Genomic DNA, 55331 nt, shown 5'->3' with positions numbered 1-55331 from the left:
CATCATAATCCTTCGCCAGATTGCCCGCATCCAGACGCTTGGCATAGACCGGCGCGAACGGGAATTCGAACTTCTCCAGCAGGAAGCGGGTCCAGCCGGTCGGGATATTGCCGCCATAGCGATCGACCAGGCCGATGCGCAGGGGTTTGAGCGCAATGCGATCACCCTGCGGCGCGGCGTCGAGCGCATGGGCGGTCAGGCCCAGCTGCGTCACCGCGTCGCCGAGGATCTTCTGCGCGCCGGCCGATGCCGGGATCCAGATCGCGCCGGCCTGCATCGCCTCGCCATCGGCGCTCACCGCCTGCTTCAGCCAGGCCGGACGCACGCCCGCCTTCAACAGGCGGTTGGTCAGGATGAAGCTGTTGTTGCTTTCATGGCCGACGATCCAGCCGGCCTTGCCCTGCCCCACGATCCGGCCGGGCGGCGGCGCCAGCAGATCGGGGACCGGAGTGAAATGCTGGTCCAGCCCGTCGAGCAGCCGGTCGAAGCCGATCCCCATCTGATAGGCCAAAGTATAGCCGGTAATGTCATAGGGCGCCTTGGGCGGGCCGCCGGGGAAATCCGTGTCGTGCGGATGGTCCTGCGGCTCGAACATGTCGATCACATGCGGGCGATAGGCCTGATCGGTGCGCACGATATAGGAGCCGGCGGCATAGCTTTTCCCGCCCGCCTGGAACGGCGCGTCGGCGCGCTCCACCTCGACGCCATTCTTGATGAGCGCGTTGAGGAACGCGATCGCGGTCGGCATGTCGCGCTGGTCGGCGGGAATGATGTAAGCGCGCGGATCGCGCTCGGCCGGGGCCTGCAGCATCGTCTTGTAGAGGCCGGGATCGACCTTCTTGGGGCCGCGCCCTTCGTCCAGCGCCTTGGCGTTGGCCAGCCGGTCGACCTTGGACGGGGTGATGGTCCAGCTGTCCTTGCTGCCCTTCTCGATGCTGTTGGCGCCCATCTTCCAGATGTTGAACAGCAACCGCTCGCGATTGCGCGAGGCATAGTCGATGACGGCGCGGTCGAGCGTCCACTGATAGTCGAGCGAATCCTGCAAATGCCAGTCGCGCGGGCCGATCGGCATCATCTCGTCGCCGCGCGGCAACTGGGTCGATGGCACCAGCGGGATCTTCGCCGGGGTCGGCCCGCCGATGATCTCGGTCAGCAGGCCGATGCTGTTGTGGAAATAGGCGACCGATCGTTCCATGCCATTGTGCCAGGTCGAATAGGGCGCCGCGCTGCGCGTGCCCGACCCCGCCTTGCCTTCGGAAATCAGGCGCGAATGCATGGCGAAGCCGACTTCGTTGAGTTGCGCCATGACGATCGGGTCATAGTTGAAATTGAACGGATCGCGGAACGGCGGCACGAACACCACCATGCCCTCCGGCCCGGTCTGATGCTGGTTATAGACGATCTGCGGATACCATTGGCGGAACAGCACCCGATTGACATTCTCGGTCTCGGGCATCGCCGCCATGAAGCTGTCGCGGTTATTATCGTGGCCGATATATTTCTGGTAGAGGCGCGGCAGCGTCGCCATCTCGCGCTTCTTGGGATCGGCCGAGCGCATATACCAGTTGGCGACCAGTTCCATGCCGTCGGGATTGTCATGCGCGAACAGGATGATGCAGTCGTCCAGCATGCGCATCGTTTCCGGGTCCGACTGGGTCAGCATCCGGTAAAGCACCTGGATCTGCCCCTGCGACGTCACCGTCTCGGTCGCGTGCATGCCTGCGTCGATCCAGACCACCGCCTTGCCCTGCGCCGCCAGCTTGCGCGCTTCCGTCTCGTCCACGCCATGGGCGCGGGCCAGCTTTTCGGCAATGGCGCGATACGCGTCCAGCTTGGCGAGGTTCGCGGGCGAGGAGACGATCGCCATCCACTGGCTGCGCCCTTCCGCGCTCTTGCCGATGTCGACCAGCTTCATCCGGTCGCTCTGGGTCGCCAGCTTCTGGAGATAGGCCTCATATTCGCTGTAGTTGGCGAGATAATAGTCGGTCCCCGGCGGCTGCTTGAAGAAGCGCTCGGGCGGGGTCGGCGTGCTGGATTGGGCGCCAGTCTGGGCCGCGGCAGGAACCGCCTGCAACAGCAGCGCGCCCGACAGGAAAAGCCAATGGGGTTTCATGCAATCTCTCCAGATATCTGGTCGTCGTGGGGCATAAACAGAAGGGGCGCGATGCTTCATCGCGCCCCTTCAAGCAGGCCGTCAGCCCTTAGTAGAAGCGGACATTGTCGATCTGCAACCACATGCGCTTGCCGGGACCGCGCGATCCGCCGAACTCGACCTGGGTGATGCCGTCGCCGGTGAAGGCCGGGCCGACCTTGCCGCGCCGCTCGACCGGCTTGAACTGGCTGAACGGCACCTCGACCGCCGCCCAGCCCGCGCCGCCCTGCACCTGTGCTTCCCAGACGCCGTCCAGGCCGTTCAGGCGAACGGTATAGGTGCCGTCGCCCTTCAGCTCGAAGCGCAGGCCCTTGTAGCCGCTGATCTTCGCCGGGGTGATCGACCCGCGGCTGAGCGGAATGGCAAAGCCCGCATAGGCCGCTTCCTTGACCGCCATGCGCGCCGACAGCGACAGCGCCTTGCCGCCCTCGTCACGCGGCACCGTCTGGGTGATCTCGACCGACCGGTCGATGCCGCCATCGGGCGTGTCGACGCGCAACGTGTCGATCGACGAGCGGCGATCGTCGCGCTCGAAATCGTCGATCAGCGCCGGCACGCTGATCGAGGGCAGACGGTCGGTCTTGTTGGCGGCGGGCAGCGCCGGGGCGCCGGCGCCATAGGCCAGCTTGCCGTCGATCAGCACCTGCGAGACCTTGTAGACATCCTTGATGTTGGTCCAGGGGGTGCCGTCGATCAGCACGATGTCGGCGCGCTTGCCGACCGCGATGGTGCCGCGATCGGCATCGATGCGCATGATCTTCGCGCTGGTCTGGGTGCCGGCGACCAGCGCCTGGCTCGGCGTCAGGCCGGCCTGCACCAGCAATTCCATCTCGTGCAGGGTCGACGGACCATGCGGCGTGCCCGGCATGCCCGCATCGGTGCCCAGCGCGATCGGCACGCCGGCATCGAACAGCGCCTTCACATTGCCCAGCGCAAAGCCAAACTTGCGGAAGGTCTGCTTCAGGCGCGGATCGTCCGCCTTCACGTCGCCGCGCTTATAGGGATCATAGACCGCCAGCGTCGGCGCCATCGCCATGCCGCTCTGCTTGATCGCGGCGACTTCCTCGGCGGTGATCGGCCGGTCCTGCAGGCCATGGGCCAGCGAATCCACGCCCGCCCGCGCCGCGACCAGGCCGCGATCGACGGTGACGGTGTGGGTCAGCACCGGCCAGTTCTGGACATGCGCCGCCTCGACCGTGGCCTTCAGCGTCCATTCGTCCATGCTGGTATTGTCGGGCGACACGCCATAGCGCCAGCCGTCGGAGAATATCTTCACCAGATCGGGCTGATAGGGCACCAGGCTCTCGATCGCGGCCTTGCCGGCGCCGGGCGTGTTGACCCAGATGGTGGTCGCCTGATCGGCCCAGTCGGCGCCATGGCCGCCGGGCGTGCTGATCCGCGCGGCGAAGCGGACATGGGGCGCGTTCATCTGGCCCAGCCAGGCGCGCAGCGGCGCGAACGCCTCGGGCGCTTCGTTGAAATCATTCACCGTGGTCACGCCAGCCGCGACATAGGCATTGGCGATCTGCGGGAAGGTGCTGGGGCTGCCGCCGGCGGTCCAGTGGGTATGGACGTCGAAGAAGCCGGGCAGCAGCGCCTTGCCCTTGGCGTTGATGACCCTGGCGCCGCGCGGCACCTTCACATCGGCGCCGACGGCGGTGATGCGGCCATCCTGGATCAGCACGGTGCCGGGCGCGGGCGCCGCGCCGGTGCCGTCGAAAATGGTCGCGCCGACGATGGCGACCGTGCCGCCATCGGCCGGGGCCGAGACGGAGGCGGCGGAATGCAGCGCGATCGGCAGGGCGATGGCCGAGGCCAGCAGAGCAGTGACAACAGATTTACGCATGGTACTTCCCCCTCAAAGGCAATGATTATTCTTCGGTCGCCGGCACCGCCGGCATGCAGAACCAGCATTCGGCATCGCTGCCGATCGGCGCACCCGGCGGGATCGGCGGCGGCGGCGCGATCGGCTCGGCCAGCTTGGCGCGCTCCTCGGGCGAGGCCGTCAGCATGGTGGCGAGATAGCGATTATGCGCGGCGTCGGCGGGAGCGCCGCGCTTGCCGAGGCGCCCGGCCAGGCTTTCCATATGCGCCCGCACGATCGCGATCGCGGTCGACGACAATTGCTTGTCATCGGCCAGGCTGATGAGGCGCAGGACATAGCGGGCACGGACCTGCCGCGCGATTTCCGCCTGCCGGCCCGTTGCCCCGGCGGCCATCACCCGATCGTCGATCGCGCCCAGATATTCGTCGAGCGACAGCTGGCCGGCATCGGCGGCATGCTGCGCCACCAACCGGTTGAGCCGCTCGGGCGCCAGCATCGCGATGAAGCTGCCGTCGGCCGCCACTTCGGCCGCGCGCCCCCAGTCGAAGGCGGCGGCGGTGCGGCCGGGCAGCAGTTCGATGTCGGTCTGGCGGTCGCTCATGCCCGACTGGATCGATGACAGCAAAGGTGACAGGCGATCGGGCAGATCGAGCGCGGCGGGGTCGAGCGTCGCGAGCAGGGCGCGCAGCGCCGCCCGCTGCTGCGCGGCGTCGACCGGCAGCGCCTGCTCATGGCCATCGCCCTTCACCGCATAGCTGTAATCCACCCCGCCGATCAGCTTCGACGCGGCCGTTACCTGATAGCGGTGGAACAGGTAGATCGGCACGATCATCCGGCGCAGGTCGGCGGCGGCCGCCCCGGCCGGCAGATTGTCGAGGCCGAAGCGGTCGAGCGCGATCCGGCGCACATCCATGATATGGGTGAGCTGCGCGGCGGCATCCGTGCCGTCATCCCACATATTGCCCCAGGGCTGGGCATCGCCATCGCCGCGTGTGTCACCATCGGCGACAAAGCGATAGCCCTTGGCCTGGACCGCGCGGGTCATGGCGTCGAGCGCCCCCTTCTCGTCGGTGCCGGCCGGGAACTGGCGATAGAGCCAGTCGATCGCGAACCTGTCCCAGGCGCCGACGCCGGTGGCATAGGCGTCGGAAAAGTCGAGCGCACCGTCCCGCACGGCGATGCGCGGCGCGGGATAGTCCATCACCGACGCCCGGTTCTCGAAGGTCGAACCGGCGAAATTATGGGACAGGCCCAGCGCATGGCCGACCTCATGCACGGCGAGCTGGCGCAGCCGCGCCTTGACCAGCATGATCGGGTCGTCGCTGGCGCCGGTGCCCTCCTTCGCCGCGCCGGCCAGCCCCTCGAAGATCAGCTTGTCCTGCCAGGCGCGCAGCGATCCCAGCTGCACCACGCCGCGCACGATTTCGCCGCTGCGCGGATCGACGATGGTGGTGCCGGTCGACCAGCCGCGCGTCTCGCGATGGACCCAGGCGATGACATTGTAGCGCGCGTCCATCGGATTGGCGCCGACCGGCAGTTCCTCGACCCGGAAGGCGTCGACGAAGCCGGCGGCGTCGAACGCCTGCGCCCACCATTGGGCGCCTTCCTTCAGCGCATCGCGGATCGCCTGCGGCGCGGCGCGGTCGACATAGAAGATGATCGGCTTCTTGACCGCCGAACGCGCGGCATTGGGATCGGTCTTTTCCAGCCGGAACCGGCGGACCAGCCGGGTGACGATCGGCTCGTCCAGCGCGGCGGCATAGTTATTGCGGATGACCTGGACCGACGTGCCGGTGCGCGGGTCATGGGCGCGGGTGTGGAAATTGGCGTCGGGCAGGCGGATGAAGCTGTGATGCACCCGCACCGTCAGCCCGCGCGCATCGGGCAACACCCGCTCGATGCTGCGCCCCGGCTCGTCGCTGGTGAAGGTCAGCGCCGCCTCGAACTCGACATTGTCCGGGAAGGCCAGGCTCTGTGCCGGATCGACATAGGACAGTGCCGGCGCAATCTTGAAAGTGCCGGCCTTGGTCGCCTTCAGCCGCCCGGCGACGTCAAAGGCATCGCGCATCAGCAGGCCGGACAGGTCGAGCGTGATGCCCTTGTCATCTTCGCTGACAATATCGCCCGACCAGATCGGCGAATTGGAGAAGGAGCGCGCGACCGCCTGTTCCTCGCCGGCGTCGCCATTGAGCGCGCGGAAACGGTAATTCTCGAACTCGGCCAGCACCTTGTTGCCGACCTTGCGGAACAGCAGCACCTGCGTCTCGCCGAGCCGCGCGCGATCCAGGCCGATCTCGGCAGCGCCCAGGCCGCCGGCGATCGAGGGGGTGTAGAGATAGCGGGCGATGACGCCATTGGCGCCCGCCCTGGGCAGGACGATCTTCTGCCCGCCCGCCAGCGTGAACAGGCTGGCCGGGGCCGGACTTGCCGCCGGCGCGGGCTGGGCCAGCGCGGTGCCGGCCGGCACGCTCAGGATCATCAGGGCGACAAGCGGCAGCGCGCGCAGCGATTTCATCAATAACATGTCCCGAAAGCAAAAAATGGGCACCGGCGCGATGGCCGGTGCCCCAGGAGGCATCAGAATTTGTGGCTGACGTTCAAGTACCAATAGCGACGCAGCGGCGAATAAAGCTGGCCCTGATAGCCACTGGACGACAGCGGCGGTGCCTTGTCGAACAGGTTGCGCACGCCGATGCGCATGCTGGTGCCGCTCAGCGATCCCTCGGTGAAGCGATACTGGCCATAGAGGTTCGCCGTGGTGGTCGCCTTGACCGTCCAGTAATCGCCGTCCGCATCGATCAGGCCGGTGTCATAGACCTTGCCGGTATATTGGGCGAAGGCGCCGACCGTCACATTATTGAGCGACCAGGTGAGCGAGGCCGAACCGCGCCACTTGGGCTTGCGATCGAGCTGCAGCAGGCTGCGGCCGCCCGAGATGTTGACGGCGGCGTCGATGTCGCCCGCGTCCTGCGCCGCCAGCAGTTCGGCGATGCCCGGCGAGGGTTCCTGATAATATTTCAGGAAGTGCGACGCATTGACCGCGAAGTTGAAGCTGCCGACGCTGGTTTCAGGCGTGCGATAGGTCAGGTTGAAGTCCAGGCCCTTCACCGTCTGCGGCTGCAAATTGGTATATTGGTCGAGGACGTAGAGCACCTCGCCCGCCGGGGTCAGGCCGGTGCCGGCAAAGGCTTCGATATCCGAAGCGGTCGCCGCGGCGCGGATCACGTTCGGATTGCTCGATCCCTGCTTGCGCAGCAGATAGTCGAGGATCAGCGCATTGCCTTCGCCGAAGATGCCGACCAGGCCGGTCTGGCGCACCCGCCACCAGTCGGTGGTGAAGGTCAGATGGCCCATGCCGTCGGGCAGCGGCGGCTCCAGCACGACGCCGAAGGACAGGGTCTTTGCCCGTTCAGGATCGAGATCCGGGTTACCCGAACGCCGGGCCGAGGTGGTCTGCGCCCGCGAACATTGCGAGAAGTCGGTGATACGGCCGGCGCGGACATCCGCCTCGCACATGATATAGTCGGTGCGACTGTTCGCGCGCGTCACGACCGTCGCGTTGGTCTGCTCCAGGTTCGGGGCACGGAACGACTTGGCCCAGGAACCACGGAAGCGGATGCCGCGCACCACTTCCCAGGCGCCGGCGATCTTGGGCACGGCGACATCGCCGAAATCGCTATAATGTTCGTAGCGGCCGGCCAGCTGGAGATCCAGGCTGCGCACCAGCGGAATGTCCATTTCCGGCGAAACCAGCGGCACGGCAAATTCCGCATAGGCGCCGAACACTTCGCGATGGCCGCTGGTGTCGTTGTTGAGCGCCGAGTTGACGAAGTCGCCCGAGACCGCGCCGGTCAGCGGATCGGTATAGGTGATGGTGCCGTCGATGCGCGGATCGCGATCGTCGAGCTGAGTCTCGCGCCGTGCCTCGATACCGGCGGCAAAGCCGACATTGCCACCCGGCAGGGTGAACAGGTCGCTCTTGGAAATGCGGAAGTCATAGGTCGCCAGGGTCGACTTGGTATAGCGGACCAGCTCCTCGCGCATCGCATCGATGGTCGACTGGCTGTTCACCGACGTGCCGAAGATGTTGTAGGCGTCCGGGGTCGAGAGCGACAGATATTCCTGCAGCTTTGTGCGGCTGATATTGTCGCTGACGTCGCGGGCCCAGGCTTCGGAATAGCTGACCGCGCTTTCCCAGTTGAAGCCGTTGAACTCGCCGCGCAGGCCGGCCAGCAGGCGATATTGCTGGTTGGTCACGGTGATGTTCATCGGACCGAAGTCATCGAACAGATAATTGTTGATGGTGAGCGGCAGGCCTTCGGCCGGCGCGTTGGTGCCGGCCAGGCGGTTGGGATTGACGGTGCCGTTGGCGAACACGGCCTGGCCCAGCGGGTTCCAGTAGTTACTTGCCGGCACATAGATCGGGATCGAGCTGAGCGTCGCGACCGGGCTCTGCTGCGCCTTGGTCTTGCTGCGATAGAAGCCGGCTTCGGCGAAGAAGGTGACATCGTCGCTGATGTCATAATGGCCGGTCATGAACAGGTTCAGGCGGTTGAGGCGCGGCATGATCGACGTGCCCTGCGCCAGCGAGTCATAACGCAGGTCGCGGTCTGCGCCCGCCGTTGCCATCGCACCATTCTGGATGCAGCGATCATTGCCGATTGCCGCGACGCAGCCGGTGCTGCTGGTCGGCTGCAGGTGGAACTGGCCCGATGCATTGGTCAGGGACGTGCCGTTGATGGTCACCGGCACATTGCCATATGTGCGCAGGTTGGCGAAGGGCGTGGTGGTCGACCGGCCGTCAAGCGAGGTCGAGCCTTCGAACGCGGCGCCTTCGAACAGGCCACGGCGGTCGGAGGATTCGGTATAATATTGCTCGGTCGAATCCAGGCCGGTGCCATGGTCATAGCTGCCGAACAGCGTGATATTGCCGCGATTTTCGGCGAAGTTGGTGCCGATCACGCCATTGCCGTTGAACTCGCGCAGGCCGGTGCCTTCCGCGCCGCCATATTGCAGCGACAGTTCCGCGCCCTGATAATCGGTCTTGAGCACGGTGTTGACCACGCCCGCCACCGCGTCCGCGCCGTAAATGGCGGCCGCGCCGTCGCGCAGCACTTCCAGCCGCTCCAGCCCGTTCACCGGGATGGCATTGGTGTTGTAGCTCAGCACCGGCACCAGCTGGTCGTTGGCCTGGCTGGTCGGGTGGGCAACGACACGGCGGCCGTTCAGCAGCACCAGCGTGTTGCCGATGCCCAGGCTGCGCAGGTCGAGCGAACCGACGTCGCCGCGCGCGCCGTTGGAGCTGCCGGGCAGATATTGGCTGTTGAACTGGACGTCGCCAAATTGCGGGATCGAACGGAACAGTTCGTCGCCCGATACGGCGGCTGCGCTCTTGATCTCGTCGGTCGATACCACCGTGACCGGCAGCGCCTCGTTGATCTTGGCGCCCTTGATCTGCGAGCCGACCACGACGATGCCGTCCGCCGCATCCGCCGCCGGGGCGCCGTCCTGCGCCAATGCGCTGCCTGCGGTCATGGCCCATCCCATGGCGATCAGGCTCGCCGCGCAGGCTCCCTTGTTCCGATACACACCCATATGTCTTCCCCTGGCTCCCGCCATCCGATCCCTTCGGATGGGCTCTGATCTTTTGAGGTTGTCCCCTCGTCCGGCTGCGTGGCCGGAAACCCTCTCATTGTCGGAGACGCAGGCCCGAAAATTTCCCCCATCAAAAATTTCACTTTTGTGATGGTGGTATCCATCGCCCTGATCGATAAGCCGTTTCACCAGTGGGGATGGTGCGGACCGCCCCGCTTCATGCAGCCAGGGGATCCATCCATGTCACGCTTCGCCCGCTCCTTCCTCGCCCTCCTCGCGCTCGGCGCATCGGCGCCCGCCCTCGCCGGGCCGCTGGCCGATGGCGACAAGATGGCGATCATGGCGGATGTCGATCGCGGCGCGGACACGCTGGCGAAGAACGCGCTGCAAATCTGGAACTATGCCGAAATCGGCTTTCAGGAGACGAAAAGTTCGGCGCTGTTGCAGCAGCAGCTGAAGGCCGCCGGCTTCACGGTGGAGGCGGGGATCGCCGGCATGCCCACCGCCTTCGTCGCGCGCTTCAGGACCGGCGACGGCCCGGTCATCGGCCTGCTCGCCGAATATGACGCCCTGCCCGGCCTGCCCCAGGCGGCCGAGCCGGTGCGCAAGCCGATCGAGGGCATTGCCGGCCATGGCTGCGGTCATAATCTGTTCGGCGCCGCCTCGGTCGCGGCCGCGATTGCCACCAAGGACTGGATGGTCGCGCACAAGATCAAGGGCGAGCTGCGCCTCTATGGCACGCCGGCGGAGGAAGGCGGATCGGGCAAGGTGTTCATCGTCCGCGCCGGCCTCACCAAGGATGTGTCGGCGATGATCCACTGGCATGCCGCCGACAGCAACAGTGCGTCGCAAAATACCGCGCTCGCCAATATCAGCGGCAAGTTCCGCTTCCACGGCACCGCCGCCCATGCCGCCGCCGCGCCCGAACGTGGCCGCTCCGCGCTCGACGGGGTCGAGGCGATGGACGCGATGGTCAACATGATGCGCGAACATGTGCCGCAGGAAACCCGCATCCATTATGTCATCACCGATGGCGGCAAGGCGCCGAACGTCGTGCCCGACACCGCCGAGGTCTATTATTATGTCCGCCACCCCAATCAGCAGGTGGTCGCCGACATCATGGACCGGGTGAAGAAGGCGGCCGAGGGCGCGGCCATGGGCACCGGCACCACGGTCGAGTTCAACCAGGTCGGCGGCACCTTCGACCTCCTGCCCAACGACACGCTGGGCCATGTCATGTATGACAATCTGAAACAGGTGACCCTGCCCGCCTACAATGCGCAGGAACAGGCCTTCATCACCCAGATCCAGTCGAGCTTCCCCAAGGGCACGCGCATGGGCGACGGCAGCGTCGAAGCCTATAGCAGCGGCGGCCTGACGCCGGCCTCCACCGATGTCGGCGATGTCAGCTACACGACGCCGACGGTCGGCATGGTCGCAGCCACCTGGGCGCCGGGCACCCCGCCGCACAGCTGGCAGGCCGTCGCCGCGAGCGGAACCAGCGTCGGCACCAAGGGCGCGGTCGTCGCCGCCAAGGCGATGGCGCTGACCGCCGCGCAACTGTTCCAGAGCCCGGACACGCTGGCAGAGGCCAAGGCCGAACTGGATCGCCGTCGCGGCAAAGATTTCGTCTATCGCTCGCTGCTGGGCGACAAGGGACCGGCGCTGGAATATCGAAACGGGAAGTGACGGTCCCGAAGCAGGACGATTACTCGCCCGCCTCCTTATAGGCGGGCAGACCCAGCCCCCGGCGGATCGCGAGCGCCCGCAGGCCAAACCCCAGCAGCGCCGCGATCACGCCGGCGACCGGCACATCCAGCCCGGCCAGCCGCAACAGCACGAACAGGCCGGAGGCGAACGCTGCGGCCGTGACGTATAGTTCGGGGCGCAGCAGGATCGACGGCTCGCCCGCCAGCGTGTCGCGCATGATGCCGCCGACGCAGCCGGTGACCACGCCCATCATCCCCGCGACAAAGGGCGGCACGCCAAAGCTCATTGCCTTGGCCGCCCCGAAGACCGCGAAGGCGGCCAGCCCGATCGCATCGAGCCAGTCGAGCGCATGATCGCTCCACCAGCGGCGCGGCGTGATCCAGACGGTGATAGCGGCGGCCATGCACACGATCGACGGCGCCGGATCATGGATCCAGAAGACCGGCGCATCGATCAGCAGGTCGCGCACCGTGCCGCCGCCCACCCCCGTCAGCAGGGCGAAGAAGGCAAAGGTCACCAATGTCTGGCGCAGGCGCGCGGCAGCCAATGCCCCGGAAGCCCCGAAGACGAAGGTGCCGATCAGGCTCAACGCCTCCAACACGGGTCCGATATGGGTGGCAATCGTCGGGGTCGGCGGCAGCATGGCTTTCCGTAGCCGCTATCGGGCGCCAGCGGAAGCCGGCGCCCGAGGGTCGATCATTTCCGGCCCTTCTCGGCCGACAGACGGGTCATCAATATGGCCGCCCGCTTGGCCTGGCGCGGCATGGTGGACAGGTCCGCCTTTTCCGCCGGGCTATGATCACCCGTCGAGGCGAGGCCCAGACCCACCAGCCCGTCGACATCCTGCGCGACGAAGCTGATATCGCCCGCGCCGCGCTTGAGCGGATCAAGCTCGGGCATTTCGGGCAGGCCCAAATCCTTGTTGATGCCATTCAATTTGCCCAGCAGCGCGCGATTGCCCGCCGTTGGCGCCATGGAGGGATAGCCCAGGTCAAAGGCGATGCTGGCGCCGGTGCCGGGCAGATGGCCGCTATCTACGATCGCCTGCATCTTGGCCCGCACCCGCTCGGTCTGGTCCTGGCTAAGGGTGCGGAAATCGCCCTTGGCGACCGCGATCGGCGGGATGATATTGGTCTTGCCGGTCACGGCGATGCGTACGCCGTCCTTGTCAACATCGGCGCTCTGGCCGCCACCGATCAGGCCGACATTGAAGGTCAGGTTGGGTTCCGGCAATTCCTTGCGGAAAGCGGTGATGATCCGCGCCATTTCATAGACGGCGCCATCACCGGCGGCCGCAGAGAAGATGCCCGAACTGTGCGCCGACTTGCCGCTGGTGGTCAGCGTCCAGCTGTTGGAGGAGCGGCGCGCGATCGAGCCCATATCCTTGCCGTCCTCGCGGCTCAGCCCCTCGAAATCGAGCGCGACGTCGGCGCGCTTGCCGGCCGCGATCAGGTCAGCGCGCGAGATCGAGACCGGATCGCCCGAATCCTCCTCGTCACCGGTCAGCACCACCTCGATATTGGCGTTCTTCAGCGTGCCCGCCGCCTGCATCGCCTTCAGGGCCAGCAGCATCGTCACCACCCCACCCTTGTCGTCGCCGACACCCGGCCCGGCGGCCCAGTCACCATCCCGCTTGAAGGTCTGGAACGGCGAGTCCGGCTCGAACACCGTGTCGAGATGGCCGATCAGCAGCATCTTCGTCGTGCCCGCCTTGCCCTTGTGGACCGCGATGAAATGGCCGGCACGCTTGACCTGATCCATCGGTTTCCAGCTAACGGCGAAGCCCAGCGCCTCGAACTCGGGACGCAGCATGTCGGCCACCGCCTTGACGCCGGCGACATTCATCGACCCGCTATTCTGGTTCACGATCTTTTCGAGGAGGGCGATCGCTGGTTCATGACCGGCATCGACGCTGGCGCCGATCTTCTGTTCGGCCGGGCTCAGCGCCGCCTGCGCCGTGGTCGCCAGCAGCATCGCGCCGCACAGGGCCGCCTTCACAATAGTCTGTCGCATGGGTTCGTAACTTCACCGAAACAAAGGAAGAATGGGCCGCTCCGGGGCAGCCGTAAAATAGAACGGGTGGCGCGTGCAGACACGCCACCCGTCGGATGCTTATTTCGCCAGTTCGGCTTCGATCGCAGCAACCAGCGCCGGATCGTCGGGCGCCGTCGTCGGCGCGAAACGGGCCGCAACACTGCCATCCTTGGCGATCACGAATTTCTCGAAATTCCACAGGATTTCCGGCACCGGATTGGGCGTCATGCCATAGCCCTTGAGCCGCTCGCGAAAACTGTCGCCATCGCCCTGCGCCTCGGGCTGCGCGCTCGTCAGTGCGGCATAAAGCGGATGCTTGTCCAGCCCGCTGACCACGATCTTCTCGAACATCGGGAAATCGACGCCGAAATTGGTGGTGCAGAAGGTCGCGATCTCGTCATTGCTGCCCGGTTCCTGAGCGCCGAAATCATTGGCCGGGAAGCCCGCGACCACCAGCCCCTTGTCCCGATAATCGGCATAGAGCTTTTCCAGCCCCTCATATTGCGGCGTCAGCCCGCATTTGGAGGCGACATTGACCGCAAGCACCACCTTGCCGGCATAATCGGCCAGGGTCGCGTCGGCGCCCTTGATGGTCTTGAGCGGTATCTGCTGGATTGCGGTCATGCATCATCTCCCTTGGATATCAGGCGGCGGACCTTGCCATCATATGGCGGCGCCGAAAAGATGCCCCGCCGCCGCCGTCACAGCCATCGCCAGCGCGCCCCAGAAGAATGTACGCAGCATCGACCGCCCCGGCCGCGCCCCGCCCAGCCGCGCCCCGACATAGCCCAGCAGCAACAGGCAGAGCAGCGACACCGGCACGACGCTGATCCCGGCCAGCGACGGCGCGATGGCCGCGGCGACTACCGGTGGCGCCGCGCCACAGGCGAAGCTCGCCGCCGAGGCCAGCCCTGCCTGCACCGGGCGCGGCGTGCTGAGGTCGGAAATGCCCAGCTCATCGCGGGCATGGGCGCCCAGCGGATCGGTCGCCATCAACTGGGTAGCCACCTGCCCAGCCAAGTCCCGGTCCAGCCCGCGCTCGACATAAATGTCGCGCAACTCCTCCCATTCGGCATGAGGCTGTGTCGCCAGCGCCTTCTTTTCCTTGGCGAGATCGGCACGCTCGGTATCCGACTGGGCGCTCACCGACACATATTCGCCCGCCGCCATCGACATGGCGCCGGCCACCAAGGCGGCAATGCCCGACAATAATATGGACTCGCCTGTCGCGCCCGATGCGGCGATCCCGGTCATCAGGCTGGCGGTCGATACAATGCCGTCATTGGCGCCCAGCACAGCCGCGCGCAGCCAGCCGACCCGGTTGACATAATGAACGGCATGATGTGGCCGTGGCGGCTCGACGCGCGGCGTGGTCATATGATGGAGCCCCCTGTCAGATCATCCAGCCCGTTGGCTATCAGATGCAGGGGACAGCGCAAGGGGCTCAGCCCAAGCCCTCGGCCTTCTCCGCCAGTTCCAGCCAGCGTTCCTCGGCCGCGTCCTTCTCCGCCCGCGCCCTCTCGATCGCAGCCGTCAGCGCCGCGAATTTCTTCGGGTCGCGGGTATAAAGCGCCGGGTCGGCCAGCGCCTCCTCGTCGCGGGCGATCGCCGCTTCCAGTTCCTCGATCTTCTTGGGCAGCAGGTCGAGGTCGCGCTGGTCCTTGTAGGTCAGCTTGGTCGAGGCCGGCTTGGGCGGCGGCGGGGCCGCAGCCTCCTTCTTCTCCGCCTTGGGCGCACGGCGCGGATCGCGCTTGGCGATCCAGTCGGCATAGCCGCCGACGATCACATCGACCTTGCCCGATCCGTCGAGGCCGAGCGTCACGGTGACGGTGCGGTCGAGGAAGTCGCGGTCATGGCTGACGATCAGCACCGTGCCATCATAGTCCGCGATCACTTCCTGCAGCAGGTCGAGCGTTTCGAGGTCAAGGTCGTTGGTCGGTTCGTCCAGCACCAGCAGGTTGGATTCGCGGGCAAATTCGCGCGCGAACAGCAGACGCGAACGCTCGCCACCCGACAGGGTGCCGACCTTCGCCTCCGCCAGCGAGGGGTCGAACAGGAAGTCCTTGAGATAGCCATGGACATGCTTGCGCACGCCGCGCACATCGATCCAGTCGCCGCCCTCGGCCAGCACGTCGCGCACGCTCTTGTCGCCCTGCATCAGGCTACGCTGCTGGTCGATGAAGATCATGTCCAGCGTCTTGGCCAGCGTCACCGCGCCGCTGTCGGGCGCCAGTTCGCCGGTCAGCAGCTTCAGCAAAGTCGACTTGCCCGCGCCATTGCCGCCGACGATGCCGATCCGGTCGCCGCGCTGCACCCGCAGGCTGAAGTCGTTGATGATGGTCCGATCACCAAATGTCTTGGTGACATGCTCGGCCTTGATGACGCTCTTGGTCTTGCTGTCGTCGCTCGCCACCGCGATCTTGGCGGTGCCTTGCGGCCCCTGCATCGCGGCACGCTGGGCGCGCATCTCCCACAGCTTGGCAAGGCGTCCCTGGTTGCGCTTGCGCCGCGCAGTGACGCCACGCTCCAGCCAGTGTGCCTCGATCTTGAGCTTGGCGTCCAGCTTCTCGGCAGCGCGCGCCTCTTCGGCATAGACCGCTTCCATCCAGTCCTCGAAACCGCCGAAGCCGATCTCGTTGCGGCGCATCTGGCCGCGATCGAGCCACAAGGTCTGGCGGGTCAGGCGAGTCAAGAAGGCACGGTCATGGCTGATGACGATGAAGGCACCGGTATAGCGGGCAAGCCAGCTTTCCAGCCAGTCGATCGCCGCGATATCCAGATGGTTGGTCGGCTCGTCCAGCAGCAGCAGATCGGGCTCGCTCGCCAGCGCGCGGGCGATCGCGGCGCGGCGGCGCTCACCGCCGCTCGCGGTCGCGGCCTCGCGCGACAGGTCGATGCCCAGCTGGTCGGCGATCGCCTCGACCTCATGGGCGGGCGGCGCGAATGCGCCGGCCAGCGCGAAATCATGCAGCGTCTTGAAGGCACTGACGTCCGGATCCTGCTCCAGCGTCACCACCCGCGCGCCCGGCTGTACCGAACGAATGCCCTCATCCGCTTCGATCTGACCGCCGATCAGCTTGAGCAAGGTGGTCTTGCCCGCGCCGTTGCGCCCGATCAGCGCCAGCCGGTCGCGCTGACCGACATGGATGTCGATATGCCGGAATAGCCAGTGGCTGCCCTGCGAGAGGCCGAGATTTTCGAAGGAGAGAATGGGTGCTGCCATGGCGGTGCAGCTAGGGCCTATCGGGCGTCGGGGCAAGAGTGGAACCGGAAAGCTGTCGGACGGCTTTCAACGCAGGACAGCGTCCATTCATCGCACCCCGGCCAAAAACGGGTGCAGGACTTACAGAGGAGACCATGTCCATGAAATCCGCTCTCGCCCTGATGGCGCTCGGCGCCGCCGCACTGCCTGTCGCGGCTGTTGCCCAGACCAGCGTCACCATCGCCGAGACCGCGCCGGTAGTGACGTTGAACGTCACCGAAAGCGTCGAGGCCGCGCCCGATGTCGCGGCCATCGGCACCGGCGTCCAGACCAAGGCCCCGACCGCGGCCCAGGCGATGAAGGACAATGCCGCCAAGATGGACGGGCTGATCGCGGCGCTGGCCAAGGCCGGCATCGCCAAGGCCGACATCCAGACCAGCGGCATCAACCTCAACGCCCAATATGACTACAGCAACCGCGACGGCCAGCCGTCCGGTCCGCGTTTCCTGGGCTATGAGGCGTCGAACCAGCTCAGCGTCAAGGTACGCGACGTGAAGAAGGTCGGCGCGCTGCTCGATACGCTGGTGCAGGCCGGCGCGACCAACATCAACGGCCCCAGCTTCTCGGTCGAGGATCCGAGCCCGCTTCAGGCCCAGGCCCGCGCCACCGCGCTCAAGACGGCCAAGGCCCAGGCCGATTTCTATGCCCAGGCGGCGGGCTATCGCTCGGCCCGGCTGGTCTCGATCTCGGAAAGCAGCAGCGGCGGCAATGCGCCGATGCCGCTGATGGCGGCCCGGTTCAAGGCCGACGCCGCGCCGACCCCGGTCGAACCCGGTCAGGTCAGCGCATCGATCAGCCTGACGGTCCAGTACGCGCTCGAACGCTAAGCCGTCATTCCTCGACGCGCCAGTGCGGCACCGCAAGGTCCGCGCTGGCGCCTTTGACCAGCCGCGCGTCGATGCCACGATCGGCAAAGGGCTTGAGCAACCCCTCATGCCCCTCCCCCTTGATCGACATGTCGATCGGCAGGCCGGTGCGCTGCGCCGCCCACAGCACAAGCGCCAGCCGATCCTTGTCCGTCACGGCCCCTTCATCATCCAGCGCGAGCGACGGCAGCGGCAGGGTCGGCGGCGTAATCTCTATCGCCCAGCCGGGCGTTGCCGCCGCCGCCCGCCGCTCCAGCGCCCAATAGGCGCCAAGGCCCGCATCCGGCAAAGCCCGCGCCCGCACCACCGCCCGTTTGCGCGCGGTATCCACCGTCACCGCATCGGGATTGACACCAGCGACCAGCGCCAGCCGGTCGGTCAGGCGATCGACCTGGCCCTGCACCTCACGCCGGGCGGTCTGGGCGGCGAGCAGCTGGGCATTGTCGGCATCTGTCCCCTCACCCACCCGGATCTGTTCGATATCCAACGACACCGGCTTGCCCAGCATGTCGCCCAGAATATGGCCGGCCCGCGCGGACGCGTCGCGCTCATAATGGCTGGTGAGGACGCTGGCGGTCACGGCAAGCGGCCTGGCGGCGAAATCCAGGTCGAGCTGGGCGATCCGGGCGCCATCTGGAAATTCGCGGCGGATGACGTCGCGGGCATCGCGGGCGGCCCGCGCCTCCCAGGCGATCTGGCCGAGCGACAGGCCGAGCGGCACTGCCAGCGCCAGGAATATGGCACCGATGAAAACCATCTGCAGCCAGCTCTGGCTGGGCGACAGCCGCCGGCCAAAGCCATAGAGGCGCGCCATGATCGCCGCAGCCAGCGCGATCGTCACGAAATTGGTGAAGAAGAGGAGGAAGGCACCGCCCGCGACCGTCGCATTGAGCGTCGCCAGACCAAAGCCCACCGTTGCCAGCGGCGGCATCAGCGCAGTGGCGATTGCGACGCCGACGATCGTGCCGGCCTTGCCGCGAATCATCGCATAGGCGCCCGCCAGCGCGGAAAAGAGCGCGACCATCAGGTCGAACAGATTGGGCCGGGTGCGCGCGGCGATTTCACTGGTCACCGTCTGCAACGGCGACAGCAGGACGATGAAGGCGGTGAACGCAATCGCCACCAGCGCCCCGCCCGCCAGCGCGACGATCGTCCGTCGGATTTCACGCGCATCGGTCATGGCGAGGCCAAAGCCCAGCCCGACGATCGGCCCCATCAGCGGCGAGATCAGCATCGCGCCGATCACCACGGCCGGCGAGGAGAGCAGCAGGCCCAGCACCGCGATGCCCGCCGACATCAGGATCATGAAGGCGTAGGACGGGGTCCAGCCATCATCGGCTCGCACCCTTTCGAGCACGGCCTGATGATCGATCCCGCGGATCACATGGCTGCGCCACCAGCGCGGCACGGAGCGCCACAAGGGCGCATCGGCTACGGGCCTGTCATCTTCCATCTGCATGGCTGGCAAGCCTAATTCGCCCGGCCGCTCCTTTCCAGCGCGGAATGACCGGTCATTCACCACCTGTTCAATGCGCTTCGCCTATGCCATGCCCATGACAATGATCGCCAAAAGCCTGACTGCCGGACTGGGCGCCCTACTGGCCCTGTCCCTGATGACACCGGTCGCCGAAGCCGGTGGCCGCCGTGACGAGCAGGATGCCGCGCGCCGCGCGATGCTGGACGGCCAGGTCATGCCCTTTTCGATGATCAAGCGCCGGGTCGACGCCCAGGTGGGCGGTGCCACCTATGTCGGCAGCGAGTTCAACCCCTCCACCAATCGCTATCGCCTGAAATATGTGAAGGACGGCAAGGTGATGTGGGTTGATGCCGACGGCCGGACAGGCGATATCATCGGCTGGGCACGCTGACCGCGTGCCGGCCAAACCCATTGCGTCGATAACAAGAAACGGAACCCTATGCGCCTGCTGATCGTCGAGGATGAACCGAGTCTGGGCCAGCAGCTCAGGAACACGCTGGAAGGTGCCGGCTATGCCGTCGATCTCGCCACCGATGGCGAGGACGGCCATTTCCTGGGCTCGACCGAAAATTATGACGCCGTGGTCCTGGACCTTGGCCTGCCGACGATCGATGGCCTGACCGTGCTTGATCGCTGGCGCAAGGAAGGGCGCAGCTTCCCGGTGCTGGTGCTGACCGCGCGCGACAGCTGGTCCGACAAGGTCGCGGGCCTGGACGCGGGCGCCGACGATTATCTGGCCAAGCCCTTCCAGAGCGAGGAACTGATCGCCCGCCTGCGCGCGCTCATCCGCCGCGCCAGCGGCAATGCATCGAGCGAACTGATCGCCGGCGACGTCCGCCTCGACACCCGTTCGGGCAAGGTGACGCTCAAGGGCGATCCGGTGAAGCTGACGGCGCAGGAATATAAGCTGCTGTCCTACCTGCTCCATCACAAGGGTAAGGTGGTCAGCCGCACCGAGCTGATCGAGCATATTTACGACCAGGATTTCGACCGCGATTCCAACACGATCGAGGTGTTCGTGACGCGCATCCGTAAAAAACTCGGCGCTGATGTCATCACCACCATCCGCGGCCTTGGCTACAGCCTGGACGAGCCGGGGCGCTGATCCTCGCCCCATCCGCCTCCGTTCGCTGCGGGCGAAGTCGACAGGCAAATAGGTCCGTGCCATCGGCCATGTTTCTCGGCTGCGTATGCAGTGAACGGGTGTAGGATCATTTCGCATGGCCAGCCCGTCGCCCTCCCCCATCCGGTCCACCGGGTCGATCAGCCGCCGCATGATCGGCATTGCCGCGCTGTGGATCAGCGTGCTGCTGCTGGGCGGTGGCGTCGCGCTCGACCGGGTGCTGTCGGACGCGGTGACGCGCAATTTCGACGACGGCATGAATTATGTGCTGACCGCGATGATCGCGGCGGCCGAGATCGGCCCGGACGGCGAAGTGCTGTTCAACCGCGAACTGGCCGACCAGCGCTTCCTGGAACCCAATAGCGGCCTCTATTACCAGATCAGCGCCAAGGGGCATGAGGATTGGCGGTCGCGATCGCTGTGGGACCGGGCGCTCAAGGTGCCGGGTGACCATGCCGACCGCAATTTCCATGTCTATGACAGCAAGCAGTTTCCCGGCGAGGATCTGCGCGTCATGGAGCGCAGCGTCATCCTGCCCGGTTCCGATGCGCGCTGGATGTTCATGGTCGCGCAGGCGCGCCAGGGCCTTGATGGCCAGATCAAGACGCTGCGATCGACCCTGTTCAAGAGCTTCGCGCTGCTGGCGCTGGGCCTGATCGTGCTCGCCACCTTGCAGACCATCTATGGCCTGCGGCCGCTGCGCAAGGTGCGGCTGGAAATCATCAAGATGCGCGATGGCGACAAGAGCCGGGTGACCGAACCCATGCCCGCCGAAGTGCTGCCGATGGTCGAGGAACTGAACGCGCTGCTCGCCCATAATGAGCGGCAGGCGGAGGAAGCGCGCACCCATGCCGGCAACCTCGCCCATGCGCTCAAGACCCCGCTGACCGTCATCATGAACGCGGCGACCGCCAATGCGCCGGACCTGGGCGAAACGGTCGTGCGCGAGGCGACGACGATGCGGCGCCAGGTCGACCATCACCTCGCCCGCGCCCGCGCCGTCGGCCGACGCGGCGCAGCGCAGAGCCGGGCCGAGGTCTGGGCCAGCCTGGAGGCGGTCGAGCGCGCGGTGCGGCATCTCTATCAGGATGCGCGGGTCGACATGGACGGCGACAAGCATGCGGCGGTCCGCGTCGAGCGGCAGGATCTGGACGAAATGCTGGGCAATCTGGTCGAAAATGCCGCCAAATATGGCGGTGGCAGCGTGTTCGCGACGGTCAGCCGCGTCGACGCAATGGTCGAGATCATGGTCGAGGATGACGGCATGGGCATTCCCGAGGCCGACCGGGTGCGCATCTTCGATCGCGGCGTGCGCCTCGATTCGGGCAAGCCCGGCACGGGCCTTGGCCTCGCCATCGTCCGCGACGTCGCCGAAATCTATGGCGGGTCGGTGGCGCTGGAGGAGAGCGAGGATCTGGGCGGGCTGCTGGTCCGGCTGCGCCTGCCTGCCGCCTGACAAAAGGCACCCGACGAAAGGCAATTGCGTTCCTGCAAATCAATAGCATAGATAGGACAGACTGGGCCGCATCGGCCCATTCCAGACGGGATCGACGGGTGCGGCGCCATCTCTATCTCATTGCCGGCTTCCTCTCGATCGGATTGGGCACGCTGGGCGCCTTCCTGCCGCTGCTGCCGACCGTCCCTTTCATGATCCTCGCGGCCTATTGCTTTGCCCGCTCCAGCCCGGAACTGGAGGCCAGGCTGCTCGACCACAAGCATTTCGGCCCGCATATCCGCCGCTGGCGCGAACGCGGCGCGATCAGCCGCAAGGGCAAGAAGGCCGCGCTCGGCGCCTTCGCCTTCAGCGCGATCCTGGCGCTGATCTTCTCCCCCTTCCCCTGGTATCTGATCCCGCTGGCCGCAGCGCTGATCGGCGGCAGCTGGATCTGGACCCGCCCGGAAAGCTGAGCCGCCTCGGCGGGATCAATATCCGCCGTTAGGGTCTGGTTCCGTATCAGAAATCGCTCTTTCGCGATTTGTCAAAATGATCCCTTAGCCCAGCGTCTTTGCATAATCGCGCAGCGCGCGTAGATCGCGGGTAATCCATTTGGCGTCGCGCGCGAAATCCTCGTCGCTCATACCGGGCTGGCGAAAAAGCGTCAGCATCACCTCTGCCCCATCTCCATTCTCGATCACGCGCAGCGGGACATGAACCTCCCGGCCATCACCGGTCTCGACGAAATGATCCATCACGCCAAATTCATTGTGCGGCGTGAAGCGAACGACGATCGGCCCATCGGGACCGTCGGCAATCCATCCGGTGCCGCCCCTGCGCAGATCGGCCTCGGTCAGGCCCGATGCCCATTTCGGGAATATCTCCGGCTGCCAGATCGCTTCATAAAGCTCGCGCCAGTTGCGCGCTATCGAGACACTATAGGTTCGCGCGGTAAGCATGCAGAATTCTCTTTTAGAAGTGGAACTGCGCTGTACCGCCGCCAGGCCTTCTTGTCACCGCAACGGATGTTTCTTGGCTAGATACCGCCAGACACCGGGGGCCAGCCCCCCTCCGTCAACGCGGCGCTGAGGTCCGCAACGCAGATGTCCAGCACCACCTGGTCGGTCGAGCGGATGACGAAATTGGCGCCGGTGCGCCCTTCGCGGAAGAAGGGGTAGCTGCCGATCTGGACGCCGTCATGGGCGCGCTCGGTGGCGCCGAGCAGGTCGGCGATCTCGCTTTCCGCGACCCAGCAGCCGATCGTCGCGGAGAGGACGGGCAAGCCGCCTTCCAGCGTGCCGGTCAGGCTGTCGAGCATGCCGGCGGTGATGTGCGGCACGCCGGCCATGATGAAGATATTGCCGTGGCGGATGCCCGGCGCGCCCGACATGCGGTTTTCGATGAGGTCGGCGCCGGCCGGCACCCGCGCCATGCGCAGCCGCGCGTCGGTGAGGCCGCCGCGCGTGACATAATAGCGCTCCAATATCGCCCGCGCTTCGGGATGGATCTCGACACCGACGCCCAGCGCCACCGCGATCGCATCGACCGTGATGTCGTCATGGGTCGGCCCAATACCGCCGGTGGTGAAGAGATAGTCGTTGCGGGCACGCAGCGTGTTCACCGCCTCGACGATCGCGTCCTGCACATCGGGCACCACCCGTACCTCGCGCAGGCGGATGCCCTGGACATTGAGCCAGGTGGCGATCTGCGCGACATTCTTGTCCTGGATGCGGCCGGACAGGATTTCATCGCCGATCACGATCACGGCGGCGGTCCAGATACGGTCGCTCATGCCAGCGGCTCCGCACGGGCGGCGAGCGCCATCAGCCGGGCCAGCCGATCGGGCGGCAGGACGTCCGCCGGCTTGTAGCTCGCCTCGAAGACCGGCACGTCGGCCGGCAAGGCGGTCCAGTCCGACCGGTCCGCCACGAAGATGGCGGCATCGGGCCGGATCGCCGAGCGATCGTCCAGCGTGCCGACCCGGATCGCCGCCCCCGCCCGGCCGAGACGGGGATAGAAGCTCCAGACCGCGGTGCCGCAGTTGGCGCAGCGGACGATCACCTGGGTCTTGCCGCTGCCGGTGGGCACGACATGTTCGCTCAACTGCCCAGACAGGAGATGAAGATGATCGACCTCGACAAAGGCATTGACCGCGGACGCCGCGCCGCTCTGCCGCTGGCACAGGCTGCAATGGCAGTTGTTGACGAAGATGGGGTCGGCATCGATCCGATAGCGCACCTCACTACAGGCGCATCCGCCTTCCATCACCATGTCCGTTTCTCTTTTCCTGATAGCGACCGCGGGGCTGAGCGAAGACACTCGCAATGCCGGATCGCAGGGTCTATATCAACCACATGACCGAATATATGACGATGACGGCCGACGCGCCGGTTTCCCGCTCGACCGCGATCAAGCTCTATGACGCGGCCGGTTTCGAAGGCATGCGCAAGGCCGGCCGACTGGCCGCCGAGATCCTCGACGCGCTAGTGCCCCATGTGGTGCCGGGCGTGACCACCGGTGAACTGGACGACATCGTCCGCCGCATGACCCTGGACGGCGGCGGGGTGCCGGCGACCCTGGGCTATCGCGGCTATACCCATAGCTGCTGCATCTCGCTCAACAATGTCATCTGCCATGGCATTCCGGGCGACTATAAGCTCAAGGACGGCGATATTCTCAATATCGACGTCACCCCGCTGGTCGATGGCTGGCACGGCGATACCAGCCGCATGTTCATCGCCGGCGATGCGCCGATCAAGGCGAAGCGGCTGGTCGAGATCACCTATGAATGCCTGATGCTGGGCATCGAGCAGGCCAAGCCCGGCAATCATCTGGGCGACATCGGCCATGTCATCCAGCGTCATGCCGAAAAGCATCGTTATGGCGTGGTCCGCGATTTCTGTGGCCATGGCCTGGGCCGCGTCTTCCATGACAGCCCTGAAGTGGTCCATGTCGGCCGTCCCGGCACCGGCCCGGAGTTGAAGCCCGGCATGTTCTTCACGATCGAGCCGATGATCAATATCGGCAAGCCCGGCGTGAAGATGCTGGACGATGGCTGGACGGCGGTGACGCGCGACCGCACGCTGTCAGCCCAGTTCGAACACAGCATCGGCATCACCGAAACCGGCTGCGAGATCTTTACCAAGAGCCCGACCGGCCTCGACTGCCCGCCCTACGCGCGCTGATTTCTGCCTGCCCATGGCGGTCCCAAAGGCCCGCTCCGTTCATGCTATCGGGATCATTCCTGACCGGCGTCGACGGGGCGGGCCTTTTGCATGATGGATCGTTCAACCACTGCCCAAAAAACAGGCAGAATGACATGATATTGCCCGGAATCCGGGCAATATGGACAAAGATTGCTGCATCGCCGAAAGCAGGCCTAGCGATTCGCCACTTGGCACGGTAATTGATTGTTAAGGGAGACGGCGCTTGCCTCGGGGGGCATGATGATCGTCGCTTGAAGGTTGAAGGATGCGGGGCCAACCCGCGTCCGTTCGTGCGTCATGGGTTGGGATTAAGTGATGAAGAAGATCGAGGCGATCATCAAGCCGTTCAAGCTGGACGAGGTAAAGGAAGCGCTGCACGAAGTGGGCGTGTCCGGCATCACCGTCACCGAGGCGAAGGGCTTCGGCCGCCAGAAGGGCCATACCGAACTGTATCGCGGCGCCGAATATGTCGTCGACTTCCTGCCCAAGGTGAAGTTGGAGGTCGTCGTCGACGACGCCCTGGCCGACCGGGTCGTCGAAGCGATCTGCAGCGCCGCCCAGACCGGCCGCATCGGCGACGGCAAGATCTTCATTTCCGCCATCGAGGGCGCGGTGCGCATCCGCACCGGCGAACGCGACAGCGACGCCATCTGATTTTCGACAGGTTCTAGCCGGCGGACAGGGGGCCGGCGGAAACAGGCTTCAACGACCCCTTCGGGGGGGTATCCATAGAGAAGGGCAAGTGCACATGGCCAACACGCCAAAAGACATCCTGAAGATGATCGAGGAAAAGGAAATCGAGTGGGTCGATGTCCGTTTCACCGATCCCAAGGGCAAGTGGCAGCACCTGACCATGGTGTCTTCGGTTCTCGGCGAAGATGAGCTGACCCAGGGCCTGATGTTCGACGGTTCGTCGATCGAAGGCTGGAAGGCGATCAACGAGTCGGACATGATCCTGAAGCCCGACCTGGACGCCGTCTATGTCGATCCGTTCAGCGCGACCCCGATGCTGATCATCTTCTGCGACATCGTCGAGCCCGACACCGGCGAACTTTATGCCCGTGACCCGCGTTCGTGCGCCAAGCGCGCCGAAGCGTTCGTGAAGTCGGCCGGTTTCGGCGACACCATCTATGTCGGCCCTGAAGCCGAATTCTTCATGTTCGACGATGTGCGCTTCGAGAATGACTACTCGCAGAGCTACTACAAGATCGACGACATCGAACTGCCGACCAACACCGGCAAGGAATATGAAGGCGGCAACCTGGGTCATCGTCCGCGCGCCAAGGGAGGCTATTTCCCCGTCGCGCCGGTTGATCCCTGCACCGACATCCGCGCCGAAATGGTGTCGACCATGCTCGAAATGGGCCTGCCCTGCGACAAGCATCACCATGAAGTCGCCGCCGCGCAGCACGAACTGGGCCTGACCTTCGGTACGCTGGTCCAGACCGCCGACCGCATGCAGATCTATAAGTATGTCGTGCAGATGGTCGCCCAGGCCTATGGCAAGACCGCGACCTTCATGCCCAAGCCGATCGCGCAGGACAATGGTTCGGGCATGCACACCCACATGTCGATCTGGGAAGGCGGCAAGCCGCTGTTCGCGGGCGAAGGCTATGCCGGCCTGTCCGACACCTGCCTCTACTTCATCGGCGGCGTCATCAAGCACGCCAAGGCCCTCAACGCCTTCACCAACCCGACCACCAACAGCTACAAGCGTCTGGTGCCGGGCTTCGAAGCCCCGGTTCTGCTGGCCTATTCGGCCCGCAACCGTTCGGCCTCCTGCCGTATTCCCTACGGCGCCGGTGCCAAGGCGAAGCGCGTGGAATTCCGCTTCCCCGACGCGATGGCCAACCCCTATCTCTGCTACGCCGCGCTGCTGATGGCCGGCCTCGACGGCATCGAGAACAAGATCCATCCGGGCGCCGCGATGGACAAGAATCTCTATGACCTGCCGCCGGAAGAACTGAGCCAGGTGCCGACCGTTTGCGGTTCGCTGCGTGAAGCGCTCAACAGCCTCGAAGCCGACTATGAGTTCCTGCTCAAGGGCGACGTGTTCACCAAGGACCAGATCGATGCCTATATCGAACTGAAGTGGCCCGAAGTGTATCGCTGGGAAATGGCCCCCTCGCCGGTCGAATTCGACATGTATTACAGCGCCTGATCCTTTCACAGGTTGCTGGAGGACGGGCCCGGTCGCGCAAGCGGCCGGGCCTTTTCCGTTGCGGCGCGGCAGGCGTGCTGTTCTATTCCGGCACCACGCATCGACGAAGGGAGACTCGCCTTGCAGATCAGCGGAAAGCTTGCCCGCGCCGCCCGCGCCCTGGTGGAATGGCCGCGTGATCATGTCGCGCGCCTTGCGGGGATCGATATGCCGATGCTGGCCGATTTCGAAGCCGGCCGCGCCGATCCGGGTAACGATGCCAAGGCACGACTGCGCCTGATACTGGAACAGGGCGGCGCCGTCTTCCTGCCGGAGGATGGCGAACAGGGCGCTGGCGTTCGGCTGAAATTCACCGCACGCGACGTGCGCGCAATCAACCGCATGGAAGGCGAAGGCGGCCCGGTGGGCACCGACGACGTCTGATCCCCCTGTTGCAGGATCAATCGCCACCGCCCACATGATCTGCATGAACCCGATCGACGCGCTAGACCTTTCCCTTCCCCTGATCCAGGCGCCGATGGCAGGCGTTTCGACGCCGGCGATGGCCGCGGCCGTCAGCAATGCCGGGGCGCTGGGATCGATCGCCGTGGGGGCAACCGACACAGCGGGCGCGCGCGCCATGATTGCGGCAACACGCGCGCTCACTGACCGGCCGTTCAACGTCAATCTGTTCGTCCATGCGCCGCCCCGCGTTCGTCCGGCTGAGGAACAAGCGTGGCTGGCCGCGCTGGCACCGCTCTTTGCCGCGCAGGATGCGGCACCGCCCGCGGGCCTTGAGACCATCTATCGCAGCTTTGCCGAAGACCCGGCGATGCTCGACCTACTGGTCGAAGCGCGCCCACGCGTGGTCAGCTTTCATTTCGGACTGCCCGGCGCGCAGCAGATCGCGGCGCTCAAGCAGGCGGGTTGCCTGCTACTCGCATCCGTCACCAATTTGGACGAGGCGGTCGCCGCGCGTGCCGCCGGCATCGACGCGCTGGTGGCGCAGGGATTTGAAGCCGGCGGCCATCGCGGCATGTTCGATCCCGATGCGCCCGATGCGATGCTCGGCACCTTCGCGCTGACCCGCCTGCTGGTGGCGAAGGCCGGCTTGCCGGTGATCGCGGCCGGCGGCATCATGGACGGACGGGGCGTGCGCGCCGCACTCGACCTGGGCGCGGTGGCGGCGCAACTGGGCACGGCGTTCATCGCCTGCCCGGAAAGCAGCGCCGACGCGGCCTATCGCGCCGCGCTTGCCAGCCCAGCCGCCCTGCACACGGACATGACCCGCGCCATTTCCGGCCGCCCGGCCCGCTGCCTTGCCAATCGCTTCACCCAATGGAGCGCTGAAAATGATGACGACGTCCCCGACTATCCGCGCGCCTATGCCGCCGGGAAGGCGCTCAACGCGGCCGCCAAGATCCAGGGCGAAGGCGGCTATGGCGCGCAATGGGCCGGCCAGGGCGCGCCCCTCGCCCGTGTCTTGCCGGCGGCAGACCTGATCGCGGCAATCGCGGCGGAGATGCGCGAGGCATGAGCCGCGTCGCGCATCAGGTCGCGCTGCAACGCACCGGCGTCCTGACGTTATTGGCGCCCTATGATCCCCATGTTGCGGGCACGCCGCCGCTTGGCCTCGACCTGCCGGACAGCGACATCGATATCGTCTGCGAGGTGCGGGATTTCGATGCCTTTGCCGCCTTGCTGACCGAGCATTTCGGCGATCGCCCCGATTTTGCGGTTCATGCGCGCCCCGACCTTGATGCCATGATCGTCCGCTTCCGCGCGTGGGACTGGCCATTCGAGATCTTCGGCCAGGCCTTGCCGGTCGCGCAGCAACATGGCTGGCGCCATTTCTGTGTCGAGCGGCGCCTGCTCGATCTAGGCGGCCCTGCTTTGGCGCAGGCGATCATGGCCTTGCGCCATCGCGGCCTGAAGACCGAGCCCGCCTTTGCCGCGCTGCTCGGCCTGACGGGTGATCCCTATGCCGCGTTGCTGGAACTCGAGGGACAGGACGACACAGCCCTGCGCGCCCTGCTGCCCTGATTTATTCCAGCCCGAATTATTCTGCGCGGTCGGGGATGGCGGCGCCGAACAGCAACACCGAATCGCCCGGCGGCGACAGCACGATCTCGCCGCCAGCCTCCATCACCAGCGCGCGTACCATCCAGGCGGCCGCCGTGCGCGACGCCAGGCCACCGGCCGGCAAGGTTCCTGCCAGCGCCGCGCGCAGTTCGGGATCGAGAATGACCTTGGGCCCTTCGCCCCGCACCACGATCTCCGTCACGCCCGGCCGCTTCTCCGCACCGATGTCGAGCTGCCCGCCGCGCACCAGCGCATCGCCAGCGATCAGCGCGAGATTGAGCAGCACCTTGACCGCGAGCTTGGCCAGCATCTGTTCCTCGACCATCCAGCCAAGCTTCACCCGACCCGAGGCGAACATGCCCTCGATCGCGACCTTCGCCTCATGCGGCGGCACCGCATCACCGAAACCGCCCGCCGAACCAAATGCCAGGCGGAAGAATTTCAGCTTGTTGGCCGAGGTGCGGGCACTGTCGGCCAGCAGGTCCAGGCAGCGCTGGCGCATGTCCGGGTCGGTTTCGTCGGCCATCAGTTCCAGGCCATTGTTGAGCGCCCCGACGGGGCTCAGCAGGTCATGGCAGAGGCGCGAGCAGAGAAGGCTGGCAAATTCGATGCTGTCGATCGGATGGGTCATGGAGATGGAGGCCGCCGGATTTACGGGAAAAGACACCTTCCCGGCTAGGCTTCCCCAGCCGATGATGCAAGCCCGGCTCACCCCCTTTGCATCACCTTATATCGAGCAACGCCTCCACGAAGGCCACGCCCCCCTCCCCGTCCGGCCCGGCCACCCACGCCCGCACCGCTCCCCCGCCGACTATCAGCCACAAGGCGCCGTCGGGCGCAGCACAGGCGCGGTCCGTTTCCGACGGAATCGGCACGCCCGATGGGTGGGAATGATAATGGCCAAGCACCGCCGGCCCGCCCCGGCGCGCGGCGCGGTGCGCGGCCAGCAAGGTCGCCGGCGCCAGTTCGAAATGACGAGCCGGGTCCGGCGCGACATTGGCTGCTGGCAGGATCGCGTCGATGCGCGCGCCCTGCCCCAGCAACAGGCCACAGACCTCCCCCGGCTCGGCCGCAGCGAGGGCCATGATTTGTTCCAGCAGCACCCTTGAAATTTCGGCCTTCATTCCTACATCCCTAGGCAATGATTTCGGGGGTTTCCATCATTGAAACGACGATAGGCGAAGCCCAGGCGGGTTTGCGCCTCGATCGCGCACTGGCCGAATTGCTGCCCGACCTGTCGCGCGAGCGGATCAAGGCGTTGATCGTCGAGGGACAGATCGTCTCGGGCGGTCGATCGCTCAACCCGTCGATGAAGGTGGCGGCGGGGCAGGATTACAGCATCACCCTGCCCGCCCCCGTCGCGCTCGACGCCGTGGCGCAGGATATTCCGCTCGATATCGTGCATGAGGATGCCGACCTGATCGTGGTCGACAAGCCTGCGGGCCTGGTGGTCCACCCGGCGGCCGGCAATCTGGACGGCACGCTGGTCAATGCGCTGCTGCACCATTGCGATGGTCAGTTATCCGGCATTGGCGGCGTGGCGCGTCCCGGCATCGTTCATCGCATCGACAAGGATACTTCCGGCCTGTTGGTCGTTGCTAAGTCTGACAAGGCCCATGAGGGCCTCGCCCGACAGTTCAAGGATCACAGTATCGACCGGCTCTATGCCGCGATCGTCTATGGCATTCCCGCGCCGAGGTCCGGCACGGTCGATGCCTGGATCGGGCGGTCCGACGCTGATCGAAAGAAGATGGCGGTTCATCGGGAAGGGCGCGGCAAACATGCCGTCACCCATTACCGCGTGATGGAGCGCCTGCGCGGCGCGGCGATGGTGGAATGCCGGCTGGAAACCGGCCGCACCCATCAGGTTCGCGTGCATATGGCGCATCTGGGTCACCCCTTGATCGGTGACCCGGTTTACGGTAGAGACAGAAAAGGTTTCAAATCAATACTGGAAACGCTGGGTTTCAAAAGGCAGGCATTGCACGCGAAACGGCTGGGGTTCATACATCCTGTGACGGAGGAACCCTTGGCTTTCGACAGTCCCCTGCCTGCAGATATGCAGGAACTGTTAAGCGAGCTTCACGTATAGGTTCTGACAAGTTTGCGCGGCCAGCGGATGCCACTTTCGGGTTCGCCTGGCGCGCATGTAAAGGGAAGGAATTGTGACATGGCCAATCGGAGCAATGTCCCCGCGGTTCCGGCGCTGGGCGGTGAAGCCAGCCTCAACCGCTATCTGTCGGAAATTCGCAAGTTTCCGCTGCTGACCCCCGAGCAGGAATATATGCTCGCGAAGCGCTACGAGGAACATCAGGATCCCGAGGCGGCGGCCCAGCTCGTCACGTCTCACCTGCGTCTCGTGGCGAAGATCGCCATGGGCTATCGCGGCTATGGCCTGCCGGTCAGCGAACTGATCAGCGAAGGCAATATCGGCCTGATGCAGGGTGTGAAGAAGTTCGAGGCTGAACGTGGCTTCCGCCTGGCGACCTACGCAATGTGGTGGATCCGCGCGTCGATCCAGGAATTCATCCTGCGCAGCTGGAGCCTGGTCAAGATGGGCACCACCGCGTCGCAGAAGAAGCTGTTCTTCAACCTGCGCCGGATGAAGAACAATATCGAGGCGTTCGAGGATGGCGATCTGCGCCCCGAGGACGTGACCAAGATCGCGACCGATCTGGGTGTGTCGGAAGATGACGTGGTGTCGATGAACCGTCGCATGGCGATGGGCGGCGATACCTCGCTCAACGTTCCGATGCGCGAGGATGGCGACGGCCAGTGGCAGGATTGGCTGCAGGACACCGATCCGCTGCAGGACGAACGCGTCGCCGAGGAGCAGGAACGCACCCAGCGTCACGAGATGCTGGTCGAGGCAATGACCGACCTCAACGACCGTGAGAAGCATATCCTGGCCGAGCGTCGCCTGGCCGAGGAGCCCAAGACCCTTGAGGAACTGAGCCAGGTCTATGGCGTATCGCGCGAGCGCGTCCGCCAGATCGAGGTTCGCGCCTTCGAGAAGCTGCAGAAGGCGATGATGCGCATCGCCGGCGGCAAGCTGGAAAAGATGGCACGCTTCGCCGCCGCCTGATCCGGCGACATATGGAAAAGAAGAAGCCCCGGAGCAATCCGGGGCTTTTTTTTCGTCTTAGAGCATCCGCACCATCGAGACACTGTCCGCGCCATAGCTGTCGGCGACAACCGGCGCATCGACGAAACCCTGTCGGCGCCAGAAGGCGTCCGCGCCGTTCACGGCGGTCAGGGTGATGCGATCGAAGCCGGCGGCGCGGGCCTGTGCCACGGTCAGATCGACGGCGGCCGCAGCGGCGCCAGTGCCGCGCGCTTCGGGCAGTAGCGCCAAATCGTGGAGATAATAGCGGTCAGGCGCGTCCGGCAGCCTGCCCATCAACTGATCCAGCGCTGGCGGCCGGTCCCCGGCCCAGGGATGGGTGACGAGATAGCCGAGCGCCTGCCCGTCCCGCTCCAGCAGGAAGCAACCCGCCGGATAGAGGCGCAGCCGTTCGGCATAGATGGCAGGCTTCTCCGTATAGGCGCCATGGACCCGATCGGAAATGGCCGCCACTGCGTCCACGTCCCCCTGCCCCATCGGTCGCCATTGGGCGCTGCCGCTCATGCTTCAACACCCAGGGCGCGGCGATTGGCCGCCAGCAATTCCTCCGACAGCGCCGGATCGTCCACCGCGCGGGCCAGCACCATCGTGCCGACCAGTTGCGCCATTCGCGCCAGCGCCGCATCACGATCAGCAATGCCGGCATTTTGCAGCGCGGCGGTCAGATCCTCGAACCCTTCGCGAAAGGCGGCGGCGAGCGGCCCGCCCTTACGCGCGGCATCGGGGCCAAGCGCGATCAGCGCGCAGCCGGTTTCGGGCGCGTCGCGATTTCGGGCGCTCAGATAATCGGCGGTGATGGCATCCGGCCCATCCTCGGCCGACAGGCGACGCCACTTGGCCGCGCCGCGCGCGAGCGACGTGGCACAGGCTTCGGCCGCCAGCGCCTCCTTCGATTCGAACTGGTTGTAGAAACCGCCATGGGTAAGACCGCATTCGCGCATCACCTCGCCAATGCCGACGCCCTCGACACCGCGGGCGCGGAACAGGCGGGATGCGGCATCCACCACCTTCTCGCGATTGCGTTCGGCCTGTTCACGGCTGACTTTCATGATCCTGCATCTCCAGTTGGCCTCTTGACCTTATATATGATACCCATCATTTAACGCCAGTCCGTTTTCCGGCTCACGAAGCAGTTCAGGGGCCAGTCCAAGGGGAAGTCGATGCTGTCCACCATGTTCGCCCGCCGCCTGGCCGCGCGCAATGTCCATTATGGCTGGGCCGTCGCGGGCACGACCTTCCTCACCATGCTGGTGGTGGCCGGCGCGGTCGGCGCGCCGGGCGTGTTCATCGTGCCGCTGCAGAAGGAATTTGGCTGGAGCGCAGCGGATATTTCCGGCGCGCTGGCGATCCGTTTCCTGCTGTTCGGGGGCATGGGGCCTTTTGCCGCCGCTTTCATGAACCGCTTCGGCGTGCGGCGCATGATGCTGATTTCACTGTCGATCGTCATTGGCGGCCTGCTGCTGTCGCTTGGCATGACGCAATTGTGGCAGCTCGTCCTTCTCTGGGGCGTGGTGATCGGCGTCGGCACCGGCCTCACCGCCATGGTGCTGGGCGCGACGGTCGCCACCCGCTGGTTCAGCGAGCGGCGCGGACTGGTGATGGGGCTGCTGTCGGCCAGCACCGCGACCGGCCAGCTCGCCTTCCTGCCGCTGCTGGCCAGCATGACCGGCAGCTATGGCTGGCGCACGGCGATGCTGCTGGTGTGCGGCGCGATCCTGGTCGCGGCCGTCGCGGTCATGCTGTTGATGCGCGACCGGCCTTCGGACCTGAACCTTGCCCCCTATGGCGAACAGGCGATCCAGCCCGTTCCTGCCCAGCCGGCCAGCCTGGGCGCGCTGCTGGCGACGCCGCTGATCGTGCTGCGCGACGTGGCAAAAGTGCCGACCTTCTGGATCCTCTTCTTCTCCTTCTACATCTGCGGCGCCAGCACCAACGGCCTGGTCCAGACCCATTTCATCTCGCTGTGCGGCGATTATGGGCTGGCGGCAGTGGGCGCGGCGTCGATGCTGGCCATGATGGGGCTGTTCGACTTTGCCGGCACGCTGGCATCGGGCTGGCTCAGCGACCGCTATGACAATCGCTGGCTGCTCTTCTTCTATTATGGGCTGCGCGGCCTGTCCCTCCTCTACCTGCCGTTCAGCGATTTCTCGATCTACAGCCTGTCGCTGTTCGCCATATTCTATGGCCTCGACTGGGTGGCGACGGTGCCGCCAACGGTGAAGCTGACGGCGCAGCGCTTCGGCCCCGAAAAGGCGAATATCGTGTTCGGCTGGATCTTTGCCGGGCATCAGCTGGGCGCGGCGAGCGCCGCGCTGGCCGGCGGCCTGTCGCGCACCGCCTGGCAAAGCTATATGCCCGCCTTCATCGCGGCGGGCGTGCTGTGCCTGATCGGTGCGGCGCTGGTGCTGCTGATCAATCGGGGCCGCACGCCGAGCCTGGCGACCGCCTGAAGGAATCGATGACGACGGCGCGCAGGGGCGCTAGTTTGCTGCCCATGAAAAAAGCCAAAGCCGCGCCCAAGCCTGCCTCCACCCAGAAACGTCGTTCCCGCTGGATCAGCATCCCCCTCAAGGTCGCCATCGGCTTTGTCGGCCTGTCGGTGGGCACCGTGGTCATCTATCGCTTCGTGCCGCCGCCGGTGACGATCACTATGCTGCTCGACCCCAATGGCATCACCAAGGAATGGAAGCGCCTGGACGCGATCGATCCGGACATGCCGCGCGCGGCGATCGCGGCGGAGGATAGCCGCTTCTGCAGCCATCATGGCTTCGACGCGGTCGCGATTGCCCAGGCGATGCGCCACAATGCCAGCGGCGGGCGCATTCGCGGCGGCTCCACGATCAGCCAGCAGACAGCGAAGAATGTCTTCCTGTGGCAGGGTGGCGGTTTCGTCCGCAAGGGCTTCGAGGCCTGGTTCACCGTGCTGATCGAGGCGATCTGGGGCAAGCGACGGATCATGGAAGTCTATCTGAACGTCGCGGAGACCGGCATCGGCACCTATGGCGTGCAGGCCGGGTCAATCCGCTATTTCGGCCATGGCGCGGGCAAGCTGAGCCGGGCGGAGGCGGCGCGGCTGGCGGCGGTATTGCCGCTGCCCAAGAAGCGCGAGGCGATCGACCCGCATGGCTTCACCCGCCGCTATGGCAACAGCATCTCCGCCCGCATCCCGGTGGTGCAGCGCGACGGGCTGGACGACTGCCTGAACTGAGGCAGCGGCCGGGCGCCCGAAAATAGGAAATCGGGCGCCTAACTTCCCATATTTCCCGCACATTTCGACATTTTATTGCGCGGTCCTGATCCTATCGTAAGCGTGGCCTGAGCACCGCAATTAAGCGGCTTGGGCGACGTCTTGCTGGGTTGGCTGCCAGTTCCACGGCATGAGTTCGTCCCAGCGAGTAGCGGGCCAGTCGCCAGCGATTTTCTCGATGACATCGGCGATGTAGGCCTGCGGTTCGATGCCGTTGAGTTTGGCAGTCTCGATGACGGAATAGATGGCGGCAGCCCGTTCGCCGCCAGCCTTCGATCCGGCAAAGATCCAGTTCTTGCGGCCGATCGCCACGGGGCGGATCGCGCGCTCGGCGATGTTGTTGTCGATCTCGGCAACGCCCTCGTCGATGTAGCGGGTGAGCGCATCCCACCGCTTGCGGCCATAGCTGAGCGCCTTGGCCATGTTGGACTTGGGTGACAGGCGGCGCAGCGCATCGTCGATGATCGAGCGTAACTCGTTCACCTGAGGCCTGCTTCTGCCCTGCCGATGCCGGCGGCGCTGGTCGGGCGGCTGCCCGCGTATCTCTTCCTCGATCCGGTAGAGAGCGGCGATCCGGTCCAGCAGGTTGTTCGTCAATGGCGTCGGGCTGGTGGCATGGTTCTCGAATATCTTGCGCCGGAAATGCGCCCAGCAGGCGACCTCCCGAATGCGGTTGCCCCTGTAGAGCTTGTCGAAGCCTGCATAGGCATCAGCCTGTAGCAGCCCGGTAAAGTCCTTGAGCTCGCCTTGCGGGTGGACGCCGCTGCGGTCAGGGGTGAAGCGATACCACGCCAGCACGGGCGTGGATGCGCCAGCGGCACGATCATCGACGACATAGGCCCAGAGCCTTGCCTGCACCGTCTTGCCCCGCCTGACACAGTCAGGCTGCCCATTGATTCTGCGCGCATCCGCGCGCGGGCCGGGCATCAGCATCGGCACGGGCGTGTCATCGACATGGATCTTGTCGGTCTTGATCCCTTCTTCCCGGATGCGACTGACGATCGGGTCAAGCAGATGTGCGGCCTGTGCTGCCCAGCCTGCCAGCGTCGATCGGTCGATATCGAGGCCCTGTGCCGCCATCATCTCGGCCTGGCGATAGAGGGGGAGATGATGATCGAACTTGGCGACGACGACATGGGCGAGTGTGGCGAAGCTGGCCTTGCCCCGGGCAATCGCCTTTACGGGCGCCGGGGCTTGCACGATCTGCTCGCAGGATCGGCAGCTATATTTAGGACGGACGGTGCGGATGACGCGCCATTGCACCGGCGCGACATCGAGCATCTCGTCGCTGTCCTGCCCGAGCGGACGCAGGGCGCCTCCGCAGGAAGGACAGGTGCAGGTGCCTGCTTCCGGCTCGATCTGGCGTTCGGCCCGCGGCAGATGGGCCGGCAAGGCGCGGATCGGCGCCGGTCGCTCCCTCTGATCCGCCTGGACCTTGCGGATATCGGCAAGCTCAGCTTCGCCTTCCAACTCCTCAAGGGTGAGTTCGAGCTGTTCGATCTGGAGGGACAGCTTCTCCGAAGACTGGCCAAAGGTGAGCCGCCGGAGCTGGGCCAGTTGGAAACGCAAGGTATCGATCAGCGTGTCGCGGGCCGCCAGAGCTGCCTCCAGCTCGGCGATGCGGGCGTCCTTATCGACGGGGGAAGAGCTTCGATCCGACACCTCGGAATAGTATCAAAGCGGCACCATCGATGCCAGATAAACCCACAGGAATCCGCACTTTTTAGCCCGCCAGCAGCGGCGCGGCTGTCCGTTCCGGGCGTCGCCAGTCTATGCCTTCAAGCAGCATGGAAAGCTGCGCCGAGGTCAGGCCGACCTTGCCCGTCTTCGTCACTGGCCAGACGAACCGGCCACGGTCCATCCGCTTGGAAAACAGGCATAGGCCCTGGCCATCATACCAGAGCAGCTTCACCAGATCGCCACGCTTGCCCCGGAAGGCAAATAGCGCCCCAGAATGCGGGCTCTGCTCCAGCACCTGCTGGGCCAGCACTGCCAGACCGTCAAAGCCCTTGCGCATGTCGGTGGCGCCACAGGCCAGATAGATCCGGGTGGAAGGTGGCAGTGGGATCATCGCGTGAGAACGGCAATGACCCGTGCCAGGGCCTCGGCATCGACACCGGCGTCCACGGTCAGCTTCACGCCCGAGGGCAGTTCGATCCCGATATGACCGCCGGGCGCCGGTAACGCTCGAACCGGGGCTGAGAGCTCGACCGCCGCGAAAGTGGGCAATGCCGCTGGCCTGGCACCGCCAAGCTCACCCGACATCGCCTGCCGCCGCCAGGTATAGATCGACCCGCTGCCGATCGCGTGCCGCTTGCAGGCATCGCCAACCGAACCCTCGGGGCCGAAGGCATCGCGCAGGATCGCCAGCTTCTGCTCTACTGTCCAGCGGCGCCGACCCGCAACGACCTCGATCCGACTGCTCATACGATCGCTCGTATGAGCACTCATATGACTGCTCGCTGGCCCACCTTCGATCTCGTTATCCATCGCCGCTCCCTATCCGAGTGGCAATCAGCCCTTCATCCCCCAACAGCGCAAGGCGGCCTCCGCGCCACGCTTACATCCTATCGGAAAGCGCGCACTAACCTAGTCCCAAGCATAATCGAGCGGCGTCGAATAGGACATGAAAAAGGGAGGCGCGGATCGCTCCGCACCTCCCTTCCTTTTTTGCCTGTCGGCGCTAGGCTTAGAAGCTGACGTGCAGCGAACCCGAAATCGCGCGCGGCGAACCGATCTGGACGAAGCCCGGATTGGCGTAGGTGCCGGTCGACGAACCCGTCAGGTTCACAGTCTGGTTCAGGTTGCCGCCGAAACCGCCGACATAGAATTTGTCGAACAAGTTGCTGACGTTCAGCTGGAACCAGGTGCCCGGGGCGCCGAAGTGCTCCAGCGAGAAGCGAGCATCAAGATCCACCAGCGTATAAGCCGGAGCCGCAGCACCATAGATCTGCACCGGGGTCAGTGCAGCCGTAGTGTTGCGATAGGTCGGCAGGTTGGTGTCATAAACATAACGCTTGCCGGTACGCTTGGCCTGGATACCCAGCGTCACACCTTCGAAGTTCACTTCACCACGGGTACCGAGCGTATAGACCGGGGCACCCGATTCACGCTTGCCAGCGGTTGCCGCGTAGACCGGATCACCCGCAGCCAGACAGCCAGCAACCAGCGACACATTGCTCGGGCAGACGCCGACCTGGATATCATCCTTGATCTTCGACTTCAGGTAGGAACCGAAGGCGTAGATGGTGAAATACTGAACCGGCGTGTAGCTGATGCTGCCGTCGATGCCGTATTTCTCGACCTTGCCAAGGTTCCGATAAACGGCCGCGTTCAGCTCTGGATCATAGGACGAAGCCAGACGGTTTTCGTAGTTGGTGTACCACAGCGAAGCCTGAGCCTGGAACTTGCTGGTGGTGTAACGTGCACCGAGGTCGAAGCTGTCGGTCGTTTCAGGCGACGGGTTCGCACCGTCCGAACCGCGAGCGAAGTAGAAGGCATTGTAGAGAGAGTCGGTGCCGGGCACCGAAAGACCCTTGCTATAGCTCCAGAACACGCTGGCTTCCGGCGTAATCTTGAAGTTCAAGCCGACGCTCGGCAGCAGCTTGTCATACTTGTAGGTACGCTTCTGCGGTGCAGCCCACGCCGGGTTCAGCGTGCCGATGTTGCTCGGAATGTCGGCGCCGGTGCCGAAGCACTCGACAAAGCCCGAAGCGCTGCTCGTGAAGCAGTTGTTCTGCAGCTTGCGCTTGAAGAAGGGCGCGCGCAGACCAGCCTGAACGGTCAGGCTTTCATCCAGGAATTCGCCCAGATATTCGGCCGAAAACTGGTTCAGGATCGCGTAGGACAGGCGATCGCGCTTCTGGAGCACATTGCCATTCACGTCCAGCTGCGGATTATCGACCGGGAAATAGGCCTTACCGATACCGGAGGGAGCGATGAGCCCGACTTCACCAGTCTGGCGATGGCGGCCATGATCGAAGGTATAAGCTACTCGAACGCGATGATGCTCGTTGATGTCATAACGCAGCGAACTGATGACCGCGAAACGATCGGTCGTGGTCTGGCTGGGTGCCAGGACATTGACCTGGTCGAGGATGTCACCGTCGCCATTGAGATCGCGACCGAAATAGGGGCTACCGCCGAAATAGCCGACCATATTCTGGACGTTGGCAGCACCCGAAGCCGGATTGATGTCGTAATAACCTTCGCGAGCGGTCGCGGTACCGCCGCCGTTGGCCTTCACATACTGGTAGCTCGGGTCAACCGTCAGAACCAGACCATCGGCCAGGGTAAAGCGCGAGTTGATACGGATGTTCCCGGTGTTCGACGGGTTATAGCGATAGTCGAACAGGGTACCACACGAACCGGCCGCATCGGCGACACCGGCATTGGCGGCCGGCGCGGTGCAGGAGACGGTATAGAAACGCTCATCCTTGGTGATCGGGAAGCGGTTCGACGAGGCCGAGCCAGCAACGCGGCCCTGGTCGGTATCGGTACGCAGCGGCAGCGAACCGAAGAAGTTGTTGCGGTTGGCGTTCCAGTGACCGGCGATCGACACGAAGTCGCCATTGCTACCGATCGGCTGATAGATCTTGCCGTTGTACTGCTGCTTGTCGATCTTACCGAGATTGTTGAACGGCACGTCGTTGCGCGTGGTCGAAGCCGAGAACCAGGCCTTGGTACCGAAAGGCGTGAACACGCCGGTTTCGACCAGGCCGAACAGCCGGAACATGTTGTATTCGCCAGCGGCGCCGACCATCGTCACCTTGAAATCGTCCGAACCGTTGATCGAACGATAGTTCACGGTGCCGCCCGAAGCTGCGGCAGTCGGGCTGTCGACGTCGGTCGAGCCGAGGTTGACGTTCACTTCCTCGATAAGTTCGGGGTCAAGCTGCTGGTTGGAATAGATGGCATAGTTGCCCGTGTCGTTCAGCGGCATGCCGTCAAAGGTCAGCGAAACGCGATCCGGACCGAAACCACGGATGTTTAGCGTACCACCAGCCGAACCATAGGGATCGTTGTTCTGGAAGCTGACGCCGGGGATCAGGTTGATCGCATTCAGGATCGTGTTACCCGATCCCTGCTTCGAAATGATCTCCTGGGTCAGGACGCCCTTAGCCTTGGTCGTGTCGGGCAGAACGATACCGGCGATACCATCCTTGATCTTGGCACCGGTGACGACGATCGAATCTTCGAAATCCTGCGAACCGGTCGACTGCGCGAAAGCGACAGCCGGGGCAGCGACGGCGAGAATCGCGGCGCTGCACTTGAGAAACTGCTTCATTGACCCTTGTCCCTTTTCAAGAGTGCGCCCCACGGCGCCATAACCATTTTGCTCTTCGAGCCGGCGCCGCATCTGGCGGCCACTGGCGACGCCCCTGTGATGCTATGATTGCAATTATGTTACAATGCAGGTGCGGGACTGTCACAATTAGACGGACGTCCTGGCAAGGCACTGAAAAACAGCCCGAAACATCAAACTATCACATTGATTTTATTGCATAATGTGTCGAAATTTTACGCCACACCAACAGTGGTGCAATTATGCAACGGCGCAGGAAATTTTGTGCAGTGCGAAAGACTTGCACGAAAAAGGGGCCGGTGGATGGTCCACCGGCCCCTTTTGTTCCAGCCTGAACAGCGAATGAACTAGGCGGCGTCTTCCGCGCGCTTGTCCTTCTCGCTGAACACGCGAATCGGTTCCTTGGTCCCGGCGACGACATCCTTGTCGACCACCACTTCGCCAACGCCCTCCATCGAGGGCAGGTCGAACATGGTATCGAGCAGGATCGCTTCCAGGATCGAACGCAGGCCGCGCGCGCCTGTCTTACGCTCGATCGCCTTCTTCGCGATCGCGGTCAGCGCGTCGTCGGTGAAGCTCAGTTCGACATTCTCCATGTCGAACAGCTTGCCATATTGCTTGACCAGCGCGTTCTTGGGCTCGACCAGGATCTTGACCAGTGCGGTCACGTCCAGATCCTCCAGCGTCGCGATCACCGGCAGACGGCCGACGAATTCGGGGATCAGGCCGAATTTCAGCAGATCTTCCGGCTCGCTCTGACGCAGCAGTTCGCCGGTCTTGCGCTCTTCGGGCGCGGCGACATGGGCGCCGAAGCCGATCGACTTGGCTTCCAGACGGTCGCCGATGATCTTTTCCAGGCCCGCGAACGCGCCGCCGCAGATGAACAGGATGTTGGTCGTGTCGACCTGCAGGAATTCCTGCTGCGGATGCTTGCGACCACCCTGCGGCGGAACCGAGGCGGTCGTGCCTTCCATCAGCTTGAGCAACGCCTGCTGCACGCCCTCACCCGACACGTCGCGCGTGATCGACGGGTTTTCGGCCTTGCGGCTGATCTTGTCGATCTCGTCGATATAGACGATGCCGCGCTGCGCCTTCTCGACATTATAGTCGGACGCCTGGAGCAGCTTGAGGATGATGTTCTCCACGTCCTCGCCGACATAGCCGGCTTCGGTCAGCGTGGTGGCATCCGCCATGGTGAAGGGCACGTCGAAGGTCTTGGCCAGCGTCTGCGCCAGCAGCGTCTTGCCACAACCGGTCGGGCCGACGAGCAGGATGTTCGACTTGGCCAGTTCCACCTCGCCCGGCTTGGAGCCGTGGTTGAGGCGCTTGTAATGATTGTGGACCGCAACCGACAGGACGCGCTTGGCGCGCTTCTGACCGATCACATAATCGTCGAGCACATCGCAGATTTCCTGCGGGGTCGGCACGCCGCCATCCTTCTTGCCGACGAGACCGCCCTTGGTCTCCTCGCGAATGATGTCGTTGCACAGTTCCACGCATTCATCGCAGATGAAGACGGTCGGCCCCGCGATCAGCTTGCGCACCTCGTGCTGCGACTTGCCGCAGAAGGAGCAGTAAAGCGTGCTTTTTGAATCGGAGCCCGTAAGCTTAGTCATTCGCCAATCTTTCCTCCCCGCCGTCGGCACCATGCCGGATCTGGCCGGGGATATTCTGGTCCAAAGGCCATCCTAGACCGGGGCACGGCGGTTTCACAAGAGGTGATGTACCGCGCCCCGGTAAAGATCGCCTTTAGGCTTCTGCGGATTCCGCAGCGGCCGGGCGGCGATCGAACACTTCGTCGACCAGACCGAACGCCTTGGCTTCGTCAGCCTCCAGGAAGGTGTCGCGGTCCATCGCCCGTTCCACCGCTTCCAGCGACTGGCCGGTATATTTCACGTAGAGATCGTTGAGGCGGCGGCGAATCCGAAGGATTTCCTTGGCCTGGATCTCGATATCGGACGCCATGCCCTGGGCGCCGCCCGACGGCTGGTGGACCATGATGCGGGCGTTGCTGAGCGCGATGCGCTTGCCCGGCTCGCCAGCGGCCAGCAGGAAGCTGCCCATCGAAGCGGCCTGGCCGATGCAGACGGTGCCGACCTGGGGACGGATATATTTCATCGTGTCGTGGATCGCCATGCCCGCCGTGACGACGCCGCCCGGCGAGTTGATGTACATCCAGATGTCCTTCTTCGGATTTTCCGATTCGAGGAACAGAAGCTGGGCGACGATCAGCGAGGCCATATGGTCCTCGACCTGGCCGGTCACGAAGATGATCCGCTCGCGCAGAAGACGCGAGTAAATATCGAAGCTGCGCTCGCCACGGTTCGATTGCTCGATGACGATGGGAACCAGCGCGGCCATGGGATCATGCATGATGTTGGTCATTGTGCTCTTTCAGTCAGGTGCTTTTGCCCGACCCCCTACATCGGCACAAAACCCGACTGGTTCAAGGGGGAACCATGTGTCACCCCTACCGTTCCACAATCGTTTCAAATCGCGACAGGGGGAACAAGCCGATGGTTTCCGACGTGCATTCCGATATTCCGCCCCATGACGGTCGGGCCGGACCGGGGCTGATCGCCGCCTTCTCCTTCGGTTGGAAGGCGCTGGCGCTGCGTGGCGTAGTCTCGATCATCCTGGGCATCATCGCCCTGGCCTACCCGTTCAGCGCGCTGTTCGCGCTGACGCTGATCTTCGCGGTCTATGCCTTGGTCGACGGCATATTCTCGGCGATCAGCGCCTTTCGCCGGATGGGCCATGGCCGCCATTGGGGCGCGATGCTGCTGCGCGGGCTGCTGGGCATTGCCGTCGGCATCATCTTCATCGTCACCCCGATCGCGATGACGATCACCTATGCGCTGCTGACCGTGTTCCTGATCGCTGGCTGGGCGATCATCGCCGGCGGGCTCGAAATCATCGCCGCGATCCGGCTGCGCAAGGAGATAGAGGGCGAATGGCTGCTGGCGCTGAGCGGCCTGCTTTCGCTGCTGCTGGGGCTGTTCGTCCTCTACCTGGCCCTTGCCAACCCGCATGTGTCGGTGGCGATGCTGGGCTGGGGCATCGGCTTCTATGCGCTGGTGACCGGCGTCACCCTGCTGATCCTGGCGATGCGGCTGCGTCGCCGGGTTCAGTCCTTCAAGGCGTAGTCGCTGGGCGCGCGGAAGGCGAGATAGGCGAGCCGCCGCACTTCGCGGCGGCCACGCACCACCGTGTCGAGGATGAGGCCGCACATGCCGCTCAGGGTCGCCAGGATCATGAGGCCGGTGACCAGGATCGCGGTCGGGAAGCGGGGCACCAGCCCGGTCTGGGCATAGGTGACGATCAGCGGCACGGCCAGACCGAGCGCGAGCGCTGCGAGGAAGGCCGCGATGATGCCGAAGAAGAGGATCGGCCGTTCGATGCGATAAAGGGTGATGATCGTGCGCAGTATCCGCCAGCCGTCGCGATAGGTGGACAGCTTGCTGACCGATCCTTCAGGGCGCGCGCCATAGGCGGTCATCACTTCGGACACCGGCATCGCCAGTTCGAGCGCATGGACGCTGATCTCGGTCTCGATCTCGAAGCCGGCGGACAGCACCGGGAAGCTTTTGACGAAACGGCGGGAAAAGACGCGATAGCCCGACAGGATATCGGTGAAGCTGCGGCCGAACAGCTGCTTCAACAGGCTGGTGAGCGCCCAGTTGCCGAAGCGATGGCCACGCCGATAGGCTGCCTCCACCTGATCGCGGCGACAGCCCACCACCATGTCGAGATTATCCTGCAGCATGGCGGCGATCATCTGCGGCGCGGCGGCCGCTTCATAGGTCGCGTCGCCATCGGCCATGATGTAGATGTCGGCATCGACATCGGCGAACATGCGGCGCACGACATGGCCCTTGCCCTGTTGCGCCACGCGGCGAACGATCGCGCCCGCACCGGCCGCCAGTTCGCGGCTGCCATCGCTGCTGTTATTGTCGAAGACATAGATTTCGGCATGGGGCAGCGCGCGGCGGAAATCCTCCACCGTCTGCACGATCGCCCCGGCCTCATTATAGCAGGGCAGGATAACGGCGACGCGGGGGTGGCCCACGCCAAGGTTCGAAAGATTGTCCATATCCATAAATTGCCCCAACCTATGCTGACCAAATATGGCCGTCGCCCGTCAGACCGGCGGCGGCAACATGTATCGCGCAACGACGGTCAGCGCCAATATGGCTGCCGGCACACCCACCGTTGCAACCGCCAATGCCGAATGTCGCCGCATCATGGCCCTTATCGTCGCATCGGACAATGCGAGCGGCAGGGCCAGACAAACCGCCAATGTCGTAAAGAAGAAATAGCGCTGATCGGTCGCCACCCCGACAAGCAGGAAGGTGCCTGTATATATCAAGGCAAGCCATATCAATATCGCGCAGACACGCAGCAGCGCATCGCGCGAGACGTACAGCGCGGCGATGATCCAGGGCAGCAGCACCAGCGCGATCGCGACCATCATCACGGGCGAGGTCAGCGGCGAATAGCGGACATGGTCCAGCAGCCGGTTCTTGAACGATCCGCCGCGGTTGCCGGCGGTGTTCAGCTTGCGCACGGCTTCGGTATGATGGAGCGGCACCCAGAAATAGAGGGTCGAATTATAATGGGTCAGGCGATGTTGCAGATAGGCCAGCGGATGATGCCGGATCGCGCCAGTCCAGCGTGACGACAGCGATGCGCGCCCGCCATCCCGGATCGCCTGCTCGACATTCTTGAGCACATGGCAGTTCCAGTGGGCATAGGCCAGCGTGTCCCACATGATCGGGCTGTAGCAGCGATGGACATCCTGAGTCAGCGCCTGCGCGCCGGGCAGATCGGCCAGGACATCATCCCCGCCCCGCACCATGATGCCGGCGATGTCGAATATCTGCAGCGACCGGATCGCCCCGGCATCCGATGCACCAAGGATGCGATGATTGACGATATTGCTGGCCGGGACCAGCAACACTCCGCCGACCGCGGACAGCGCCAGCATCAGCACCGGCCGTGCCATCAGCGCCGGCCGGCCGGCAAAGACCAGCATCGGCGCAACCAGGAACACGGCATTGCTGCGGACCAGCGCCGCCATGACGACGATCAGCAGCGCCAGCGCCCAGCACAGCGTCCGGGCCGGCCGCGCGGCGACAAGCCCTTCCTGCACCGCCCCGATGATCGCCACGGCCAGCAGCAACATCACCGCCATCATGATGTCCTTGGCGATGTTGACGCTCATCATCAGCAGCATCGGCTGGGCCGCGAGGAAGATCGTGCAATAGGCGCAGAGCCACCGGCCGCGCCGCGCCGGCAGGCTGGCCAGCAGCGCAACGCCGCAGCCGTAGAAAATGGTGTCGAAGGCGAAGATCGGCCCGGTGCCCGCGCCGAACAGGGTCAGCCCTTCCCAGATCCGCGCCATCAGCGGCGGATGCCAATCGTTGAACTGGCCAGTGACGATCTGATGATATTGGCTGTTGCTGTCGCTGTTCGGCTCACCGGGAAAGCGCAGCAGGAAGAAGGCGAGGAACAGGAGCAGGCAGACGCCCACCAGGAGCCACCTGTTCATCAGCAACTGCCCAAGACCCCGACCAGAACCGCCCTTGACGACTTGCATAAGCCCTCCGCGATCAGTTCATCGCCTGATCCCTAGTTTCGGGCCTTCATCAGAATATATTGCAGCGCAAAAATAAAGATCAGGAAAAGCGCGTATGATCCCGGCGTTCGCGCCGAGGGCTGATCGCCAATCACCCGCGCGCCCATGCAAAACGCCCGCCCTTCCCTGCCGGGAAGAACGGGCGTTCCGATTTGCTGGCTGGAAAGGCTTATTCAGCCTTGGCAGCGGCCTTCTTGGCGGGAGCCTTCTTCGCCTTGGGCTTTTCCTCGGCGGCAGCTTCCTCAGCCGGGGCGTCGTCCTTCTTGGCGGCAGCCTTCTTGGCCGGAGCCTTCTTGGCGGGTGCTTCCTCGGCTACGGCTTCGGCCTCGGCGGGCTCGGCCTTCTTCTTGGCAGCGGCCTTCTTCGCCTTGGGCTTGTCGTCATGATCGTGGTCATGGCCGCAGCCCGGACCGTGGACATGGGGCTTCAGATCGCCATCTTCGGCTTCGATCGCGGCTTCCAGTTCCTCACGGCTGACAGCGCGGTCGCTGACTTCCGCCTTTTCGAAGAGGAAGTCGACGACCTTGTCCTCATAGAGGGGCGCGCGCAGCTGGGCGGCGGCCATCGGATCCTGGCGGACATACTGCACGAAACGCTCACGATCCTGCGGGCTGTACTGCTGGGCAGCCTGCATGATGAGACGGTTCATTTCATTGTCCGAAACGACGACATTGTTGGCCTGGCCGATTTCCGACAGCAGCAGGCCCAGACGCACGCGGCGCACGGCGATGCCGCGATAATCTTCCTTCTCGGCTTCCATTTCGGCCAGAGCCGCTTCCGGATCGGCTTCATGGCTGGCTTCATGCTGAAGCTGCTGCCAGATCTGGTTGAATTCGGCTTCCACCATGCTCGGCGGAACGTCGAAGTCGTGCGAAGCGGCGAGCTGGTCGAGCAGCTTGCGCTTCATGTAGGTGCGGGTCAGGCCGTTATGCTCCTGCTCGATCTGGCCCTTGAGCAGATCCTTGAGCTGGTCGAGACCTTCCAGGCCCAGCGACTTGGCGAAATCGTCATCGAGCTTGGGCTTGTCGGCGTTCAGCACCGACTGCACGGTCACGTCGAAGGTCGCGGCCTTGCCGGCGAGGTGCGCGGCGCCATAATCTTCGGGGAAGGTGACTTCGATGGTCTTTTCTTCGCCCTTCTTCACGCCGCCGAGCTGCTCTTCGAAGCCGGGGATGAACTGGCCCGAACCGATCTTCAGCTTCACGCCTTCGGCCGAACCGCCTTCGAACGCTTCACCGTCGACCTTGCCGACGAAGTCGATGACCAGCGTGTCGCCGTCCTTCGCCTTGTGGCTGGCGGCATATTCTTCAAGCGCGCCCTGCTGGGTCGCGATGCGGCCGGCCTGTTCCTCGACCTGCGCGTCGCTGACTTCGGCAGTCAGGCGCTCCAGCTTCAGACCGTCGATGCTCGGGGCTTCGATCACGGGCAGAACTTCCAGTTCCACCTTGACCTGCGCGTCCTTGCCGAACTCGAAGCTTTCGTCCAGCTCGACCGAAGGCTGCATCGCGGGACGCAGCTTCTGGTCGGCGATCAGCTTCTGAACGCTTTCCTGGATGGAATTGTTGAGCGCGTCACGCTGCAGGCTTTCACCATGCATCTTCTTGACGAGGTTCGCCGGCACCTTGCCGGGGCGGAAGCCGGGCATGCGCACCTGCGGCGCAATCGCCAGCACTTCCTTCTCAACGCGGGCGTCGATATCCTTCGACGTGATGGTCACGGTGTAGGCGCGCTTCAGGCCCTCGTTCAACGTCTCGACAGTCTGCATCTCTTCTCTCAAACGCTTTCTTAGCTGAATCTCGTTGGCGCCGGATCAAGCCAAGCCTGACACTGGTGCGGGCGAAGGGACTCGAACCCCCACATCTTGCGATACCAGAACCTAAATCTGGCGCGTCTACCAGTTTCGCCACGCCCGCATCGGTCGCCGGTCGGCGCGGCATAGAGAAAAGCATTGGCGAGAGCAAGGGATATGGATGCATTGATGGAACCGGCATCCTTGCCCGGACGTAGCTTCTTCTTTGCAGGAGAGCATAGCATGGCCACCCAGCCCGATCCAGCGCCCGACACCCTGCCCCCGCCCGACCGGATCGAACCGCAGTCGCCGCCCGAAACGCCGCCCCCCGCGACTCCGGACGAGACTCCGATCAACGAGCCGCCCGAAATCATCCCCGGCGAACCCGACTATGACCAGCCCGACAGCGCGCCGGACGAGGTTCCGCCTGACATAATTTCGTAACCACGCAACAAAAGAAGGCCCCTGAAAACTTTTTTGCAACAGGGTGGAACTTTTTATGGCGGATTACGGAATATGCGTAATCACGTGCTGGACACCCCCCGGAATCCATGATTGAAATGTGACAACAAAAAGAAATTCAGGAGAGGCGCGCTGACATAAAAGGGGGTCGACGTGCATAGGGTTCGCGCCAAGCTAGAGTGGTTCAAGACCGTGATTTTGCCGCAGGAAGCTGCCCTGAGGGGCCGCCTGCGTCGCATTTTGCCCTCCACCCACGAGTTGGAGGACATGGTCGCCGAAGTTCTTGCCCGTGCCTATGCCACGGAGAACTGGGAAAATGTCACCACCGGGCGCGCCTATCTCTTCACCATCGCCCGCAACCTCGTCATCGACACCGCCCGCCGCAACAAGGTGGTGAGCTTCGAGACGATCGCCGATCTGGAATTGCTGGGCGGCGAAAACACCATCGAGGCACAGCTTCACGCCCGCGAGGCGCTCCGCCAGGTCGAGGCCATCGTCGATTCGCTGCCCACCCAGTGCCGCCGCGTCTTCATTCTTCGCCGTATCCACGAAAAATCGATGCTGGAAATAGCGGAGGAAATGTCTCTGTCCGTTTCTACTGTTGAAAAACATCTGGCCAAAGCGATCGGCATAGTTATGCGGGCCTGGGCAGAACGTGAGGAAACGGATTTCGAACGTGCAGGCGTCGGGACCAGGTTCAAACAGCGGGGACAGGGACGCGATCGCGTTGGAAGCCGCGCGCCTGCTGGCCAGGCTTAACAGCGACCCTACTCCCCAGGACGAAGACGAGATATGTGCGTGGATCGAGGCCGATCCGCGCCATGGTGTGGCCTTTGCCCGCGCCGAAGCCGCCTGGGACGCGGCCGAGCGGCTGAAGAGCGCCGCCGCCGAAGTCAATCTGCCCCCGCTCGAAGCGATCGTCAGCGAGGAACAGCAGCGCCGCCTGTCGCGCAACATCATGATCGCCGCCGGCATCGCCATCGCCTTCTTCATCGTCGCCGCGATCGTCACCATCCGCACCTTCAGCGGCGTCGACCGCTATGAGACGGCGGTCGGCCAAATCCGCGACGTCGCACTGGCCGACGGCTCCATCCTGCACCTCAACAGCAACAGCGAGGCGGAAGTCCGCTTCACCGACATCGGTCGCAAGGTGCGCGTGCTGAAGGGCGAAGCCTCCTTCGACGTGGCCCATGACAAGGGCCGCCCGTTCGACGTGGAGGTGCGATCCGCCCAGATCCGCGCCGTCGGCACCGCTTTCAACGTCCGCATGCGCCCGTCGGTGGTGGAACTGACGGTCACGCAGGGCACGGTGACGGTCCATTCGGGCAATAGCGGGCTGGAAAAGGTCAGCGCCGGCAGCGGCGCCGTGATCCAGTCGCGCAGCATCGACCTCACCCATCTCAGCCCCAAGCTGATCGACCAGCGCACCGCCTGGCGCGACCAGATGGTCGAGCTGGACGGGGAAACGATCGAGCAGGCGGCCAGCGAGTTCAACCGCTATCGCCGCGCGCCGATCCTGATCGGTGACGCGCGCGTCTCCTCGCTGCGCGTCGGCGGGCGCTTCCGCGTCAGCGACAGCAAGGAATTCCTCTCCGCCCTGCAACTGAGCCTGCCGATCCGCGCGGTGAATGGCGAGGATGGATCGGTGATGCTGCTTTATCGCGATGAACCCGATGGCGCCGACATAATGGCGGCGCCCAGCGAATAAGGCCGGTCAGCCGAGCAGGTCGCGGACCAGCGCGGGCACAAGTTCGCTTGCCGGGCCAAGCCGGCTTTCCTCGAAATAGCTGCTGCCCGCAGACGGATCGAGATTTAGCTCCAGCGTGCGGGCACCATAATGACGCGCCATCTGAACGAAGCCGGCGGCCGGATAGACCGCGCCCGACGTGCCGATCGACACGAACAGGTCGGCCTGTGCCAGCGCTTCCTCGATCCGCTCCATATCATAGGGCATTTCGCCGAAGAAGACGATGTCGGGCCGCAGGCTGGGCGCGCCGCAACCGGCGCAGGCGCTGCCGGGCGGCAGCGGATCGGCCCAGGCCACCGCCTTGCCGCAGGCGGCACAGAGGGCGGACTTCAATTCCCCATGCATGTGGAGCAGCCGGGTCGCCCCTGCCCGCTCATGCAGGTCATCGACATTCTGGGTGACGATCAGCAGATCGCCCGGCCAGGCGCTATCGAGCGCAGCCAATGCCTCATGCGCGGGATTGGGCACCACCTCCGCCAGCTTCGCCCGCCGCTCGTCATAGAAGCGATGCACCAGCGCCGGATTGCGCGCCAGCGCTTCGGGGGTGCAGACATCCTCCACCCGATGCCCCTCCCACAAGCCATCCGGCCCGCGAAAGGTGGCAAGCCCGCTCTCGGCCGAAATACCCGCGCCGGTGAGGATGACGATGTTGCGGATGTCGGTCATGCGACGTTCGCCCCCTTCATTTGTTGCGCCGGATGAACTGGCTGGCAAACCGGACATTATAGGCGTGCATCTCGCGTTCTGGAGTGATCACCAGTTCGGTGACATTGGCGCGCTGAAAATCATCCTCACGCTCCTCATCATCGACCTTCAGGCTGACCGTCACCACATCGTCATCCGTGGCGACAAGCTTATAGTCATAGGACACGATGCGGCCGAAGCAGGCGACCTCACCACCGTCTACCGACAGTTCGACCGTCGGATCGTCCGCATCGATCCAGAGCCCCTGCATTTCCATCGGAAGGGCTACATCCCGGCCTGAGCGATCCATCCTTACCTCTTTTCCTGTTCGGGACGGCCGCTCAACCTCGCTGCAAGGGCCGCGCCATTGTCTTACGCCTTGGTCAGCATCTTCTGGGCGCTGGTCTTGATGAAGTCGGAGATCGGCCCGGACATCATCTTGAGGAACATCGGGATCGACACGGTGCCGCGCACCTTGTCCTCCTCGATCAGCAGCTTGACCGGGATGGTCTGGGCCATGGCCGAGATTTCCATGTCCAGCGCATAGTCGGACGGCCATGTGGCGGTCATGGTGCCACCGCCGGGGATATGCTGTTCCAGCTTGGGCAGGCCCTGTTCGACCCGGCGCTTCGCCTCGTCCCGGCCGAGGTCATGGGGAATGTCGATATCCATCCTGTTTGTCCTTGTTCTGATGGTCAGTTCTGAAAGGCGATGTCGAGCGGCGGCAGGCCGGCGATGGTCGCCTGCACCGCCTGGCCGGGCGCGATCGGACCGACGCCGGCAGGCGTGCCGGTGAAGATCAGGTCGCCGGGCGCCAGTTCCACATAGGTGGAGAGATTGGCGATGATTTCGGGGACCGACCAGATCATGTCGGCCAGGTCGCCCGACTGGCGCGGGTCGCCATCGATGCTGAGCGCGATGGCGCCGCTGGCCGGCGGCGTACCGGGGCGGATCGGGCCGATCGGCGCGGAGCGATCAAAGCCCTTGGCCATGTCCCAGGGACGCCCCGACTTCTTCGCGACCGCCTGCATGTCGCGGCGGGTGAGGTCGATGCCGACCGCCCAGCCATAGATCAGCGCCAGCGCATCCTCGACCGCGACATCCGTGCCGCCCGCGCCGAGCGCGACCACCAGTTCGACCTCATGATGCAGATCCTGCGTGCGGGAGGGGAAAGGCAGCGATGCGCCATTCTCGACCACGGCATCGGCCGGCTTGGTAAAGAAGAAGGGCGGCGCACGATCGGGATCGCCGCCCATTTCGCGCGCATGTTCGGCATAATTCTGCCCGACGCAGAAGATGCGACGGACGGGAAAGCGATCGGCGCTGCCGTCGATCGGCAGGGTCGGAACGGAGAGTCGGGGAAGATCGAGCATGGCCATCTCTTAGAGCCAGTTCGAAAAATCGCGAAAGAGCGATTTTTCGGTACGGTACCGGCTTTCTCAAACGAACGCCTAGCCATGGTCGGTCCCCTTTCCCAAGAAATTCATGGTGCCGGATGACAAAGGGCCGCCGCTCTGGCATCGCGCGCTCACTTATCTTCAAGGAACGGATCAGGGCATGACCAGCATCGGGATTTTCGGCGCCGCCGGGCGCATGGGCCGCGCCATCGCGCAGGCCGCGGCGGAGGCGGGACTGACCGTGGCGGGCGGCACCGATCGCGCCGGCAGCGGCGAACTGGCCCCCGGCATCGCCATCACCAGCGATCCGCTGGCATTGGCACAGGCGGCCGATGTGCTGATCGACTTTTCCGTGCCAGCCGCGCTTTCCGCCAATCTCGACGCCTGCATCGCCGCAAACAAGCCGATCCTGATCGGCACGACCGGACTGGAGGGCGAGCATCATGCGCTGATCGATCAGGCGGCCGCCCGCATCCCGGTGCTGCAGACCGGCAATACCTCGCTCGGCGTCAACCTGCTCGCCGCGCTGGTGGAGAAGGCCGCCGCCAGCCTGGGCGACGATTGGGACATCGAGATCGTCGAAATGCATCACCGCCACAAGGTGGATGCGCCGTCGGGCACCGCGCTGCTGCTGGGCGAAGCGGCGGCGAAGGGGCGCGGCATCGCGCTGGCCGATCATAGCGAGCGCGGCCGCGACGGCATTACCGGCGCGCGGGCGAAGGGCGCGATCGGCTTTGCCGCGCTGCGCGGCGGATCGGTCGCCGGCGACCATCAGCTGATCCTGGCGACCGAGGGCGAGCGGATCGAGCTCGGCCACCGCGCCGAAAACCGCACCATCTTCGCGCGCGGCGCGATCAAGGGCGCCTGCTGGCTCGCCGGCCAGCCGGTCGGCCGATACGACATGAAGGGCGTATTGGGGCTCTGATGCCATGAACAAGGGGCAGATCTTCGACTTTTTCAGCCGCCTGGCAGAGGCCAATCCCGCGCCGGTGACGGAGCTGGAATATGGCAATGCCTATCAGCTGCTGGTCGCGGTCACCCTGTCGGCGCAGGCCACCGATGTCGGCGTCAACAAGGCGACCCGCGCCCTGTTCCGCGAGGTCGAGACGCCGCAGCAGATGGTCGACCTGGGCGAGGAAGGGCTTAAAACACACATCAAGACGATCGGCCTGTTCAACACCAAGGCGAAGAATGTGATCGCCCTGTCCGAGATATTGGTGCGCGATTTCGGCGGGGAGGTGCCGCAGGATCGCGACACGCTGACCACCCTGCCCGGCGTCGGCCGCAAGACCGCCAATGTCGTGCTCAACACCGCCTTCGGGCAGGAAACCTTCGCGGTCGACACCCATATCTTCCGCGTCGGCAACCGCACTGGCCTGGCGCCGGGCAAGACGGTGCTGGCGGTCGAGGACAAGCTGGAAAAGCGCGTGCCCCAGCCCTTCCGCCGCGACGCCCATCACTGGCTGATCCTGCATGGCCGCTATGTCTGCAAGGCGCGCAAGCCCGAATGCTGGCGCTGCATCGTGTCGGACCTGTGCCGCTTCAAGCCCAAGACGCCGGAACCCGGCAGCGTCGCGAAAGCCGCCTGATTGCGCCCGACGGCGGTGCTAGGATCGGTACGGAAATCAGCTCCGCGAATCGTCTTGTCAGCACGAAGGAGAGAGACAATGTCCATCCGCCCCATTCTCACCGCCGGCCTGCTGCTGGCCTGCGGCCTGACGCCTGCTTTCGCCAAGACCAAGGACAAGCCGGATCCCTATGTGCCCAGCGGCGATCCGGTCGACTGTATTTCGATCAGCCAGATTCGGTCGAGCAACGTGCGCGACGATCGCACCATCGATTTCGAGGTGAGCGGCAAGAAGATCTACCGCAACAGCCTGCCCAACAGCTGCCCCAGCCTGGGCTTCGAGCGACGCTTTTCCTATCGCACCAGCATCTCCCAGCTCTGTTCGGTCGACATCATCACCGTGCTGTTCAATGCCGGCCCCGGCCTGCAACCGGGTGCCAGCTGTGGCCTGGGCAAATTCCAGCCGATGGTGAAGGCTCCGAAATAAGTTTCGGGAACAGGTGATTTTGTGGCTGGCGCGGTTCGAAGCCCTTTGCTAAGCGCCCCTTCTGACCAGCGTCATGCACCCATAGCTCAGCTGGATAGAGCGTTGCCCTCCGAAGGCAAAGGCCAGTGGTTCGAATCCACTTGGGTGCACCAAACCGCCGCATAGATCGGCTGGCTGACGCGCAGTTTCCTATTTTAGCGTTACGGAACGCTGGCGCCGATTGGTCGATTTCTGAGCCGTGATGCGAACAACGCATGATGACGAGGCGGCCTAAACCGATCTCGCGCCGGCATCGGCAAGCGGCATTGGCGCGAACGAAAAAAGATCGTCCCCGCCCTTCTCCAGATCGAGCAGATATTTCTTGGTTTCGACGCCGCCGGCAAAGCCGGTGAGCGCGCCGTTGCTGCCGACCACCCGGTGGCATGGCGCGATGATCGAGATCGGGTTGCGGCCATTGGCAGCGCCGACGGCACGGGTCGCGGTCGGGCGACCGATGGCGCGGGCGATGTCGGCATAGCTGCGCGTCTCGCCGTACGGTATGTCGAGCAGCGCGGCCCAGACCTGGCGCTGGAAATCCGTGCCCTGGAAATGCAGCGGGACGCAGAAACGCTGCCGCTGTCCGGTGAAATATTCCGATAGCTGGGAAGCCGTGTCGCGCAGCACCGGATGGTCGGCCGCTTCGGACCGGGCGCCCAGGCGGACGCGGGCGGGATCATCGTCGGGCCACAGGACCGCCATCAATCCTTCGTCACTCGCGACCAGCGTCAGGTCGCCCACCGGCGAGGGCATCGTCATACAGGCCAGGGTCATCGTCATCCTCCATGCGTCACCGCTGGAGATAGGCGATGATCCCCGCCCCCGCTTCCTGCCGCTTGCGGTCAAAGTCCGCAAGCGGCAGGCCGCATCATTTCAGGCCACCACCCATGGCGCGATACAGCTCGATCATGTTGGTGAGCCGCGCCAGCCGCGTCGTCACC

At 64.6% G+C, this 55331-nt stretch carries 55 protein-coding genes and 2 tRNA genes (2 of these 57 only partly in view); 24 read left to right on the top strand and 33 right to left on the bottom strand.

Features of this window, described 5'->3' with window-relative positions; all coding sequences use genetic code 11:
• The 4 genes from ACI6S0_RS05120 to ACI6S0_RS05105 all read right to left on the bottom strand — a co-directional run.
• A protein-coding gene (locus ACI6S0_RS05120) for a M14 family zinc carboxypeptidase (protein ID WP_434405196.1) crosses the window boundary here: on the bottom strand, positions 1 to 2113 show its 5' portion. The gene continues 632 nt to the left of window position 1, outside the view; the window shows 2113 of its 2745 coding nt (coding positions 1-2113); it begins with the start codon at positions 2111 to 2113; the stop codon falls past the left edge of the window.
• Positions 2114 to 2201: 88 nt separating this feature from the next.
• The gene (locus ACI6S0_RS05115) at positions 2202 to 3998 is read right to left on the bottom strand and encodes a CIA30 family protein (RefSeq protein WP_048939383.1); all 1797 of its coding nucleotides are present in this window, start codon (positions 3996 to 3998) and stop codon (positions 2202 to 2204) included.
• A 25-nt stretch (positions 3999 to 4023) separates the two neighbouring features.
• Positions 4024 to 6492 carry a zinc-dependent metalloprotease gene (locus tag ACI6S0_RS05110; protein WP_434405195.1) on the bottom strand — a complete coding sequence of 823 codons (2469 nt, stop codon included), beginning with the start codon at positions 6490 to 6492 and terminating at the stop codon, positions 4024 to 4026.
• 62 nt (positions 6493 to 6554) lie between these two features.
• Positions 6555 to 9512, bottom strand: coding sequence for a TonB-dependent receptor domain-containing protein (locus tag ACI6S0_RS05105; protein ID WP_434405194.1), 2958 nt, complete (start codon positions 9510 to 9512; stop codon positions 6555 to 6557).
• A gap of 300 nt (positions 9513 to 9812) precedes the next feature.
• On the opposite strand from ACI6S0_RS05105, the gene ACI6S0_RS05100 reads away from it, so the two are divergent.
• Positions 9813 to 11261 carry an amidohydrolase gene (locus ACI6S0_RS05100; protein WP_434405193.1) on the top strand — a complete coding sequence of 483 codons (1449 nt, stop codon included), beginning with the start codon at positions 9813 to 9815 and terminating at the stop codon, positions 11259 to 11261.
• 19 nt (positions 11262 to 11280) lie between these two features.
• On the opposite strand, the gene ACI6S0_RS05095 is transcribed toward ACI6S0_RS05100, so the two are convergent.
• The 5 genes from ACI6S0_RS05095 to ACI6S0_RS05075 form a co-directional block, all read right to left on the bottom strand.
• A complete protein-coding gene (locus ACI6S0_RS05095; protein WP_004207533.1) occupies positions 11281 to 11925 on the bottom strand; it encodes a trimeric intracellular cation channel family protein in 645 nt (214 codons plus the stop codon).
• Between the two features lie 53 nt (positions 11926 to 11978).
• Positions 11979 to 13295, bottom strand: coding sequence for a M20/M25/M40 family metallo-hydrolase (locus ACI6S0_RS05090; protein WP_434405192.1), 1317 nt, complete (start codon positions 13293 to 13295; stop codon positions 11979 to 11981).
• A 99-nt stretch (positions 13296 to 13394) separates the two neighbouring features.
• Positions 13395 to 13940 (bottom strand): glutathione peroxidase, encoded by a 546-nt coding sequence (locus ACI6S0_RS05085; RefSeq protein WP_434405191.1) that lies wholly within the window; start codon positions 13938 to 13940, stop codon positions 13395 to 13397.
• 39 nt (positions 13941 to 13979) lie between these two features.
• On the bottom strand, positions 13980 to 14693 hold the full coding sequence (locus tag ACI6S0_RS05080) for a VIT1/CCC1 transporter family protein (RefSeq protein ID WP_097383550.1): 714 nt from the start codon (positions 14691 to 14693) through the stop codon (positions 13980 to 13982).
• Between the two features lie 67 nt (positions 14694 to 14760).
• Positions 14761 to 16539 (bottom strand): ABC-F family ATP-binding cassette domain-containing protein, encoded by a 1779-nt coding sequence (locus tag ACI6S0_RS05075; protein WP_125998483.1) that lies wholly within the window; start codon positions 16537 to 16539, stop codon positions 14761 to 14763.
• A 140-nt stretch (positions 16540 to 16679) separates the two neighbouring features.
• Here ACI6S0_RS05075 and ACI6S0_RS05070 point away from each other — a divergent pair, with 140 nt between their 5' ends.
• Entirely contained in the window at positions 16680 to 17405 is a 726-nt protein-coding gene (locus ACI6S0_RS05070) for an SIMPL domain-containing protein (protein ID WP_434405190.1), read from the top strand.
• Between the two features lie 4 nt (positions 17406 to 17409).
• Here the strand turns inward: ACI6S0_RS05070 and ACI6S0_RS05065 are convergent, their stop codons facing one another.
• Positions 17410 to 18903: a DUF389 domain-containing protein gene (locus ACI6S0_RS05065; protein ID WP_434405189.1), complete on the bottom strand. Its 1494-nt coding sequence runs from the start codon at positions 18901 to 18903 to the stop codon at positions 17410 to 17412.
• Between the two features lie 70 nt (positions 18904 to 18973).
• On the opposite strand from ACI6S0_RS05065, the gene ACI6S0_RS05060 reads away from it, so the two are divergent.
• The 4 genes from ACI6S0_RS05060 (at position 18974) to ACI6S0_RS05045 (ending at position 21952) form a co-directional block, all read left to right on the top strand.
• Positions 18974 to 19312 carry a hypothetical protein gene (locus ACI6S0_RS05060; RefSeq protein WP_010336069.1) on the top strand — a complete coding sequence of 113 codons (339 nt, stop codon included), beginning with the start codon at positions 18974 to 18976 and terminating at the stop codon, positions 19310 to 19312.
• Positions 19313 to 19360: 48 nt separating this feature from the next.
• A complete protein-coding gene (locus ACI6S0_RS05055) occupies positions 19361 to 20026 on the top strand; it encodes a response regulator transcription factor (RefSeq protein ID WP_004207541.1) in 666 nt (221 codons plus the stop codon).
• Between the two features lie 169 nt (positions 20027 to 20195).
• Entirely contained in the window at positions 20196 to 21500 is a 1305-nt protein-coding gene (locus ACI6S0_RS05050; RefSeq protein ID WP_434405903.1) for a sensor histidine kinase, read from the top strand.
• A gap of 98 nt (positions 21501 to 21598) precedes the next feature.
• Positions 21599 to 21952: a YbaN family protein gene (locus ACI6S0_RS05045; protein ID WP_099233171.1), complete on the top strand. Its 354-nt coding sequence runs from the start codon at positions 21599 to 21601 to the stop codon at positions 21950 to 21952.
• 84 nt (positions 21953 to 22036) lie between these two features.
• Here ACI6S0_RS05045 and ACI6S0_RS05040 read toward each other — a convergent pair whose 3' ends face one another.
• From ACI6S0_RS05040 to ACI6S0_RS05030, 3 genes are all read right to left on the bottom strand, one after another.
• On the bottom strand, positions 22037 to 22438 hold the full coding sequence (locus tag ACI6S0_RS05040; protein ID WP_099233173.1) for a polyketide cyclase: 402 nt from the start codon (positions 22436 to 22438) through the stop codon (positions 22037 to 22039).
• 77 nt (positions 22439 to 22515) lie between these two features.
• Positions 22516 to 23271, bottom strand: a complete 756-nt coding sequence (locus ACI6S0_RS05035; RefSeq protein ID WP_099233175.1) for a competence/damage-inducible protein A — start codon at positions 23269 to 23271, stop codon at positions 22516 to 22518.
• On the bottom strand, positions 23268 to 23750 hold the full coding sequence (locus tag ACI6S0_RS05030) for a GFA family protein (RefSeq protein ID WP_099233177.1): 483 nt from the start codon (positions 23748 to 23750) through the stop codon (positions 23268 to 23270). The genes ACI6S0_RS05035 and ACI6S0_RS05030 overlap by 4 nt, the downstream gene beginning before the upstream one ends.
• Positions 23751 to 23833: 83 nt before the next feature.
• Here ACI6S0_RS05030 and map point away from each other — a divergent pair, with 83 nt between their 5' ends.
• From map to ACI6S0_RS05000, 6 genes are all read left to right on the top strand, one after another.
• A complete protein-coding gene (map, locus tag ACI6S0_RS05025) occupies positions 23834 to 24664 on the top strand; it encodes a type I methionyl aminopeptidase (RefSeq protein WP_170828743.1) in 831 nt (276 codons plus the stop codon).
• Positions 24665 to 25000: 336 nt separating this feature from the next.
• Positions 25001 to 25339, top strand: a complete 339-nt coding sequence (locus ACI6S0_RS05020; protein WP_004207549.1) for a P-II family nitrogen regulator — start codon at positions 25001 to 25003, stop codon at positions 25337 to 25339.
• 94 nt (positions 25340 to 25433) lie between these two features.
• Complete coding sequence (glnA, locus tag ACI6S0_RS05015; protein WP_004207550.1) at positions 25434 to 26846, top strand: type I glutamate--ammonia ligase; 1413 nt, start codon at positions 25434 to 25436, stop codon at positions 26844 to 26846.
• Between the two features lie 120 nt (positions 26847 to 26966).
• Positions 26967 to 27269 (top strand): helix-turn-helix domain-containing protein, encoded by a 303-nt coding sequence (locus ACI6S0_RS05010; RefSeq protein ID WP_434405188.1) that lies wholly within the window; start codon positions 26967 to 26969, stop codon positions 27267 to 27269.
• A 34-nt stretch (positions 27270 to 27303) separates the two neighbouring features.
• Entirely contained in the window at positions 27304 to 28362 is a 1059-nt protein-coding gene (locus ACI6S0_RS05005) for an NAD(P)H-dependent flavin oxidoreductase (RefSeq protein ID WP_434405187.1), read from the top strand.
• Positions 28359 to 28868 (top strand): DUF4269 domain-containing protein, encoded by a 510-nt coding sequence (locus ACI6S0_RS05000; RefSeq protein ID WP_434405186.1) that lies wholly within the window; start codon positions 28359 to 28361, stop codon positions 28866 to 28868. The genes ACI6S0_RS05005 and ACI6S0_RS05000 overlap by 4 nt, the downstream gene beginning before the upstream one ends.
• Positions 28869 to 28884: 16 nt before the next feature.
• Here the strand turns inward: ACI6S0_RS05000 and ACI6S0_RS04995 are convergent, their stop codons facing one another.
• Together ACI6S0_RS04995 and ACI6S0_RS04990 are read right to left on the bottom strand one after the other, a co-directional pair.
• The gene (locus ACI6S0_RS04995) at positions 28885 to 29538 is read right to left on the bottom strand and encodes a histidine phosphotransferase family protein (protein WP_010336062.1); all 654 of its coding nucleotides are present in this window, start codon (positions 29536 to 29538) and stop codon (positions 28885 to 28887) included.
• A gap of 91 nt (positions 29539 to 29629) precedes the next feature.
• Positions 29630 to 30031, bottom strand: coding sequence for a M67 family metallopeptidase (locus tag ACI6S0_RS04990; protein ID WP_434405185.1), 402 nt, complete (start codon positions 30029 to 30031; stop codon positions 29630 to 29632).
• A gap of 17 nt (positions 30032 to 30048) precedes the next feature.
• Between ACI6S0_RS04990 and ACI6S0_RS04985 the strand changes: the two genes are divergently transcribed.
• Together ACI6S0_RS04985 and rpoH are read left to right on the top strand one after the other, a co-directional pair.
• Positions 30049 to 30999 (top strand): RluA family pseudouridine synthase, encoded by a 951-nt coding sequence (locus ACI6S0_RS04985; protein ID WP_434405184.1) that lies wholly within the window; start codon positions 30049 to 30051, stop codon positions 30997 to 30999.
• A 78-nt stretch (positions 31000 to 31077) separates the two neighbouring features.
• Positions 31078 to 31992: an RNA polymerase sigma factor RpoH gene (gene rpoH, locus ACI6S0_RS04980; protein WP_004207557.1), complete on the top strand. Its 915-nt coding sequence runs from the start codon at positions 31078 to 31080 to the stop codon at positions 31990 to 31992.
• Positions 31993 to 32049: 57 nt separating this feature from the next.
• On the opposite strand, the gene ACI6S0_RS04975 is transcribed toward rpoH, so the two are convergent.
• The gene (locus ACI6S0_RS04975) at positions 32050 to 32535 is read right to left on the bottom strand and encodes a GNAT family N-acetyltransferase (RefSeq protein WP_434405183.1); all 486 of its coding nucleotides are present in this window, start codon (positions 32533 to 32535) and stop codon (positions 32050 to 32052) included.
• Positions 32532 to 33080 (bottom strand): TetR/AcrR family transcriptional regulator, encoded by a 549-nt coding sequence (locus ACI6S0_RS04970; RefSeq protein WP_007704859.1) that lies wholly within the window; start codon positions 33078 to 33080, stop codon positions 32532 to 32534. Before ACI6S0_RS04970 ends, ACI6S0_RS04975 begins: the two co-directional genes overlap by 4 nt.
• Positions 33081 to 33191: 111 nt before the next feature.
• Here ACI6S0_RS04970 and ACI6S0_RS04965 point away from each other — a divergent pair, with 111 nt between their 5' ends.
• Both ACI6S0_RS04965 and mtgA read left to right on the top strand, forming a co-directional pair.
• Positions 33192 to 34481, top strand: coding sequence for an MFS transporter (locus ACI6S0_RS04965; RefSeq protein ID WP_434405182.1), 1290 nt, complete (start codon positions 33192 to 33194; stop codon positions 34479 to 34481).
• Between the two features lie 44 nt (positions 34482 to 34525).
• Complete coding sequence (gene mtgA / locus ACI6S0_RS04960) at positions 34526 to 35239, top strand: monofunctional biosynthetic peptidoglycan transglycosylase (protein ID WP_125986769.1); 714 nt, start codon at positions 34526 to 34528, stop codon at positions 35237 to 35239.
• 120 nt (positions 35240 to 35359) lie between these two features.
• Here the strand turns inward: mtgA and tnpC are convergent, their stop codons facing one another.
• From tnpC to clpP, 6 genes are all read right to left on the bottom strand, one after another.
• Positions 35360 to 36940 (bottom strand): IS66 family transposase, encoded by a 1581-nt coding sequence (gene tnpC / locus ACI6S0_RS04955; protein ID WP_434405180.1) that lies wholly within the window; start codon positions 36938 to 36940, stop codon positions 35360 to 35362.
• 61 nt (positions 36941 to 37001) lie between these two features.
• A complete protein-coding gene (gene tnpB, locus ACI6S0_RS04950; RefSeq protein WP_009824048.1) occupies positions 37002 to 37349 on the bottom strand; it encodes an IS66 family insertion sequence element accessory protein TnpB in 348 nt (115 codons plus the stop codon).
• Positions 37346 to 37768 (bottom strand): IS66-like element accessory protein TnpA, encoded by a 423-nt coding sequence (tnpA, locus tag ACI6S0_RS04945; protein WP_434404615.1) that lies wholly within the window; start codon positions 37766 to 37768, stop codon positions 37346 to 37348. Before tnpA ends, tnpB begins: the two co-directional genes overlap by 4 nt.
• A 199-nt stretch (positions 37769 to 37967) precedes the next feature.
• The gene (locus tag ACI6S0_RS04940; RefSeq protein WP_037520024.1) at positions 37968 to 40565 is read right to left on the bottom strand and encodes a TonB-dependent receptor; all 2598 of its coding nucleotides are present in this window, start codon (positions 40563 to 40565) and stop codon (positions 37968 to 37970) included.
• A 365-nt stretch (positions 40566 to 40930) separates the two neighbouring features.
• Positions 40931 to 42199, bottom strand: a complete 1269-nt coding sequence (gene clpX, locus ACI6S0_RS04935) for an ATP-dependent Clp protease ATP-binding subunit ClpX (protein WP_004207563.1) — start codon at positions 42197 to 42199, stop codon at positions 40931 to 40933.
• A 133-nt stretch (positions 42200 to 42332) separates the two neighbouring features.
• The gene (gene clpP, locus ACI6S0_RS04930) at positions 42333 to 42968 is read right to left on the bottom strand and encodes an ATP-dependent Clp endopeptidase proteolytic subunit ClpP (RefSeq protein WP_004207564.1); all 636 of its coding nucleotides are present in this window, start codon (positions 42966 to 42968) and stop codon (positions 42333 to 42335) included.
• 131 nt (positions 42969 to 43099) lie between these two features.
• Here clpP and ACI6S0_RS04925 point away from each other — a divergent pair, with 131 nt between their 5' ends.
• Entirely contained in the window at positions 43100 to 43729 is a 630-nt protein-coding gene (locus ACI6S0_RS04925; RefSeq protein ID WP_010336052.1) for an HdeD family acid-resistance protein, read from the top strand.
• Here ACI6S0_RS04925 and ACI6S0_RS04920 read toward each other — a convergent pair.
• The 4 genes from ACI6S0_RS04920 to ACI6S0_RS04905 all read right to left on the bottom strand — a co-directional run bounded on the left by ACI6S0_RS04920 (position 43711) and on the right by ACI6S0_RS04905 (position 48134).
• Complete coding sequence (locus ACI6S0_RS04920; protein ID WP_434405178.1) at positions 43711 to 44682, bottom strand: glycosyltransferase family 2 protein; 972 nt, start codon at positions 44680 to 44682, stop codon at positions 43711 to 43713. The genes ACI6S0_RS04925 and ACI6S0_RS04920 overlap by 19 nt on opposite strands.
• Positions 44683 to 44724: 42 nt before the next feature.
• On the bottom strand, positions 44725 to 46134 hold the full coding sequence (locus ACI6S0_RS04915; RefSeq protein ID WP_434405176.1) for a hypothetical protein: 1410 nt from the start codon (positions 46132 to 46134) through the stop codon (positions 44725 to 44727).
• Positions 46135 to 46390: 256 nt separating this feature from the next.
• On the bottom strand, positions 46391 to 47986 hold the full coding sequence (gene tig, locus ACI6S0_RS04910) for a trigger factor (RefSeq protein ID WP_099233201.1): 1596 nt from the start codon (positions 47984 to 47986) through the stop codon (positions 46391 to 46393).
• Between the two features lie 63 nt (positions 47987 to 48049).
• Positions 48050 to 48134 (bottom strand) — tRNA-Leu (locus ACI6S0_RS04905).
• Positions 48135 to 48253: 119 nt separating this feature from the next.
• Here ACI6S0_RS04905 and ACI6S0_RS04900 point away from each other — a divergent pair.
• From ACI6S0_RS04900 to ACI6S0_RS04890, 3 genes are all read left to right on the top strand, one after another.
• Positions 48254 to 48454, top strand: a complete 201-nt coding sequence (locus ACI6S0_RS04900; RefSeq protein ID WP_004207569.1) for a hypothetical protein — start codon at positions 48254 to 48256, stop codon at positions 48452 to 48454.
• A gap of 171 nt (positions 48455 to 48625) precedes the next feature.
• Positions 48626 to 49231, top strand: coding sequence for an RNA polymerase sigma factor (locus ACI6S0_RS04895; protein ID WP_004207570.1), 606 nt, complete (start codon positions 48626 to 48628; stop codon positions 49229 to 49231).
• Positions 49200 to 50180, top strand: coding sequence for a FecR family protein (locus tag ACI6S0_RS04890; RefSeq protein WP_037511612.1), 981 nt, complete (start codon positions 49200 to 49202; stop codon positions 50178 to 50180). Before ACI6S0_RS04895 ends, ACI6S0_RS04890 begins: the two co-directional genes overlap by 32 nt.
• A 6-nt stretch (positions 50181 to 50186) precedes the next feature.
• Here ACI6S0_RS04890 and ACI6S0_RS04885 read toward each other — a convergent pair whose 3' ends face one another.
• The 4 genes from ACI6S0_RS04885 to ACI6S0_RS04870 form a co-directional block, all read right to left on the bottom strand.
• Complete coding sequence (locus tag ACI6S0_RS04885) at positions 50187 to 50885, bottom strand: NAD-dependent deacylase (RefSeq protein WP_434405174.1); 699 nt, start codon at positions 50883 to 50885, stop codon at positions 50187 to 50189.
• Positions 50886 to 50901: 16 nt separating this feature from the next.
• On the bottom strand, positions 50902 to 51180 hold the full coding sequence (locus tag ACI6S0_RS04880) for a hypothetical protein (RefSeq protein ID WP_434405172.1): 279 nt from the start codon (positions 51178 to 51180) through the stop codon (positions 50902 to 50904).
• 95 nt (positions 51181 to 51275) lie between these two features.
• On the bottom strand, positions 51276 to 51575 hold the full coding sequence (locus ACI6S0_RS04875; RefSeq protein WP_004207574.1) for a polyhydroxyalkanoic acid system family protein: 300 nt from the start codon (positions 51573 to 51575) through the stop codon (positions 51276 to 51278).
• Positions 51576 to 51598: 23 nt separating this feature from the next.
• A complete protein-coding gene (locus ACI6S0_RS04870) occupies positions 51599 to 52282 on the bottom strand; it encodes a fumarylacetoacetate hydrolase family protein (protein ID WP_434405170.1) in 684 nt (227 codons plus the stop codon).
• A 178-nt stretch (positions 52283 to 52460) separates the two neighbouring features.
• Here ACI6S0_RS04870 and dapB point away from each other — a divergent pair, with 178 nt between their 5' ends.
• The 4 genes from dapB to ACI6S0_RS04850 all read left to right on the top strand — a co-directional run bounded on the left by dapB (position 52461) and on the right by ACI6S0_RS04850 (position 54506).
• A complete protein-coding gene (gene dapB, locus ACI6S0_RS04865; protein ID WP_434405168.1) occupies positions 52461 to 53225 on the top strand; it encodes a 4-hydroxy-tetrahydrodipicolinate reductase in 765 nt (254 codons plus the stop codon).
• 4 nt (positions 53226 to 53229) lie between these two features.
• Positions 53230 to 53889, top strand: a complete 660-nt coding sequence (gene nth, locus ACI6S0_RS04860) for an endonuclease III (protein WP_434405166.1) — start codon at positions 53230 to 53232, stop codon at positions 53887 to 53889.
• Between the two features lie 78 nt (positions 53890 to 53967).
• Positions 53968 to 54354 carry a hypothetical protein gene (locus ACI6S0_RS04855; RefSeq protein ID WP_434405165.1) on the top strand — a complete coding sequence of 129 codons (387 nt, stop codon included), beginning with the start codon at positions 53968 to 53970 and terminating at the stop codon, positions 54352 to 54354.
• A 75-nt stretch (positions 54355 to 54429) separates the two neighbouring features.
• Positions 54430 to 54506, top strand: a tRNA-Arg gene (locus tag ACI6S0_RS04850).
• A 118-nt stretch (positions 54507 to 54624) separates the two neighbouring features.
• On the opposite strand, the gene ACI6S0_RS04845 is transcribed toward ACI6S0_RS04850, so the two are convergent.
• Together ACI6S0_RS04845 and ACI6S0_RS04840 are read right to left on the bottom strand one after the other, a co-directional pair.
• Entirely contained in the window at positions 54625 to 55164 is a 540-nt protein-coding gene (locus ACI6S0_RS04845) for a methylated-DNA--[protein]-cysteine S-methyltransferase (RefSeq protein ID WP_434405164.1), read from the bottom strand.
• A 94-nt stretch (positions 55165 to 55258) separates the two neighbouring features.
• Positions 55259 to 55331, bottom strand: partial view of an efflux transporter outer membrane subunit gene (locus ACI6S0_RS04840; protein WP_434405162.1) — the 3' end only. 1346 nt of this gene lie beyond the right edge of the window; only the last 73 of its 1419 coding nucleotides appear in the window; its start codon lies off the right edge, out of view — the gene reads right to left on this strand; it ends in the stop codon at positions 55259 to 55261.

The sequence above is a fragment of the Sphingobium sp. DN12 genome (genome assembly GCF_051058005.1).
GTDB lineage: Bacteria > Pseudomonadota > Alphaproteobacteria > Sphingomonadales > Sphingomonadaceae > Sphingobium > Sphingobium yanoikuyae.
This window is presented reverse-complemented; position numbering and strand designations above follow the sequence as displayed.

What these genes read in the sequence shown, in the direction of transcription:
- ACI6S0_RS05115 (WP_048939383.1), bottom strand. Translation starts at nt 3,998, where the DNA reads ATGCGTAAATCTGTTGTCACTGCTCTGCTGGCCTCGGCCATCGCCCTG.
- ACI6S0_RS05110 (WP_434405195.1), bottom strand. Translation starts at nt 6,492, where the DNA reads ATGAAATCGCTGCGCGCGCTGCCGCTTGTCGCCCTGATGATCCTGAGC.
- ACI6S0_RS05105 (WP_434405194.1), bottom strand. Translation starts at nt 9,512, where the DNA reads ATGACCGCAGGCAGCGCATTGGCGCAGGACGGCGCCCCGGCGGCGGAT.
- ACI6S0_RS05100 (WP_434405193.1), top strand. Translation starts at nt 9,813, where the DNA reads ATGTCACGCTTCGCCCGCTCCTTCCTCGCCCTCCTCGCGCTCGGCGCA.
- ACI6S0_RS05095 (WP_004207533.1), bottom strand. Translation starts at nt 11,925, where the DNA reads ATGCTGCCGCCGACCCCGACGATTGCCACCCATATCGGACCCGTGTTG.
- ACI6S0_RS05090 (WP_434405192.1), bottom strand. Translation starts at nt 13,295, where the DNA reads ATGCGACAGACTATTGTGAAGGCGGCCCTGTGCGGCGCGATGCTGCTG.
- ACI6S0_RS05085 (WP_434405191.1), bottom strand. Translation starts at nt 13,940, where the DNA reads ATGACCGCAATCCAGCAGATACCGCTCAAGACCATCAAGGGCGCCGAC.
- ACI6S0_RS05080 (WP_097383550.1), bottom strand. Translation starts at nt 14,693, where the DNA reads ATGACCACGCCGCGCGTCGAGCCGCCACGGCCACATCATGCCGTTCAT.
- ACI6S0_RS05075 (WP_125998483.1), bottom strand. Translation starts at nt 16,539, where the DNA reads ATGGCAGCACCCATTCTCTCCTTCGAAAATCTCGGCCTCTCGCAGGGC.
- ACI6S0_RS05070 (WP_434405190.1), top strand. Translation starts at nt 16,680, where the DNA reads ATGAAATCCGCTCTCGCCCTGATGGCGCTCGGCGCCGCCGCACTGCCT.
- ACI6S0_RS05065 (WP_434405189.1), bottom strand. Translation starts at nt 18,903, where the DNA reads ATGCAGATGGAAGATGACAGGCCCGTAGCCGATGCGCCCTTGTGGCGC.
- ACI6S0_RS05060 (WP_010336069.1), top strand. Translation starts at nt 18,974, where the DNA reads ATGCGCTTCGCCTATGCCATGCCCATGACAATGATCGCCAAAAGCCTG.
- ACI6S0_RS05055 (WP_004207541.1), top strand. Translation starts at nt 19,361, where the DNA reads ATGCGCCTGCTGATCGTCGAGGATGAACCGAGTCTGGGCCAGCAGCTC.
- ACI6S0_RS05050 (WP_434405903.1), top strand. Translation starts at nt 20,196, where the DNA reads ATGATCGGCATTGCCGCGCTGTGGATCAGCGTGCTGCTGCTGGGCGGT.
- ACI6S0_RS05040 (WP_099233173.1), bottom strand. Translation starts at nt 22,438, where the DNA reads ATGCTTACCGCGCGAACCTATAGTGTCTCGATAGCGCGCAACTGGCGC.
- ACI6S0_RS05035 (WP_099233175.1), bottom strand. Translation starts at nt 23,271, where the DNA reads ATGAGCGACCGTATCTGGACCGCCGCCGTGATCGTGATCGGCGATGAA.
- ACI6S0_RS05030 (WP_099233177.1), bottom strand. Translation starts at nt 23,750, where the DNA reads ATGGTGATGGAAGGCGGATGCGCCTGTAGTGAGGTGCGCTATCGGATC.
- map (WP_170828743.1), top strand. Translation starts at nt 23,834, where the DNA reads ATGACCGAATATATGACGATGACGGCCGACGCGCCGGTTTCCCGCTCG.
- ACI6S0_RS05020 (WP_004207549.1), top strand. Translation starts at nt 25,001, where the DNA reads ATGAAGAAGATCGAGGCGATCATCAAGCCGTTCAAGCTGGACGAGGTA.
- glnA (WP_004207550.1), top strand. Translation starts at nt 25,434, where the DNA reads ATGGCCAACACGCCAAAAGACATCCTGAAGATGATCGAGGAAAAGGAA.
- ACI6S0_RS05005 (WP_434405187.1), top strand. Translation starts at nt 27,304, where the DNA reads ATGATCTGCATGAACCCGATCGACGCGCTAGACCTTTCCCTTCCCCTG.
- ACI6S0_RS05000 (WP_434405186.1), top strand. Translation starts at nt 28,359, where the DNA reads ATGAGCCGCGTCGCGCATCAGGTCGCGCTGCAACGCACCGGCGTCCTG.
- ACI6S0_RS04995 (WP_010336062.1), bottom strand. Translation starts at nt 29,538, where the DNA reads ATGACCCATCCGATCGACAGCATCGAATTTGCCAGCCTTCTCTGCTCG.
- ACI6S0_RS04990 (WP_434405185.1), bottom strand. Translation starts at nt 30,031, where the DNA reads ATGAAGGCCGAAATTTCAAGGGTGCTGCTGGAACAAATCATGGCCCTC.
- ACI6S0_RS04985 (WP_434405184.1), top strand. Translation starts at nt 30,049, where the DNA reads ATGATTTCGGGGGTTTCCATCATTGAAACGACGATAGGCGAAGCCCAG.
- rpoH (WP_004207557.1), top strand. Translation starts at nt 31,078, where the DNA reads ATGGCCAATCGGAGCAATGTCCCCGCGGTTCCGGCGCTGGGCGGTGAA.
- ACI6S0_RS04975 (WP_434405183.1), bottom strand. Translation starts at nt 32,535, where the DNA reads ATGAGCGGCAGCGCCCAATGGCGACCGATGGGGCAGGGGGACGTGGAC.
- ACI6S0_RS04970 (WP_007704859.1), bottom strand. Translation starts at nt 33,080, where the DNA reads ATGAAAGTCAGCCGTGAACAGGCCGAACGCAATCGCGAGAAGGTGGTG.
- ACI6S0_RS04965 (WP_434405182.1), top strand. Translation starts at nt 33,192, where the DNA reads ATGCTGTCCACCATGTTCGCCCGCCGCCTGGCCGCGCGCAATGTCCAT.
- mtgA (WP_125986769.1), top strand. Translation starts at nt 34,526, where the DNA reads ATGAAAAAAGCCAAAGCCGCGCCCAAGCCTGCCTCCACCCAGAAACGT.
- tnpB (WP_009824048.1), bottom strand. Translation starts at nt 37,349, where the DNA reads ATGATCCCACTGCCACCTTCCACCCGGATCTATCTGGCCTGTGGCGCC.
- tnpA (WP_434404615.1), bottom strand. Translation starts at nt 37,768, where the DNA reads ATGGATAACGAGATCGAAGGTGGGCCAGCGAGCAGTCATATGAGTGCT.
- ACI6S0_RS04940 (WP_037520024.1), bottom strand. Translation starts at nt 40,565, where the DNA reads ATGAAGCAGTTTCTCAAGTGCAGCGCCGCGATTCTCGCCGTCGCTGCC.
- clpX (WP_004207563.1), bottom strand. Translation starts at nt 42,199, where the DNA reads ATGACTAAGCTTACGGGCTCCGATTCAAAAAGCACGCTTTACTGCTCC.
- clpP (WP_004207564.1), bottom strand. Translation starts at nt 42,968, where the DNA reads ATGACCAACATCATGCATGATCCCATGGCCGCGCTGGTTCCCATCGTC.
- ACI6S0_RS04925 (WP_010336052.1), top strand. Translation starts at nt 43,100, where the DNA reads ATGGTTTCCGACGTGCATTCCGATATTCCGCCCCATGACGGTCGGGCC.
- ACI6S0_RS04920 (WP_434405178.1), bottom strand. Translation starts at nt 44,682, where the DNA reads ATGGATATGGACAATCTTTCGAACCTTGGCGTGGGCCACCCCCGCGTC.
- ACI6S0_RS04915 (WP_434405176.1), bottom strand. Translation starts at nt 46,134, where the DNA reads ATGAACAGGTGGCTCCTGGTGGGCGTCTGCCTGCTCCTGTTCCTCGCC.
- tig (WP_099233201.1), bottom strand. Translation starts at nt 47,986, where the DNA reads ATGCAGACTGTCGAGACGTTGAACGAGGGCCTGAAGCGCGCCTACACC.
- ACI6S0_RS04900 (WP_004207569.1), top strand. Translation starts at nt 48,254, where the DNA reads ATGGCCACCCAGCCCGATCCAGCGCCCGACACCCTGCCCCCGCCCGAC.
- ACI6S0_RS04885 (WP_434405174.1), bottom strand. Translation starts at nt 50,885, where the DNA reads ATGACCGACATCCGCAACATCGTCATCCTCACCGGCGCGGGTATTTCG.
- ACI6S0_RS04880 (WP_434405172.1), bottom strand. Translation starts at nt 51,180, where the DNA reads ATGGAAATGCAGGGGCTCTGGATCGATGCGGACGATCCGACGGTCGAA.
- ACI6S0_RS04875 (WP_004207574.1), bottom strand. Translation starts at nt 51,575, where the DNA reads ATGGATATCGACATTCCCCATGACCTCGGCCGGGACGAGGCGAAGCGC.
- ACI6S0_RS04870 (WP_434405170.1), bottom strand. Translation starts at nt 52,282, where the DNA reads ATGGCCATGCTCGATCTTCCCCGACTCTCCGTTCCGACCCTGCCGATC.
- dapB (WP_434405168.1), top strand. Translation starts at nt 52,461, where the DNA reads ATGACCAGCATCGGGATTTTCGGCGCCGCCGGGCGCATGGGCCGCGCC.
- nth (WP_434405166.1), top strand. Translation starts at nt 53,230, where the DNA reads ATGAACAAGGGGCAGATCTTCGACTTTTTCAGCCGCCTGGCAGAGGCC.
- ACI6S0_RS04855 (WP_434405165.1), top strand. Translation starts at nt 53,968, where the DNA reads ATGTCCATCCGCCCCATTCTCACCGCCGGCCTGCTGCTGGCCTGCGGC.
- ACI6S0_RS04845 (WP_434405164.1), bottom strand. Translation starts at nt 55,164, where the DNA reads ATGACCCTGGCCTGTATGACGATGCCCTCGCCGGTGGGCGACCTGACG.